The organism is Caballeronia zhejiangensis, from assembly GCF_022879815.1.
GTDB classification, from domain to species: domain Bacteria; phylum Pseudomonadota; class Gammaproteobacteria; order Burkholderiales; family Burkholderiaceae; genus Caballeronia; species Caballeronia zhejiangensis.
In genome coordinates this window covers 2,994,037-3,035,511 of the sequence record NZ_CP084283.1, presented here as the reverse complement: position 1 = coordinate 3,035,511, position 41,475 = coordinate 2,994,037, and the positions used below count along the sequence as shown (strand labels likewise).

Here is a 41,475-nt window from a genome sequence, read left to right as displayed (position 1 = left end):
CGAATGCGGTCGTTATGGTTTGCTCCGCACCTGCGGGCCGTGCTTGCCGAACGTTCGGACAAGTCCCGGCACGGCCGAGCAGGGATGCTCCGGAGGCTTACGCCGCAAGGGTTTGCGGGCGGACGGCGGGCCGAAGCAGCGGGCGGATATTTGGGAGTAAGGCGAGATTCTAACGCCAAACGAGGGTGGCGCGCGAGTTATCCACAGGGTCAAATCAGCACGTCGGACGCGGTGGAAATGCGCCGGAATACGCGTTCGGTGGCGCTAAACTATTGACGGTCAATAGGAAAACGGTTTAAATAGCGGGTTCCGCGAAAACAGAATTCCTGAACCTCCGGCCATCGCGCTTGCAGTGACCACACTGGAGCCTTAGCCCGCGCGGTCAATCAACTCAAGTGAGAGCACCATGAAACGTACTTACCAACCTTCCGTTACCCGTCGCAAGCGCACCCACGGCTTTCGCGTTCGCATGAAGACCGCTGGCGGCCGCAAGGTCATCAACGCTCGCCGCGCGAAGGGCCGCAAGCGCCTGGCCATCTAAGTCTGCCGAGTGTTCGCTCGCGGTTGGATGTCACACTCGACGGCGAGCCGCTCACGCGCCGCACAGAAGTCTTGAGACAGGACATCGTTCAGTTGCCGGCGCAGGCCGCGTTCCCCAAGGCCGCAAGGCTGCTGAAAACGGATGAGTTCTCATCCGTTTTTCGTTTGCGCCCTTGGCGCCGTTCGCCGCATTTCGTTCTGTACGGCAAGCCGTCCGGAAAGGAAGCGCGGCTCGGGCTGGTGATCGGCAAGAAGCAGGCGCCGCGCGCCGTCACGCGCAATCTGATCAAACGGCTTGCGCGCGATGCGTTCCGGCTGCGTCGCACGCAGTTGGACGGATTCGACATTCTCGTGCGGCTGCACGCGAAGATCGACCGCAAGGCAATGCCGAGCGCGAGCTCCCCGCCGCTTCGGGCGCTCGTCGGCAGCGAGCTGGAAACTTTGTTCGACCGTGCCGTGCGCGAAGCCGCGCGCCGCAGGGCCGAAACCGTGGCGGCGCCGCCCGAGGCGCCCGCCGTCGACGAATCATCCGGCCCGTCAGGGTCATGAAGCGCGGATTGCGCAGACTCGCCTCCACGGCAAGTCCGGCGCGCGGCGCGAAGCTTATGCAAACGGCACTCATCGCGTTGTTGCGCTTCTACAAGGTTGCTGTGAGCCCTCTGCTCGGCAACCGGTGCCGCTTTTATCCTTCCTGTTCCGACTACGCGCGCGAGGCAATCCAGTATCATGGCGCCGCGCATGGCACGTATCTCGCCGTGAAGCGGCTTTGCCGCTGCCATCCTCTTTCGGCGGGCGGCGTCGATCTCGTGCCGCCTCCCAACGCACAAGAATCTGGCGCGGACGCCGCAAGCCCCGGGCAAGACAAGCTTTCAACACCAAACGGCGCTAAAGCGCTTTCCGATCGACACTGAGACAACGCATGGATATCAAACGCACCGTCCTATGGGTCATCTTCTTCGTGTCAGTTGTCCTGCTGTTCGACAACTGGCAACGCGACCATGGGCGCCCGTCGATGTTCTTCCCGAGCGCGACGCAACCGGCGAAGACCGCCAGCAACCCGGCACCGGGCTCGGCCGCATCCGGCGCGCAGCCGTCCGAACTGCCGAACGCGCCCGCGGGCACGGCCGCTCCCGGATCGACGACGCCGCCCGCCACGGCGCAATCGCAGCTCGTCAAGTTCACGACGGACGTGTATTCCGGTGAAATCGACACGCGCGGCGGCACGCTCTCGAAGCTTTCGCTGGTCAAGGAAGGCGACGGCAAGCAGCCGGACCTTTACATCACGCTGTTCGATCACACCGCGAACCACACGTATCTCGCGCGCACGGGCCTGCTCGGCGGCGATTTCCCGAATCACAACGACATCTTCACGCCCGTTCCCGGCCAGACTTCGCTGACGGGCGACGAAAAGACGCTGAAGATCGCGTTCGAATCGCCCGCGAAGGGTGGCGTGAAGGTCATCAAGACCTACACGTTCACGCGCGGCAGCTATGTGATCAACGTCGATACGAAGATCGAGAACGTCGGCACCGCGCCGGTCACGCCGAAGCTCTACATGGAGCTCGTGCGCGACAACACGCCGGTCGAGACGCCGCGCTTCTCGCATACCTTCATCGGGCCGGCGGTCTACACGGATCAGAAGCACTTCCAGAAGATCGACTTCTCCGACATCGACAAGAACAAGGCAACGTTCGAGACCTCGTCGGATAACGGCTGGATCGCGATGGTGCAGCACTATTTCGCGTCCGCGTGGATTCCGCAGCAAGGCGTGAAGCGCGACATCTACGTGCAGAAGATCGACCCGGACCTGTACCGCGTCGGCGTGACGATGCCCGCGCAGACCATCGCGCCGGGACAGACCGTGAACGTCGATGCGCGTCTCTTCGCCGGTCCTGAAGAAGAGCGCATGCTCGAAGGCATCGCGCCGGGTCTGGAGCTGGTGAAGGATTACGGCATGGTGACGATCATCGCCAAACCGCTCTTCTGGCTGCTCGAGAAGATTCACAGCTATGTCGGCAACTGGGGCTGGGCGATCGTGCTGCTCACGCTGCTCATCAAGGCCGTGTTCTTCCCGCTGTCGGCGGCGAGCTACAAGTCGATGGCGCGCATGAAGGAAATCACGCCGCGCATGCAGCAGATCCGCGAGCGCTTCAAGAGCGATCCGCAGAAGATGAACGCCGAACTGATGTCGCTGTACAAGACCGAGAAGGTCAATCCGTTCGGCGGCTGTCTGCCGGTCGTCGTGCAGATTCCGGTGTTCATCTCGCTGTACTGGGTGCTGCTGTCGTCGGTGGAAATGCGCGGCGCGCCGTGGATCGGCTGGATTCACGATCTGTCGCAGCAAGACCCGTATTTCATCCTGCCGGTGCTGATGGCCGTCTCGATGTTCCTGCAGACGAAGCTGAACCCCACGCCGCCGGACCCCGTTCAGGCCAAGATGATGATGTTCATGCCGATCGCGTTCTCGGTCATGTTCTTCTTCTTCCCGGCCGGTCTCGTGCTGTACTACGTGGTGAACAACGTGCTGTCGATCGCGCAGCAGTACTACATCACGCGCATGATGGGAAAGAGTAAGAAGGCGGCGTAAGCGCTGCGTCTGCTTTTGATGCGAAAACGCCCGGCTCTGTCCGGGCGTTTTGTTTTGGTGGAGTGGGAATTTACCGCTTCATCGATCCGTAGAACTGCTCGACGAGCTCCTCGAGCAAGTATCGATGATGCGGCGACAGCGCTTCGATCTTCGTCGCCAGTTCGAGCGTCTCCTCGGACGCGGGATATTGCTCGTCGCGCGCAAGCGGCTTCGGCGTGACCTGCGGATTGCCGCTCGGCGGCGGCCCGTAGTGCAGCCAGTGCTGGTCGACCTTGAACCAGTCGGCGAGCGTCTTCAGCTTGTCGGCGGTCGGGATCGAACGCGCGGTGAGCCACTTGTGCGCCGTCTGCGGCGAAACGGGCTCGCCTTGATAGCGCAGGTTGAAGTGCAATGCGAGATCAGTCGCTCCGCGCATCTTTTCGGGTGCGCGGGTCATCGAGAATTTGAGCCGCTCGGAGAAATCGGCCTTTTCTTGTGGTGTAGGCATGGGCTGGATTGTGCGAGGCAATCGCTGCTTACCAGTCAACCAATTGCGCTACTTTTGGCGCGAGGCTGCGCCTCTTTATCTTGATTAAGTGTTGTTGTTGATTGCCGTTTGGCAGCGAGCTTGCATCATATCGCCAATCGCTGCGCGGCTTGCGTTCTTCAATGCACGAAGTTTCGCTTTCCGTTTCGTTGGGATCCTCTATCTCAAAAAAGATAATTCATACGGGACGCTTCCGACAGCGCTGGACAAAGGGAATCAGACGCCGCGATACAATGCCCGCACTTTGAAACCATCACATTGCGCATCGACATGCTGAGCAACGACACCGATCCAATCGTCGCAATCGCCACCGCACCGGGGCGTGGCGGGATCGGCGTCGTGCGGCTGTCGTTCGGTCGCGCAGGCGAGGCCGCCGCGCAAAAGGCGATGCACGCGTTGTGCGGCCAGGCGCTCGCGCCGCGTCATGCGAGCTACGTGCCGTTTAGCGACGGCAACGGCGAAGCGCTCGACCGCGGCATCGCGCTCTATTTCCCCGCGCCCAACTCCTACACCGGCGAGCATGTGCTGGAGTTGCAAGGACACGGCGGCCCGATCGTGCTGCAACTCGTCCTGCAACGGGCGATCGAAGCCGGCCGCGATTTCGGCCTGCGGCTCGCCGAGCCGGGTGAATTCACGCGACGCGCGTTTCTCAACGACAAGCTCGATCTGGCGCAGGCGGAGGCCGTCGCCGATCTGATCGAAGCGAGCACCGAAGCCGCCGCGCGCTCGGCCGGGCGTTCGCTGGAAGGCGCGTTCTCGCGCGAGATCCATGCGCTGGTCGAAGACGTGATTACGCTGCGCATGCTCGTCGAAGCGACGCTGGATTTTCCCGAGGAAGAGATCGACTTTCTCGAAGCCGCGGACGCGCGCGGGAAGCTCGCGCGCATCCGCGAGCGGCTCGACACGGTTCTCGCCGACGCGCGTCAGGGCGCGCTTTTGCGCGAGGGTTTGTCGGTCGTGCTCGCGGGCCAGCCGAACGTGGGCAAGTCGTCGCTGCTGAATGCGCTCGCGGGCGCGGAACTGGCGATCGTCACGCCGATTGCCGGAACGACGCGCGACAAGGTCGCGCAGACGATTCAGGTCGAAGGCATTCCGCTGCACATCATCGACACGGCGGGGCTGCGCGAGACGCAGGACGAGGTGGAGCGCATTGGCATCGAGCGCACGTGGGGCGAAATCGAGCGCGCTGATGTCGTGCTGCATCTGCTCGATGCGCGCGAAGGCGTGACGCCGGAAGATCAGGCCATCGCGGCGCGCTTTCCGGCTGGCGTGCCCGTCGTGCGAGTGATGAACAAGACAGACCTCGCGGGCGCGCCGTCATCTGTGCGCGATGCGGAAGGTCACGCGCGCGAAGTCAATCTGTCGGCGAAAACCGGCGATGGCATTTCGCTGCTGCGCGACGAGCTGCTGAAGATCGCGGGCTGGCAAGCGGGCGCAGAGAGCGTGTATCTCGCCCGCGAGCGTCATCTGATCGCGCTGCGCGAGGCGCGGGAACATCTCGCGCTCGCCGCCGGACATGCCGATCAACAGTCGCAAGTGCTCGATCTTTTCGCGGAAGAACTGCGGCTCGCGCAAGACGATCTCAACGCGATCACGGGCGAATTCACTTCCGATGACTTGCTCGGCGTGATTTTCAGCCGCTTCTGCATCGGAAAGTAGACGTCCAAATAACTACGCGCCCGCCGGTTTGCCGAGCTCGCGCAATTCCACGCTGAGCTTTTCGCTTTCTTCCGGCCGTCCGTGAAACGCGGCAGGCGTGTTCTGGAACATCTCGATCCGGTACACGCCATCGCAAAGCGACAGCACCATCGTCTGAACCGCGTTCAGACTCGGCTCGAGCGCCGTCGCGCCGCGCGGCCACATGCCCGCGACGGCACGCAGCAGCAACGTCTGCCCGTTCGCCATGCGCCTCACCTCGCGCACCTTCGCGACGAAACGCGGCGTCGGATGCTGGGCGAAAATCGGCTGAAGATGCGCCTCGATGCAGGCGCGCCCGTCGATGGCGCTGCCGTCGAAACCGACAAGACTGCCGCGCTCCGTGAAGCGCGCCGCCATCGCGGCCGCGTCCTGCCTGTTCCAGTCGTCGAGCAGGCCGAAATACACGCGCCGCGCGCTTGCGGTCCAATCGTCCGGCTGACTCATGCTGCTTTTTTCCATGCCGCGGCGAAAATGCCCGCGCCCATCAGGAGCGCGCCGCCGGTGCGGTTCACCGCGCGCTGCACGGAAGCCTTGCGGATCGCCTTGCGCGCGCCGGACGCGAGCAGCGCGTAGGCGAACGCGTTGGCGGCCGCCAGTCCGACGAAGGTTGCTTCGAGAATCGCGATCTGCGACACGCTCGCCGCGTGGGGATCGACGAATTGCGGCACGAACGCGACGAAGAAAATGATGCTCTTCGGGTTCAACGTCGTGACGGCGTACGCGTGGGCCATGATTCGGCTCGTGCGCAGTTCGCCGGTAGTCTGGACCGCGTCCGTATCGACCACCGGCGCGCGCCAAAGCTTGATGCCGAGGTACACGAGATACGCCGCGCCGATCCACTTCACGACCATGAACAATTCAGCCGATGCCGCCAGCACCACGCCGAGGCCGAGCATCGATGCGGTCATCGCGGTAAGGTCGCCGAGCGCGACGCCGATGGTCGTCGCGAATGCGTACTTGCGGCCGTGGCCGAGCGCGTAGGACACGACGAGCAGCACGGTCGGGCCGGGAATCGCGACGAGGATCGCCGACGCGATCGCGAACGGCAGCCATTGGGCAAGGGTCATGCTTGATCTCCAGAGTTCGATGCGTCGATTTATCCATGAACGCCGAACGCTTGCAATAGGCCGATTGGCCATCTTGACGCGCGCAGAGCGCATCGGTCGTTATGTGTTGGATCAGTCTCACGGGCGTCTAATGCAACGCACCACGCGCGCGCGGGAGGCAAATTGTCGCAGTCCTTCCGGCATACGAGCGAGCTTTCATTTCTTTTCGCGCTTCGTTTTCGCGATTTTTAACTGGATTTCAATCGCCGCTTCACTTGAAAAGCGCCTGCGACATTCTGACGTGTTGCGGTCGCACATAACATATGCTTGCAAGTTTGCCTCGCTCAACTAGCATGAGTTTTGCGGTCAGCCGCTTTTAAATACATAGCTAATTTCGAAACGGTTTCGTTTGGAGGCCATACATGAAAAGACGCGTCGGTATTCTCTTCGCGATGATGGGTTTGTTTGCGACCGTTTCCGCAGCGCAAGCCCAGGACGGCGTTATTCAGCCTCAGCAGACGTTCACTTTCAGGCCAAACTCGTATGGCTGCTTATCCAAGGACAAGTTCGATTCGGCCGATCAACACGCGAAAGCCGGCGAGCATCAGAAGATGCAGCAGTTCTTCGAGGGTTTCGAATGCATTTCGACTCCGGTCGATTCGCATTTTCGCGTGATTCGCGTGGTGGGCCATGACATCGAATTCGTCAACGCCTCAAATAGCGACACGCAAGGTATGTGGACCGCGGATCGATTCATCGATCAATAAGCGGTTTCTCGCAAAATATCCAGCCGACAATCCGGCGCGATTATTGAATTGCGCCGGAAGCGGGATTTATCCGTGAATTAATCGTCGGCAACAGGCCATCGATCCATTCCGCCGCGATCGAAGCACGATCGTGCGCGTCGGCGTCTTCCAAATTTCCTTCGATTCCCCGCACAATGTCGGTTTCGCGCGCAAACGCTCGCGCCATCTCGACAATTCTTTTCCGCTGGCCGAAAGACCGGCGTCCGATGCTGAATGGCTCTAAAATCCACGATCTACAAGGCAGACCTGCAAATTGCCGACATGGATCGCCACTACTACGGCGATCATTCCCTGACCATTGCGCGCCATCCCTCGGAGACGGACGAACGGATGATGGTGCGCGTCGCCGCGTTCGGCATGTTCGCCGACGAGCGTCTCGAATTCTGCAAAGGCTTGTCCGACACGGATGAGCCCGATCTGTGGCAAAAGGATCTCACCGGGCAGATCCAGACGTGGATCGAAGTCGGCCAGCCGGACGAACGGCGCATCTCGAAGGCGAGTGGCCGCTCGGAGCGCGTGATCGTGATCGCGTATGCGGGAAAGACCGCGGATATCTGGTGGAACGGCGTGAAGGGCAAGGTCGAACGGTTGCAGAACGTGACGGTCTGGTCGCTCGCGGATGGCATCGCAGAAGCGCTCGGCAAGCTGGCCGAACGGACGATGCGTTTGCAGATGATGGTGCAGGACGGCGACGTCACGCTAGGCAGCGAGACTGCCGACGCCGTCGCGATCCGCTGGAACGTTCTGAAGGACGGCGCGGCCTGAACATCAGACGTCGGGCCGACCTTTGAACTCGATCATGTTGCCTTCCGGATCGAAGAAATAGAGCGACGGGCCGAAGCCTTTGGCGCCGTATCGTCGCGCCTCTTCACCGATGCGCGCGCCATGCTTTTCGAGATGCGCGCGTAACGTGTCGGCATCGAACGGTTCGACGCGCACGCACAGATGATCCATATTGCGACCCGCGCCGGGCTGACCGCTCTCCGGCCGATCGATTTTCGCGCCGACTGCCAGCAGATCGATCAGCGAACGGCCCGCGCGCATCTGCACGAGGCCGATATCGCGCTGCTCCTTCTCGACGGGACAACCTAATACGACGCGATAGAAGTCCACCATGCGGTCGAGATCGGCGCAGCGGATGACGACGTGGTCGATTTCGCGGATTTCGAAGTGCATGCGGGCCTCGCATGTTTTGTATGGCGATCAGTTTAGCCGGTTGGGGAAGTGCAGATGGGTGCAGAAATGGGAAAGGGCCTGGGGTTTAAGCCAGGCCCTTTGGATTCGTGGTGGAGAGGAGGAGGATCGAACTCCCGACCTTCGCATTGCGAATACGAACAACTTGATGTTCCTTGAGATGGATCCAGATTGATTTAATTCCGTAAAGTATTGTATTTAAACGATTTTTAGTTACCCACTCTTCCGTTGATGTTGATCGAAATACCTTCATTGCCGCATAATTTGGTTACATGGCGGTTACATGGCGGTTACATGGCATCGCCGGCTTACGAGCGAGGAGGCTAGATGGCGAAGGTAAATTTCACGGCGGCGCGGGTTGAAGCACATCGCTGCGAACAGGGTAAATCGCAGTCTTTTCTCTGGGACAGCAAGACTCCCGGACTTGGCTTGAGAGCCACGACTGGGGGAGCGAAGTCTTACATTTTCCAGGGGAAGATCCATGGCTCGACCGTGCGAATTACGATCGGAGATCCGCGGAGCTGGACGATCGACCAGGCTCAGGAGCGGGCGCGTAGTCTCCAGACTCTTATTGATAGCGGCGTTGATCCGCGCGAACAAGAAGCGGAGCAGAAGGCCGCACACGAAGCCCGGCAGGCAGCGAAGCGCCGTCAGGACGTAACCGTCGGCGAAGCGTGGGAGCACTACTTGGAGCATTTGCGAACAAAGATCTCGCCCAAAACGAAAAAACCTCGTTCCCGGACGGTCAGTTGAAACTCCCCCAGTTTTGGTCGCGTAAAATCCCCCACCGGGTGAAGCAGGACGAGGTCGAGTTTTATTCCTCTTTCGTTTTCTGTGCAAGGGCCTCGGCGGCTTCCTTGAGGCGGTAGCTCCGGCCGTTAAATTCGAGCTGGTGGCAGTGATGCATGAGGCGATCGAGGATCGTGGTGCTCATCGTGTTATCGCCCAGATACGTCCCCCAGTCCTGTACGACGCGATTGGAGGTGACGATGATGCTTCGGCGCAGTTTGTAGCGCTGATGGACCAGTGTCTGTAATAGCGCGCCGGCCTCGTCCGGTATCGAGCGGGCCAGGAACAGGTCATCGAGCACCAGCAGGTCAGCCTCGAGTATCGCGCGCAGTCGCGTCTGTCGCTGCTCCGCCGCGCTGAGCGCGTAGCGGTTAAAGAAGTCGTCGGTTTCGAGATACTGTACCTTGTGGCCTTGCAGAACCGCCTGATACGCGACGGCCTTGGCAACGTGCGACTTCCCCGTGCCAGGTTTGCCGATGATCAATCCGTTCTCGCCGGCGGCGATGAACTTCAGCGCGTTGAGCTGGAAGCAAGCCTGACGCGGGATTTTCGGATTGAACGACCAGTCAAACTCGGCGAGCGTGAGCTTCTCCTCGAGTCCGGACTGCTGATAACGCCGCTCGATGAGCCGCGACTGACGCCGGTCGAGTTCGTCCTGCAGGATGAGGGCGAAGGTCTCGAGGAACGGCTGCTGAATGCCCTGTGCCTGCAACACGCGGGTTTCGAGTGTGTCGCGTACGCCTGACAGGCGCAGCAGCCTGAGCGCCCGCTCGATGTCGGGTAGCGTGGTGTTCATGCTGTTTCTCCACTTGTTGATGGATGAGAGCCGGCGCTGTGTTGCGCGCCGACGTTGAAGAACTCGCCGTATTCGTCACCTGGACGGATCAGGGGGTGTTCCTGTGTGAGCGGCAAGGCCAGCTGTGGCGCGCGATCGAGACGCTCAACTGCCTGCTCGAACAGCCGCTCGACGACGGCACGTACCTGCCGGTATCGATAGAGGTGGTGACGCAGGGCGTGATCGCAGGCCTGCTCGACGAGCCACGCGGGATACTTCTTCGCGAGCGCGACAATGCCCCACATGCCGCGGTGGCCGACGCGACCTTCGGCGTCGAACAAGTGCTGGCACAGTGCCTTCGTTTGTGGACCGATGTCGGTGGCGCTGGCCAGCGCGAGACTGGTCTGGCGCGATGGATTGAACGGGCGCTCGCTGTCGGGCAGTTCGAGGGAGCCGGGCTGCATGTGGCGTGGATGGGTGCGCAGCAGCTCCTGCGAGCGGCGATCACGGATCTCGATCGTGGTGTCGTAGATTCGTACGCACACGAGACTCCCGATGGGCGCGGGCCGCGCCGCATAGTTGCTCCGATCAATGCTCACCGTGGTGTCGTCCCAGACGGTGCGCACGACCTCGGTGAAGTAGCGGAATGCCGTGGCCGGCAATGGCTTCAGGTGCGGCTTTTCCTCCTGGAACATCGCTTCAACCTGTCGCCGTGCACGGCCATGGATGCGTTTGGCGGCCCAGTTCTCTTCCCAGTGCATCAGGAATTCATTCTGGGCCTCGAGCGACTCGAAGCGCCGGCCGGTGAGCGCGGTGTTCTGCGTATGCTGGATTGCGTTTTCAACAGCACCCTTGCGATTCGGATCGCGTACGCGGGCCGGGTCGGCGACGACGCCGTAATGTTCAAGCATCGCGGCGTAAAGGCGGTTGATCTCAGGTTCATACAAGTCGGGCGTGATCACGCCCTCCCGTAAATTATCGAGGACGACGTAGCTCGCGCTGCCACCGAAGTACCGAAAGGCTTCTTCGTGAAGCTGTGCCCAGACCTGTTTGCTGGACTTCCAGACTACGCTAGACAGCGTCAAGCGGCACGGCCGGTCAGCGACAACTATTCTGGCCGGTCGACGGGTGTAATTGTCGCTGGCTAGTTCATAGTTGTCGCTTCTCCATCGTAATTGTCGTCGGGTAATTGTCGCCGGCGCGCGCTCTGTTTGTCGCTGGCCTTTCGACGGCGATAGCTTTCAACATTGAGTTCGAAGATCGTCGAGTGATGGACGAGCCGATCAATGGCTGCGACCGTCATGCCAGGGTCGGGGAACACGTCATTCCATCCCGAGAATGGCTGGTTGGCCGTTATGAGCAGACTTTTACGCTCATACCTCTCGGCGATCAGTTCGAACAGCACACTGGTTTCGGCCTGGTCCTTACGCGCGTACGACAGGTCGTCCAGGATGATGAGATCAAACCGATCAAGCTTCGTGAGAGCGGATGGAAGCTGCAGGCTCTGACGCGCAGCCTGGAGTTTCTGGACGAGCTCGCTCGTGCGTGTGAACAGCACTCGATAGCCGGCTTCGATTAAAGCGTGTCCGATGGCTGAACCTAAATGACTTTTACCGCCACCGGGGGGCCCGAACAGGAGAATCGTGGCACCTTTCTCCAGCCACGAATCTCCGGTCGCCAGTGCCGTGACATGCGCTTTCGAGACCATTGGCACCATGCCGAAGTCGAAGGTGGCCAGCGTCTTGGTTGGATCAAGATGTGACTCGGTACGATGCCGCTCGATGCGTCGTTTGGCACGTTCGGCCAGTTCGTGCTCAAGCAGCGCCCCAAGCAATCGCGTAGCCGGCCAGCCTTCCTTATCAGAGCGCTCAACGAACTCGGGCCATAACCTGCCGATGGTCGGCAGACGTAGCTCGTTCAACATCAAGGCCAGACGGCCGTTGTCATGGGCAGGGGCGTTCATGCTGCCACCTTGTCGAGAAGCTCGTCATAGACCGCGACGGGCGGCATTTCGACTACGACCTCGGGACATTGGGCCTGACGCGGCGCGAATTCATCGCGCAACTGCTTCAGATCGGGCAGTTCGCCTGCTTCGAGCAAGGCCTCGAGCCGCTCGGCCAGCAACGCCTCAACGCCGTGATGTCCTGCGAGTTCGAGCAGCCCTACGATCGTCTTGCATGCCTGGCGTTGCGTCAGTTGCGTCTCCAGCTTCTCCCAGGTCCGTCGGTAGGCTTCACGGGGAAACAGCGCGTCGCGAAACGCGAACCCCCTGAACGCCTGCGGCTTGCGCTTGAGAGAATCGATGAAGTGACGATAGTCCAGCGCGTGGCGGTTATCGGCGGCACGGGATCCTCGCGGCGTACTGTGCACCAGCGCGCCCGACAGATAGCAGTCGAGCCGGTCACCATAGATCCGCACCTTTAGCCTATGGCCGATCAGGCGTGACGGTGCGCTGTATAGGATGCCGCGCACGGTGAATGTGCTGCAGCGGGTCACGAGTGCTTCTTCCTCGACGAAGTCAGTAGTGCGACGTACGGGCAAATCCTGCAACTGTGCGCGCTCAATGCGAAACGCCGCAGCGTTGCGCCGGTTCCGGCGCATCACCACCTCACGGATGAATTCATCGTAGGCGGGCCGGTCAGCGAAGTCGCGATGACCGCGAAGCATCAAGGCCTGGTCGACCGCTTCCTTCAGATACCGATGCGATGACTCCACGCTGCCGTTCTCGTGACCCAGGCCCCGATTGTTGCGCGTGCCCTCCATGCCGTAATGGTCGAGCAGCGCTGAGTAACGTTTCGTGAAGTCCTCCTGCTCTGTCAGATTCTTGAAGGCAGCCGACAGGCTGTCAGAGCGATGTTCGCGCGGGCAGCCGCCGGCCTGCCACAGCGCGTTCTGCAATCCCGCTGCGAGGGCCTCGAAACTCTCGCCTCCCTCAACAACGTTCGCGTATTCCCAGCGCGAGAACGCCAGTACGAAGTGATACAGCCGATGACCGAATGGGGCACCGCCGATCGTCACGCAAAGCTTGCTCATATCGGTGAAGTCTGACAGACCGCGCACACCGGGCTGATGCTCCTGGGGGAAGAACACCTCCTGCGTAGGCCCTTCAAGCGCCCGCCACTGGCGAATACGCCGTTCCAGCGTGCGGCGCATGCTATCGGGATAGCAACCCGGGTGATCGTCTTGCAGCTTGCGCAGGATCGTGATGCCCATCAGGTGGGGCGCGTTGCGCAGCAGCGGTACGACTTCGCTCTCCCATACGTCGACGAAGGGATCAGCTCGGGTCCGCCATGTTTGCCGTGGTTTCTGAGAAGGCAAGGTGGCGTCACGTTCGATGCGGCGCGCCGTACGCACGCTGATACCGGTCTTGGCGGCCGCGACTTCCTGGGAGTACTGTTTGCGCTTGTTCATATAGAGATGAACCTGTTGGTCGGTAATGCGGGTTCCAGACATGAGCTGACCGCTTCTTCTTCAAGCTTCGATCAGTCCATCCTAAAGCCCGTCGACCTGGCGCCGCCGGTGGCTCATCGTCTACGGCGACTGCGCCGCCCTTCGACTCCTCACCACCGGCCAAAACGATCGTCAACGACCGGCCAAAACAATTGTCGCTGCCCACTACGCGCCGGAAGCTGCGCCGCGAATACCTCAACGTCATGACGAACAGGCGTGGCCGGCGATAGCGGCCCGTCTTCGGATCGCGGGTCGGCGCGCCTTCGCCGTAATCGACTTGGGCCTCTTCGCCGGCGGTGAACTCCAGACGGTCGAACTGTTCCGGATCGACGTGCCGCAGCGCCCGGACGAAACGCTTGACGCTCTCGTAACTGGCTCTAAAGCCATGCTGGTCAACGAGGTCCTGGTAGATCGCCTGGGCGTTGCGCTTCAAACGCACCTGCTGTTCGATCCATTCCCGGTGGGGCTCACTGGCCGAACGGGCGAAGTTGAAGGAACTAACCGGCACTCCGCCTGGAGCCGGCGGTCGCGGGAGTGGAGGATTTTGCGCGACCACCGGATCGCCGGAGCCGGTGGTCGCGGCGGTGGAGGAGTTTGCGCCATCCGCCCGCCGCGCCTCATACAGCGCTTGATAGCGGCGAATCGTCTTGCGATCGATACCCGTGAGCTCGTGGATCCTGTGCTGGCTCACGCCGCGCTCAAGCAGCGTGAATATCGCGCTTTGCAGATGCTGCTTCAAGACATTCACTCCCTGGTCTCCTTCTTCTCTGAAGGAGACGACAATAAATGTCCTGCATCACCGCTAAGGACCGCTCAGCCGGCGGTCGTTAACTGGGGGATTTTGAAGTGACCATACATGGGGGAATTTGACCGACCGTCGGGGCCTCGTTCCGAGAGATACATCCTGGACCACGTCAACCTTTCGTCGCCAGGCGGAGGTATTGCAAAACGCGGGGGCAAAGAGAAAGTTCGTGGGCCATTGGCTCCGCTCATGCCGCTCAAATTGACCGAGATAACGGCAGCAACTATGTCCCAGTGGCTTGAGGGAGAAATACCTCGTGGGTCAACAAATGCCGGGCATGCATTCGGTCTCTTCAAAGCGTTCATTCGGTGGTGCGACGCCCACGAGACGTACTCAGGCATTATTTCGCACGACGCCTATGCTTCGCCAAAGGTCAAAGGCATTCTCCCTCGCAGCACCGCGAAGGACGACTGCCTCCAGCGCGAGCAGCTGTCTGTTTGGTTTAGCGCAGTACGTGCCATCGCAAATCCGGTCATTAGCGCATACCTACAAGGTCTTCTGATCACAGGAGCCCGTCGGGAAGAGCTAGCCGCGTTGCGCTGGGAGGACGTCGACTTCCGGTGGAGAAGCCTGACAATGAACGATAAGATCGAAGGTACCGGCGGTCGGACTATTCCGCTCACTCCTTACTTAGCGAGTCTATTGTCGAACCTTCAACGACTAAACGAAATACCTCCCAACAAGCGCCAGGTTGCGCGTCTTGCACAAAAAGGCGAGCAGTGGGGGCCGTCCGAGTGGGTCTTCGCTAGCAAGACATCTTCGGATGGGAAGATTGCAGAACCGCGTCATGCGCATAACCGCGCATTGACGCCGACAGGTTTGCCACACCTGTCGCTCCACGGCCTGCGCCGATCGTTCGGCACGCTGTCAGAGTGGGTCGAGGTTCCTGTCGGCGTTGTTGCACAAATTCAAGGGCACAAGCCGTCCGCGATCGCCGAAAAGCACTATCGACGTCGCCCCCTTGATCTGCTGCGGATGTGGCATGACAAGATCGAAACGTGGATGCTTGAGCAAGCGCAGATCGAGTCTGAGCCGAGAAATCGAAGCAACACAGATTAGCCAGCCCACCCACGGCTTGCGGTAGCTCCAACGTTAACGCGACGACGGATGGTATCGAAGTCGTTCAAAACGTCATTGCTCATTCATGCTACGTACCGTTGGTTTGAACTCCACCCGTTGCAGCTTGCAGAAGACGGATTCACACGGCCCCTTCGGGTCATGCGGAAGCAAAAGGACGCCGCATTGGCTCGCTCGATCTTCCAAGATGAAGAAGGGAGGATCGAACTCCCGACCGCAATATACCGACGGTTCGCCGCGCCGGGAACACAGAGTTGCCCCCAAAAATGCCCCCAACTTCGACTCGCTAGAAAGGCCTTCGCGGATAGGCGTGATGCACGCAAAAACTATGCCTCTCGACCTATCCAACGGAGAATCAATCAAGCTTGTCGTTCAGGCCCAGTTCCCGCAGTGCAGTCCTTACTTCCTCAATTTGCTGCTGAGACACGCCTCCGCTAGGTTCGACCTTCACCTCTAGCCTCAACGATAACCCTCCACTAGTAGCGAACTTCGCAAGGACCCGCGTGTAGAAGTTCATCCATTTTTGCGCCGGAATATCACCAGACCAAGTAAAGCGTGTCGCGGCGGGCTGAGAAGCAGGCGGCAGGACAATTTCTGATCCCTGCTGCGGAGTCGGTGGATCAGATGGTGCATGGTCTCCGCTTGTGGATTTCGTCTCCGATGGCGACGGCGCAGACTCCTCCTTCCCCTGCAGCGCTTTCGAGTAATCGATGGCAGCTTCTCTCCCGACTACATACGTCTCGTCGGAGATTTCAATATCATCTACAGACAGCGACCTCTCAAATATAAAGGGCTGATATTTTCCCTCGGGCGCCTTGCCTACATAGGCGAGTAACCCTGCCTCTACACCGCGGGATATCGTCTCCTTGATAGTGTCAGCATTGATCAGACGAGGAAACACCGGAGAGGCATAGAACATGTCCCTTATCGAGCGCGTGCTCCACTCCCTGAAGGCTGGCGACCAGTTGCGCACCAAGAAATTTGGACTGATTCCTGACTGAATTTCGTCCGCCTGCTTTAGGTGGTTCAACACAAGCTGAACAAGCGTCTCAGCAGCACTGCTGTGTACAAGTCCCAAGTCTAGCTGACGCAGTGTGTTGTCCTTTCCCAAGAACACAACGTTCTTGTAAGTACGCCAAACAGATTCGCGCAAATCACGCTGTGCTTTGCGAACATTATCGGCGAGCTGCCCCCTCTGACCTTCATCAATGTTGATAGTGGGAAGCTCCTCGCTGATTTCCTCCCAAGCAAGAAGACGTTTTGCGTCGTCATTTAGCTGAGAAGTGGACTGCGCGACAGAGAACAGCAGCGCGCTCTTGAATGTCCGCCCGGCTGTGCCGCTTTCGTTTACCAGTCCCTCGATAAACGATCGCGTCGGCTTCTCGTCCTCAAGTGTTCGCTCGGGCCCAACGACGACCAATGTAAGCACGGGCCGGTCCGGTATTTGATTGCTTCTCTCAGGAAAAAAGACCCGCTCCACCAACGCTGTGCCAGAGAACACACGCTGGACCTCGTTGCGCACGCGCTCCGCAATTAGGTCGGCCCTGATGTTAGCGCGCCTATCAGCGTATCTTTTGTTGAGATTTTCTTTGAAGCTAAAGTGATACCTGTTCCGTTCGACGGTTAGGTAGTAGCACGCATCTGCGAGCGTCTCCAACGCAGTCTCAATGTTGCCAATGTCCATTCCGGGCTCAGCCACGTCAAGTCGAACCTCCGGAACAGATGCTTCAGCTTTGGAAATACCCCCATTTGACTCGAAGAAAATGGCCGTCGCGACCTTGCGGTGAAGACGCCACTTCTTAAACTCCTCTGTAGAGTCGTTATCCAATCGGACTGCATGGCTATCCTTCTTCCCAGCGATGTCCGTACCGACCGCAGCTTCGAGGCGATGCTCGCCAAGCTGCTCAAAAAGAGCGGCTCGGAACTGAGAATCATCAAGAGGAGCAGAGCCAAGACCAATCAATGCGTCGCGATGCGCACCCCTGAAGCCTGCCTGGTATGCCTTTGCCACCCACAATGCGAGCAAACGAAGGACGCCGCGAGTCTGCTGGAAGCGAGGAAGTGCTTGCCACTTGCGCTCGAATACAGACAGGACTGTAGGATGAAATGGATAGGTTGCAGCGTAGGCCTCCCTTGACGCGTCAGCCGGGAACCAGTCCGGGACCTGATGCTTATGGTCACGAACCCAATCACCGAATTCATTGCACGTCGCGTAGGCATCGCGATTAAGCAGGACGCGCCCATCTGGGCTGAGCTGTGCTTCATCCCATTCAAATAGGCGACGGCGAATAATCTCCGAAGTCTCAGACTCAGCAGACATCATCACTGCCTTGCCCACTCGATCAAGGAGTTTCTTCAGACGGTCATAGTCAGAGAAATCCTCCGCGGTCATCTCGAGCTCAGAAGCAGGAATTGAGACCGCTAGGACGGCATTGTCTCGGCCACGCATCTCCTCCGATAAATTCTGAAGAAAATTGTAAAGTTGTGCCGCGAGGCCACTTCTGCGACTGCGACTGACGAAGTTCATCAACTCGTCCATCACGATAAGAACGGGCTGATTTTGCGGAAGGAATTTTCGGATGACATCCCCCCCTGGAGCAATGCCCTGCGCTTCATGTTCGCTGACAATCGCTAGGGCATCCGCACCGCCTAGTTGGTACGCCAGCTCGCCCCAAGGCGTCCTGCGCAAAGGTGTACCATCATCCCCTCCGCGCCCGCTGATAGGATCAAATTCCGTACCAACGAAGACAGCGACCTTTGCCTCAGGCACGGACCTAACCCCAGCTAATTCCGTCAGACGGCGCACACCTTGCCACTCCAGCGCCGCCTGTCCGTTGCGCGCAAGATGGTAAAGCAGCAAGAGCGAATGGGTTTTGCCGCCACCAAACTGCGTCGTCATGTTGAAGACAGCCGAAGTCTCCGTCTTGATGCCGGAAAGCCGGCGCAGGACTTCAGCTGCCAAGCCAGTAAGACTTTTGGTCAGGTAAGTGCGTTCAAAAAAGCGCGCGGGGTTCTGGTACACGTCAGGTGCACGCTTGTCGCGGACTTGATCCAGGTGAACCGCGAACTCAGACGCGTCTAGCGGACGATCTTCCCGCAGGTCCTCCCTAGGCGTGACCACCTTGTACCAAGGCTTGATTGCCATTTAATTCACCTCAATCAGTTGTTCGCAGCTCGACGGCGCGGAATCCGGAATAAAAGGACGTTCTGTGGAACACTTGTTCTGCAAGCCAAATTCGTTTGTGTCAGAAGCCAAGTCCCTTTTTGCGTGCCAACACGCCGTCCACCCATCGCTTTTCTTCTGTGCCGTCCGGATAAAGAGCGGACATCGCCTGACCAAGTGCCCAGAACTCTGGGGAATGGCCAACCCGCATTTCAACGATAAAGCGACGAAGCGCATCTGAGCGCCCCGAACCAAAGAGAATCATCGCTTGATGAAGCTTATTTAGTGCGGTGGAGCCCGGTTCCCCTAGTCCGTCTGGCAGATCAACGTCGCCCATCACCTCCTCAATACCAAAGAGGCCCAGTTGCTTCGACTTTGCCTTGGGACGTTGCTCCAGTGAGGACTTACCAAAAAGTCCTACGGCGCGTTCGGAAACGGAGAGAAGCCGTGCCTTGTCACCCTTTACCTCAACGAGGTCAGTCATCCCGTCAAGGTCCACCCCGAGGCCTTGCGCAAGCTTACGTGCGGCGTCAAACGGGAGCCCGAAGCCCTTTGAAGAGACCTTGATCGACACGGCATCACCATCGACGCTATCCAACTCGTCGTAGTCCTCGTCGCCCTGCTCACCGGACTCCGCTACGTCCGAGCTCGCGCCAGATGTCGTTGCGCCGGCAGCCACAGTCCATAGCCACACTGCCGTAAGTCTGGCGTCGGGCTCTAATGCGCCCGAGTCGGCCCCTTTAAAAATCAATTCGAGGGCTTCGCGCGATACGGTTGACCAGATTAGCTCCAAAAACTCCGATAGTGCGACCACGTCACCATTTGCTTTTTCGACACGCTCATAGCGCGAAAAAAGTTCGAGAGCGGGACCTAAGCACGCGAAGATAGCATCCGCCCCAACGATGCCTTCCTTTGCAAGACGCGGCATCCAAGCATGAATCCGTTTGGGCAAAGCGCCAGTAATTTCTCGCCACTCACCTACTACATATTCAGGAGTGTGCTGCCTCGGTCTACACACGAGGTGAATCGACGATGAAAGTGCGCGCTGCCGATTTGCGAGCATTCGGCCAGCCTTCTCGGTATCAATGGGCCATGACGCGGTTATGACCCAGTCTGCGTCCAGCAATGAACGCAAAAGAGCCTCCCATCCGTCAGTTGACGCGTGCGCGAACACGACGATACCGATACCGTTCTCGACCAGTTCTTGCCGGGCCACCTTCAGGCTGGCAGTGATCTTCTCTTGAAAATGTTCGCGCGTCTTCTGGATAGCCTTGGCACCCGAGTGAGGAAGATTCTGAATCGCCTCGTCCTTCTTGGGTGTCGCTGACTCTGTGAGCAGTGCAGGGTATAAATCAAATAACGATCGCTTCAGCCAAACATAGTAGAAGTCGGACAATTCCGCATATGGAATTGCAAAATAATAAGGGGGATCACAGGCTAATACGTTAACCGAATTGTTCGGAAGGATCTGGGAATCCGCTGAGCGTTGATAGACATTTCCAGATGGAATGTTCGAAATCGCAAGATTGTCGACAACCGCTTGCATTCGGGCGAACTGATACTCCAAGCCGCCAACAAGCTTCGACATAATTGGAGATGCCTCAGCGTAATTGGCTCGCATTGGAATTGACGAGCTCTGAATGAATACGGAAATCAGGCCGTCTGACAAGTATGTCGACACCGACGAGTTGTACTGAGCAAGATTGCTTACGGCGAGTGCAAGCAACGTTGTAACCGCACGCTTAAGGTCAAGTTCGTCGGAAAGATTTTCGCTAGCAGAGTAGTCTTTCACCAGACCATTTAGCGTCGAAAGTGCCAGCAATTGCCGCGCATTAAAGAGATCTTTCCATTGCCGGAAGCCATATTGCAATACGTTCAGTCGACGCGGCTCTGCCTCGCTCAGGTATTCAGTTGGAACCAAGGTCGCTTCACCATATTGGTCGATCCGTTTGGTCAATAGCATCGCGGCGTGTTCAAACGCGCGCTGGTCTTCCTCGGTCGGGTCGCGATAGAACTTAGCATCGCTCGACCTCTCGACAACCGCATAGAGTTGCGCACCAAGCTCGCCGTTCCGAGCACGCGAGCGATAAGTCTCGGGCTTCATGGTGAAGGTACAGCGTGGACAGGTGATCGAACCTGTACGGACCGTTCCCTTGCCACCACTTCCTGGCTTTCCCTGACGCACATAGGTGCGGATAGTTGCGCCCGAAACGTCTAAAGACACATAGACACCCTTGCGCTTCGCAATGGCCAAATCCGTCAACAAAGGAATTACCGCCCCGCAGCCGGGACCGGCGCAAGTCAACGTTCGCGCCCACAAATAGGCGACGACCTCCCGCGTACTGTCTGACGCGGGGTAGAACTCTCGCAAGCTTCTCTTGGCCTCGCGCAGAAGACTCTCGGAGGCCTTCTTAAATTCTTGTGCCAGACGATCTCCATATTGCGGAATATCGTGAAGCGTCGACTGATTTAGAAGAACCGGCAGGGGATTCAGGTCGCTCGCAATGGAGCTCGCTCCGAGCCGTGCCGCTTCCAGCGGTATCGCCCCGCCACCGGCAAACGGATCGACTACAACAGGAGTGGAGCCCCTCTCATTGCCAAGGGCCACGTGTGCTTCGCTCACGATTTCTCGAATGAACGACAAGATTCGCGGATCTCTGCCAGCGTCGAAATCACAGAAGTCCACGATGAGCGAAAGCAAGGCGTCTCGAAGGAGGATACGGTCGTCGAGGTACTTGCTCGGCTGGACGCCGCGCGTCAGTTCCAAGGTCTCTCGGCTGAGCAGGTTGAGATTCTGTTCGATCCACGGCGCAATACTTTTCGCGCAGTACTCGACGAACCACTCAGGACAGTCTTCGTCGGCCGGGTCAGGTACAAGCGCTGCACAAAGAACGGCGCGGCACGCCGCCAAAGGACGTCTTGCCCACCACATATGAAGCGAGGAAATGTGACCGTCTTTTCTGCCCTTGTCGCTACGCGCATGACTTGAAATACGACGAATCGGAAGGTCGACTTCAATCAGCCGCTTAAGTTGGTTCTGCATGGTTATATCTTATTTCGCGGCCTGAATTATCGCGTTTGGTTTGACTTGGTACTGCTCGATGCGAACTACTGCTTCCCAGTCCATCTGGATCGCTGGGTCCCTCACTATCTTGATCTCGGGCTCTTTACCGCAGTTGAAAACGACGTATAGCCAGTAGTCTTGACGCAAGCGCTGAGCTGTTCGGTACTCGTTGGACGAGAGCGCAACCTCTCCGATACCCGCTCGTCCCTTCACCTCAATGAATCGAACCTCCAGTGCAGAGGCAGGGTCGTCTGGATGCGGACGCCGCGAGATCAGGTCAAATCCGCGATTTTCGCTTTCTACGCTCTCTACCACCCACCCGCGGGCACGCTCCATCGAAATGACGGCATCGATGGCGATGCGCTCGATCTCATCGTCTCGAACGAATGGCGCCATCCCCGGCGCAGTGCGATCCGGATGCGGCAATATCCAGCCGACGCCAATGCGACGGATATCGCTGATCGTACAGTGTCGCTCTTGGGAAAGCTCGACCCTCCGGCGCTCCAGCCGGGAGTTGAGCTCTTCTAGCTTGTCTTCTGTCAGCTTTATATTCGCGGCAACCGGGGAATCCATTTCACCGGCAGCTTGCTGCACATGCAGCTCGGCCATGCGCATATTCTGTCGATGGATGAGTTCGTTGAGGCTGATTTCCATATGTCGCGAGATGGTCTCAATCTCTTTCGTCCGCTGACCCTTGATCTCCCCCAGGAAAGGTTGAAGGGCCTCCTGGACGAGGAAGCGCTCTGCTGCTTGCTGATTAGCCACATCTATGTCCGGCGTGGCAGTGCCCTTTGGGGCAGGTACAACGTCAAGCAAGAATGTGGGCTGCTTAATTTCCGTTTGTCCATCCAGACTCTGCACAACGATGAACAGTCGTTTATGTAGTTCGTTCCCTCGACCGTCTCGGATCGAGGACGAGAAAACGCTGAACCGGGCCGGAACCGCGCGATTCATGTCGAAGAAAATAGCGCCACGTGCAAGATCCTCGCGGACGTGCTCCTGCAGATCCTCCCTCACCACTTCGAAAAGCGGATGCCCGGGTGTTACCCAGTCGGCTGTCGGGTCTCTCTTGAGTTTGTCTTTGTCGAAGACGATTTGCTTATACTCCCGCCCCAATCGCCCAAAGCGAGGCTCCAAGCGTTCGCCGATTGCCCAAAGATGTCTCGGCAACCGCCCGACTCGAAATGTGGCCCGGTCACGATGCGGCTCGCTGACTGTTAAACCAGTGACCGGTGCAGCCTGGATAAAAAAATCCTGGATGACTTCGGGCACTAATCGCCGCTCTCGCGCTTCCGTCGACTTACCGAGAATGGCCGACAGGTTCAACTCCTTTTTTGCCAATCCCTCGAGAGTCGAAGCGGTAATGCCGCGAAAACGCTCAATATCGACCTCTTCGACTATGCGCTGCTTAATGAGCTCCTCGGTCATATTGTTGTGCGCGTACAAGTCGCGCAACATGCGCTCTAGCTGATTCGCGGGAAACAAATCTCCAAGGACATTGAACACTTTGCCAGTCTGATTCGGATCGAGATCCAGTTCGATCTGTTCGATGCGCTCGAACAGCTTTTGCATCACACGACCTTCCCGTGTGTTAGTGGTGACGAAGTTAAAGATGAGGCAGTCTTTCTCCTGCCCGTATCTGTGAATACGGCCCATACGCTGTTCCAAGCGAATCGGGTTCCAAGGTATGTCGTAGTTGATCATTACCCAGCAGAACTGCAGGTTAATACCCTCTCCCGCTGCTTCAGTCGCAACTAAAACTTGGCACGTTTCCCGAAACTCTCGCTCCGCGTAGATACGAGTTCCAGGGGTGTCTCTGTCGCCAATTTTCATACCACCATGGATCTGCGTGACTGACAATTCCCATTCGCGGAGCTTGCCCAAGGGACGGCCATCTCGCCCGTCACCAGCAAGAAAGTCAAGTGTGTCTTTGTGCTCGGTGAAGATGAGCAGCTTCATCGTTGGGTCGGCAAACACCCCCTTTTCCTTCAGCAACCCCTTCAGGTGCCGAACCTTCACCTCCTGCTCTTTACTCTCCAGACCTTTCGCCTGGCGGATTAGAGCGGACAAGTCCGAGATTTCCTCGCGCAAGTGCTCCGGATTGAACGATGCCACCGTCTCTTCAAGGCTTGAGAGCACCTCCTGCTGCTCATCCTCAGGCAACTCATCGAAGTCGTCAGGAAGACGTCTCGAGATCTGCTCTTGCCTATACCTTTCAGGATTTTCAAGAATACGCTCGCGCTTCTCCGACATCCGCTCAAGGCTGCGCCGAACAGCGTATGTGCTCGAAGCGAACCGGCGCTGCAGCATTGCCATGGTGAAACCTACCGCGCGACCACGAGCGCTGTCGTCACGAGCAGCTCGAATTGATTGGTTTTCGACGTATCGGGTCAGCTGATCGTAAAGATCAAATTCGTCGTCGCCAATCGCAAATTCACTGGTCTTGACGATACGGCGAGTGAATAGAGCCTTCACTTGACCCGTTTCAGGGTCAGGGAAGGTCACTAGCGCTTCTTTTACCCGTCTCAGATAGAAGGGTGCTTCTTTCTCAGCCAAGGCTGCATCAAGGCTACTGATGTCCCCGTAGACATCCTTATCCAGCAGAGACAGAAACAGGCAGAAGCTCTCAGCATCTCCTTTGTGAGGCGTCGCCGTCATCAAGAGGAAATGGTCAGTCATCTGCGATAGTTGCTCTCCGAGTTGAAACGCCAAGGTCTTCTTGTCCGAACTACGTGCAGACATTTTGTGGGCCTCGTCAACGATGATGAGATCCCAGTGGCTGCGCAGAAGGGAGTCACGCGCGTCTTCAATCCGTGAAACCCACGACACGGAAGTGATAACTTGGTTTTTTTCTTGCCAAGGATTGTTGCCGTAATTCGCTCTCAGGACGTCGCTGCGAACGACCTCGAATTGCTCACGGAACTTATCCTTGAGCTCGCGCTGCCATTGAAATGACAGATTCGCGGGCGTAACGATGAGCGTGCGCTTGACCAATCCACGAATTTTCAGCTCTTTGATGAGGAGCCCGGCCATGATGGTCTTGCCGGCACCGGGGTCGTCCGCAAGAAGAAAGCGAATACGGGGAAGCCGCAAAAAGTAGTCGTAGACAGCCTCGAGCTGATGCGGAAGGGGGTCTACACGAGCGATCGAGAGTGAGAAATATGGATCGTACTCGTATGCAAGTCCGAGTCGCATCGCTTCAATACCAAGCCGAAACCGCGTAGGATCGCCGTCGAACGGCTCTGTCTCTGGGCTTGCGACCAATGTCTCCAGCTGCTCCTCGGTCAATATCGGATCATACGACCTCTCCGAGCGCAACCCTTTGCCGAACATCTTAAGAGACGTGCCGAACTCCTGCACCAGTATCACCTGCACAGGTTCAGGAAAAAGCGGGCCCGAAACTACAGCGCCTGCTTTGAGCTCTGATTTCTTCACTTCACTCCCCGGTCTTGTGGCGAACTTCCGCGCCCGTAGTTTTGCTGTCGACGAGCCGTACGCCCTTGAGTTCACAATACTGAAGCACTAGATACTCCAGCATGTTCGAGAGTGTCCGGTGCTCCTTTGCCGCTGCAAGGCGGAGCAGCTCCTTTACCTCAGACGACATCCGCAAGTTGATAGCAGTAGTTTTGCGCTCGTTCATGTTGCGCCCAGCGTCCGCACAATGTCTTTACAATGTGCCGAAATGTATCGTCAATCGAGGTGGTTGTAAATCAACTTGTGCCGATCCCGCAAAAGCAATCGATGCGGACCCACAATCCTGTTCCCCCAAGTCCTGCGGAAAGTCAAATTCGTCAAAGCAGGAAATCCTGAGTTGGCTTTCACGACTTCGGTTTCAAACGCTTGAGCCGTTGAATTGCGAAAAGGCAGGGCAGCGCTTAGTCAATGCTCACCACTCAACAAAAGCAACGCGAAGAAGAACGTGAACTTTCAGGCATTTTCGAAAGAATCTTAGAAAATTTCACCCACATATCACCCGAACGAGCATGCACCGGTATGCCTAGGCAACGCCCGTTGCCCGAACCTACATGAGGCTGATATGAACCACTCCCTGTCCTGTCCCCGTTGTAACTCGACGCGCATCGCAACGCGCGACTATGCCCGCAAAGCTGGTGGTGCCATGGGCGCCGCAGCTGGCGCTGCCGGTAGCGCAGTTGCCGCGCTTGGTGGCGCAGAAGCTGGTGCCACCCTAGGTCTGATCGCTGGTCCCGTAGGGTCGATCTTCGGTGGTCTGGCCGGTGCGCTCATGGGAGCACTTTTCGGAGGAGCGGCAGGCTGTGCTGCCGGTTCCGCTGTCGGAGAGCAGATCGACACCCATGTTCTCGACAACTACGAATGTCTTGAGTGTGGTCACGCGTTCAGCAAGTCGCGCACGTCCTGACGCCCGCATACTTTATCGCTTCCATCTTCCCGCTCAATGCCTGCGGCCCTTCGGGGCCGCAGGCATTTTTGCTTTCAGTCTCTTCCATCCATTTAAGAAGGAAACCATCATGCATTTGGTTCAAACCATGGCCTATGTAGGCGAAACGCCGTGGCACGGCTTGGGCACCCCCCTCGCAGCAAACCAGCCGCTCGAGGTCTGGGCTCGCGCTGCGGGCATGGACTGGTGCATCGAAGAAGCCGAAGTGCGGTTCGTTTCCGGCACGGCAGGCTCTTCGCTCGGCTCGATCCACGCCTTTCCCGAGCAGAAAGTGCTGTATCGCTCGGACACGAAGGCTCCCCTTTCCGTTGTCTCCCGCCGATTCCAGGTGGTACAACCGGCTGAGATTATCGAATTCTATCGAGACCTTACCGAGGCGGGCGGCTACGAATTGGAGACCGCTGGAGTTCTGCGCGATGGCAAAAAACTTTGGGCTCTGGCCCGTACTGGCCAGAACGCTACGCTCAAGAGCCGCGACCGCGTGAATGGCTATTTACTCCTTGCAACGGCATGTGACGGCAGCCTTGCAACGACGGCCCAGTTCACTAGCGTACGCGTGGTCTGCAACAACACGCTAGCAATTGCGCTTGGCGATAGCAATGGAGCCGTCAAGGTGCCGCACCGCAGCCAGTTCGATGCGCAGGCCGTGAAACGCCAGCTCGGCATCGCCATCTCTTCCTGGGATGGGTTTATGGTCCGCATGAAGGCATTGTCGGAATGCAAGGTCAACGATGCCGCAGCCGAAACCTTCTTCCGCCGCGTGCTGACCTACCCGACCACCAGCGCCAGTTCGCCCGTCGCGGCGACCAACGATAGCGCGATCAAAGCCGTTCAGGAGCTGTTCGCTGGTCGGGGCAAGGGGGCGCATATGGCCTCTGCTGCGGGCACGGCTTGGGGGCTGCTCAATAGCGTGACCGAATACGTGGATCACGCGCGTCGCGCACGCAGCGACGATCACCGCCGCGATGCCGCCTGGTTTGGAGCCGGCGCTGCTCTTAAGCAAAAGGCTTTCGAAGAAGCGATGAGGCTCGTCGCCTGAATGCATGAACCCTTTCCATCTATGCCCGGCCGGGTCTCCCCGCCGGGCATTTTCATTTGTGGAGGTCGAAATGGCTTTGCCTGAATCTAGTGCGCGTCAGCGTAGCCGCCCGGCACTGCGACTCGTAGAGACGAAAGACATGCCACGTGAGGACTGGCTGGAAGTTAGGAAATCAGGGATTGGTGGCAGTGACGCCGCCGCCGCTGTCGGGCTAAGTCCGTATCAGTCGATGCTGGAACTCTGGCTTGTAAAGACGGGGCGCGACGCGAACCTGCCGAAGCCAGATCCGGACGATACGACGGAGCCCGTGTATTGGGGAACGATTTTGGAGCCCATCGTGGCCGCGTCGTACACCAAGCAGACGGGCAACCGTGTGCGACGCGTCAACGCGGTTCTCCAGCATCCCACTGTCCCATGGATGCTTGCAAATGTAGATCGAGAAGTCTTGGGAAACCGCGACGTGCAACTGCTCGAATGTAAGACAGCCGGTGAGTTCGGTACGCGGCTCTGGCGCGATGGGGTACCGGAATACGTGACCCTTCAGGTTCAACATCAACTGGCCGTGTCCGGCAAGCAGGCGGCCGATGTAGCTGTGCTGCTTTGCGGCCAGAAGCTAGACGTGCATCGCATCGAGCGCGACGACGCATTGATTGCCCGGCTAATCGAACTGGAAGCGGCATTCTGGCGGTATGTGGAAGCCGACACCCCGCCGCCTGCCGACGGTTCGGAATCGGCGGATCGCTCGCTGCGCTGCCTGTATCCGGGCACAGGCGGCACGGTTGATTTCACAGATGACCGTCGCCTGTCGTCAGCCTTCGCTGATCTGGTCGCTGTTCGCGCCGAGATTGAATCCCGCCAGAGCCTCGAAGCCCAACTCAAACAGATCATCCAGCAGTCAATGGGCGAGGCCGACCGGGCACATTTCGAGACCGGCTCCGTGTCGTTCAAACGCAGCAGGGACGGCTCTGGCGTCGATCTGAAGGGTCTGCTCGCCGATCACCCCGAGGTCGCCACGCGGTACGCCATCACGAAGCCGGGTTCACGCCGGTTTCTCGTCTCTACCTGATTCGTTGCCCCATTCCCACTATTATCTACAGGAGCATTGTCATGCTGAAGGGCTTGAGCATTACGCCGCCCGTGGTCGGGCGGATTTCAATCGGGCGCGTCGTCGAGAAGAACGGCAAGCGTCTGCCCGAGAAGGATGATCAATTCACACTCACCACGCAGGTGCAGCAGCGCGGCGAATGGATGCTGCACCCGCTCAACGAAACGCTGCGCAAGGCGACGTCGGGCAAACTACGAGCCATCCCCGTGCGGTTCCTCTTCAACGATCCCGACCTGAACCTTGTCAACGTCGGACTTAGTTTCCCCAAAAGGGGGTGCGGCTAAATTCTTGGACTGATTTATGCCGCGATTCCAAGACTCTGCCGGTATTCGATGGGGCTGAGGGAGCCGAGCGAGACCTTGATCCGTTTTGCGTTGTACCAGCGGATGTACGAGTCAACGATCTCGATGAATTGATCGATGGTCGTGGCTCGCCAGTCACGAGGATAGAACAATTCCGTCTTCAGTCGCCCGAAGAAACCTTCGCAGGCTGCATTGTCCGGCGAACATCCTTTGCGCGACATGGAACGAGTCAGTCTGGCAGCCTGCATACGCGAGAGCCATCCTGGCCAGCGATAGTGCGCACCACGATCCGAGTGGACTACAGGTCGCTCCTTGCAGCCGACTACTGATTCGATCGCTGAATCCAGCATGGTATTGACGAGCTCGGCGTCCGGCCGCGTACCGATTGACCAGCTCACAACAAGACCGTCGAAGCAGTCGATAACCGGCGACAGATACACTTTGCCGGCCGGAATCTGAAACTCGGTAAGGTCCGTGAGCCATTTCTGATTAGGAGCAGCGGCGTAGAAGTCACGATTGATGATGTTTTCCGGCGCGGGACTAATTTCTCCACGATAAGAGCCGTAGCGACGTCGCCTCGTCGTGGCGGCCGCCAGACCTTCCTGTCGCATCAAGCGACGCACTACCTTCTCCGAAATGAAGACCTGTTGCCTGATCAATGCCGCGCGAATCCGCCGATAACCGTAGCAACGGTGATTAAGTTCGAAGATGTCCGCGATGACGCGCCGCGCGTCAGCATGCCTATCAGCAACCGACAGCCGTGCACGGTGATAGAAGTAAGAGCTACGGGCAAGACTCAAAGCGGCTAGCAACTCTGGCAATGCATAGCTTTGCTTTAGGGCATCAATCAGCATTGTCTTCTCCCGGTTGCTCAGGAGTTGCGGGTTGATGCCCATCCCTTTTTTTATCAGTTCGGTCGCCTTCTTCAGAATGTCGTGCTCAAGCTGCAGCTGTCGGATGTCGCGTCGAAGCGATTCGACCTGTTGTTCCAGTTCCGCACGCTCATTGTTCGATGCTGACTTCCTCTTGCGTTTCATAGATGCTGGAACCTCTCGACCGAGTAGCTGATTCTTCCAGTTATAAAGCGTTGGCCGGCTGACACCGGCTTTCTCGGCCACCACCCGAGCGCTTTGCTCTCTGGTGCACAGTTCAATAACTGCCGCCTGCTTCACCTTTTGTGATTTTGCAACACTTCCAACGGCTCGGCCAACGATACGTTTGCCGATTTCCGGACACAATTCTTTGATCCAGGTCGCAAGCGTCTCGCGACTCGGATAACCCAAAGCTCTCAAAGTGGCGGCAGCACAGCGGCCATGACTCAAATAATGATCGATGGCAATCGTCTTCTGCTCATCAGAATACCTCGGCCTCGAACGGACATAGCCCGCCCGCAGATCGTGGCACTGCTCGTACTCGCGATGCCAGGCTTTGAGAGAGTTCTTGGTCGGATAGCCCAACTGCCGAATGGTAGCTCCGATGCGCTTGCCCAGCTTCAAGTAAAGTCGAACCGCTCGAATGCGATCTTCGTATGAAAACATGAACTACCTCCAGGTAGTCCAAGTTTTTGTCCGCATCCCCAAACTGTCGGAGTAAAATTCCCCACCCTGTATCTGCGTGGTGATCAGCCGTTTTCGGGATCGGGTGAGCTCCTCCGGGGGCGTCCTGGGCGCCGGCGCGGCGTTTCGGCAGATGCCGGGTGTAGAGATGATGGACGGTTGCGTAGATGGTCGGGGAGTAAATCGGCATGCTCGCGCAGACGGTAAGAAGAGCCCTCAATCTGCACCACGATCGCGTGATGCAGCAACCTGTCGAGCAGGGCTGCTGCAACGACACTGTCGCCGAATACCTCGCCCCACTCACCGAAGCTGCGATTGGAAGTCAAGATAATCGCGCACCGCTCATAGCAGGCGTTGATCAGTTGGAAGAACAGGTTGCCGCCGTTTGAGCCGATGGGGAGATATCCGATCTCGTCGACAATAAGCAGGCTGTTGCGCGCGAGGAAGCGCACGCGTTGCGGCAGATTGCCTTCGCGCTCGGCCTTCGCCATCGAGCTGACGATTTCGACGAGCGAGCCGAAGTACACGCTCTTGCCGGCGCGGACCGCTTCGACACCCAACGCGATGGAAAGGTGTGATTTACCGGTTCCAGGCGGCCCGAGGAAATGAACCGCCTGTCGCCGCTCGATGAAATCCAGTTGCGCCAGCGTCATGATCCGATCACGATCGAGGCTCGGCTGGAAACTGAAGTCATATCCGGCGAGCGTCTTGATTGTGCCCAATCTTGCTGTCTGTAGTGCCATCCGAATACGCCGTGTCTCGCGCGTAGTGAATTCCTCGCCCAGCAGCGTCTCGAGCACTTCCAGCATTGAGCTGTCGCCCTGCTCAAAGCGCTTCAGAGTGGCATCTAGAGCTTCGAGAGCGCGTGGCATGCGCAAGCCAACGAGGTAACGCTGTATCCGCTCGACAGTCGAGCTTGGAACGCTGTTCATGCATGCCTCCCAACGTCAGCTAGGCGTTTCGCGACCTGATCATAGAACGTTAGGGGCCGGCGTGCGACGCCTGCATTTGAAGGCGGCAGCGCGCGTCCGGTTTGCGGCTTGCGCTTACCGGAGCGCCTGTGGCCAGGCAGCAGTGACGTTCGTCGTCGGCCTTCCAGCACGGGGTGCACTGCCAGCAGTTCGCCCTGCTCGTAAATCCGGATTTCGTGAGCCAGACTGTGAACTTCGAGGGTGCGTTTGCGCGTTCGGTCGGGCACGCTATAGTAGTTTCCGCCGACTGAGACGAGTCCTTCGTGACTCACACGCCGCTCGAGTCGGATCACGCCATTGAACAAACCGGCGGGAAGCGCTTGCAACGTCGGGCGCTCCTCAAGAAAATGCTCCGCGACAACTCGGTGCGTCGTGCCATGCACACGAACATTGGCTACTGAGTCAAGCCACTCACGCAACTGGCGATTCATGTCGGCAAGATTCTGAAATCGTCGAGCGAGGAAGAAGTCCTGACGGATGTATCGAAATGGGCGTTCGACCTTCCCCTTAGTCTTTGCGCGATATGCCTTGCATGCGCGCGGCGCAAAGCCATAGTGCTGCGCGAATGCGACGAGCTTTGCGTTGTAGACGATGTGCTTCTCGACTTCGCCCAGCACGGCCGCCTTCATGCGGTCGTAAAGCACCTCTCGAGGAACACCGCCGATGTGCTCAAACGCTTCCATGTGACAGCGCAAAACCGTTTGAAGGTCTTGGTGCTCAACGAAGCGGCCCCACAAATAACGGCTGTGTCCAAGCACGAGCGAGAACAACCAGATCGAGCGCCGCTGTCCAGGGACGTCATCAAATTCGACATTGAAGTGAGCAAAGTCCACTTGAGCTTGAGCTCCAGCCGGCGTCTCGAAGCGCACCTCGAAGCCACGCTGCTTGGGCGGACGAACTTCTCGGACCAAGTCACCCAAAGCTGTGCGACCGCCGACGTAGCCCATCGCCTGAACCTCCCGAAGAAGTCGTTCAATGCTCAGCTCGGGGTACTCACGCACACGCTCGGTCACGTAATGGACAAACGAATCGACGACGCAAGGACGCGGCGCACGCGGATGGACAGCGTCAAGCAGCACGGCCGGTTTACCGACAACCATCTTGGCCGGTCGACCGGGATGATTGTCGGTCGTTATCCGGTCATGGTTGTCGCTCCTTGTTGATGTTTGTCGCTGGAGGATTGTCGGCGCCGGTTGTTCTGTTTGTCGCTGGCTGCGCGACGACGGTAGCTTTCGACGTTCATCTCGAAGATCGTCGAATGGTGGACGAGTCGGTCGATCGCAGCGACAGTCATGCCGGGATCCGGAAACACGTTATTCCATCCCGAGAAGGGCTGGTTGGCCGTGATCAGAAGGCTGCGGCGCTCGTATCTTTCGGCGATCAGCTCGAACAGGACGCTTGTTTCGGCCTGGTCCTTACGGGCGTACGACAGGTCGTCGAGGATGATCAGGTCGAAGCGGTCGAGCTTGGCAAGAGCTGAAGGCAACTGCAGGCTCTGGCGCGCAGCCTGCAGCTTCTGTACGAGCTCGCTCGTACGCGTGAACAGCACCCGGTAGCCGGCGTCAATCAACGCGTGTCCGATGGCCGAACCTAGATGACTCTTGCCGGCCCCAGGCGGACCAAACAGGAGCGCCGTGGCACCTTTCTCAAGCCACGAATCGCCGGTCGCGAGCGCCATGACGTGTGCCTTTGAAACCATCGGCACCATGCTGAAGTCGAAGGTCGCAAGCGTCTTGGTCGGGTCCAGATGCGACTCGGCACGATGTCGTTCAATGCGCCGTTTGGCCCGCTCGGCCAGTTCGTGTTCGAGCAATGCGCCGATCAAGCGTGTGGCCTGCCAGCCTTCCTTGTCGGAGCGCTCCGCAAACTCGGGCCAAAGGCGGGCGATGGTCGGCAGGCGCAGTTCATTGAGCATCAAGGCAAGACGGCCGGCATCGTAAGCATGCGTGCTCATGCGACCTCCTTGTTGAGCAGGTCGTCATAGCTGCTTGCGGGTGGCATCTCGACATTGACGTTTGGGCAATCGGCGTGACGCGGCGCGAACTCCTCGCGTAGAGCCTTCAGATCAGGCAGCTTGCCGTCAACCAGCAACGCGTTGAGGTGCGCGGCCAGCACGGCCTCGACGCCATCGAGCGCGGCGAGTTCAAGCAATCCAACGATGACTTTGCACGCCTCGCGTTGCGTCAGTCTCGCCTCCAGCTGTTCCCAGGTCCGGCGATAGGCCTCGCGCGGAAACAGCTCGTCTCGAAACGCAAGCCCCTTGAATGCCTGCGGCTTGCGTTTGAGGCTCTCAATGAAGTGTCGGTAATCAAGTGCGCGGCGGTTGTCGCCGGCACGCGAACCTCGCGAGGTGCTATGCACCAGCGCGCCTGACAGATAGCAGTCGAGCCGGTCACCATACACGCGCACCTTCAGACGATGACCGATCAGGCGCGACGGCGCGCTGTACAGAATGCCGCGTATGGTGAAGGTGCTGCAGCGTGTAACGCGCGCTTCTTCCTCGACGAAGTCGGTCGTGCGCCTTAACGGGAGATCCATGAGCTGTTCGCGCTCAAGGCGGAACGCCGCTGCGTTACGCCGGTTGCGACGCATGACGACCTCGCGCAGAAACTCATCATAGGCCGCACGATCAACGAAGTCCCGATGGCCGCGCAACATCAACGCCTGGTCGACAGCTTCCTTTAAATAGCGATGCGATGACTCCACGCTACCGTTCTCGTGGCCCAGGCCGCGATTGTTGCGCGTCCCGTTCATGCCGTAGTGCTCGAGCAGCGCCGCATAGCGCACTGTGAAGTCGTCTTTATCCGCGAGGTTTCTGAACGCCGCCGACAGACTGTCGGTGCGATGCTCGCGCGGACATCCCCCGGCCTGCCATAGTGCATTTTGCAATCCCATGGACAGTGCTTCGAAGCTCTCGCCGCCTTCAACGACATTAGCGTATTCCCAGCGCGAGAACGCGAGCACGAAGTGGTACAGCCGGTGTTCGAATGGCACGCCAGCGATCGTCACTCCCAGTTCGGCCATGTCGGTGAAGTCGGACAGGCCGCGTGCGCCAGGCTCATGCAACTGCGGGAAGAAGACTTCCTTCGGTGGACCGGACATCGCCCTCCAGTGCCGAATGCGCCGCTCCAGTGTGCGACGTGTGCTGTCCGGATACTGCCCGGGATGATCCTCCTGCAGCTTGCGCAGGATGGTGATCGCCTGAAGTTGTGGCGCGTTCGCAAGCATCGGAACGACTTCGGTGTCCCAGACGTCGGCGAAGGGATCGGGACGGGAACGCCAGTAACGACGGGGTTTCTGTGATGGCAGGGTGGTGTCACGTTCGATGCGCCTTGCGCTGCGGACACTGATGCCCGCCTTGGCGGCGGCGATCTCCTGCGAGTGATGTTTGCGTTTGGACATGTAGAGGCGAACCTGTTGGTCGGTAATGCGGGTTCCAGACATGTAGCTGATCGCTTTCTTGTTCGATCAGCCATCGTAGAACCCGGCCGACTCGGCGCCGCCGGTGATGCGTCGTCTTCGGCGGCTACGCCGCCTTCGACTCCTCATCACCGGCCAAAACCTTCGCCGCTACACCGGCCAACATGATTGTCGCCCTCCACGCGGACCATAACGGGGCGCCTGCACACCATTCTTAATGTATTTGCGAACGGTCTTGCGATCCATATTTAGTCGAACGGCGATAGCCGAGATGCTCAGCCCCTGCCGATGCAATTCCAGAATCGTCATAACCTCTCCCAGCTCGACCACCGGTAGCTCCCCGACGAATGCGAAGGCCTATATGGTCGGTGATCGACGGGGCGCCACCGCTTACGCGGCGGCGCCAAACAAAAAACTGGGGAAATTTACTTCGACGAAAAGGGGGTGCGGCTAAATTCTTGGACTGATTTATGCCGCGATTCCAAGACTCTGCCGGTATTCGATGGGGCTGAGGGAGCCGAGCGAGACCTTGATCCGTTTTGCGTTGTACCAGCGGATGTACGAGTCAACGATCTCGATGAATTGATCGATGGTCGTGGCTCGCCAGTCACGAGGATAGAACAATTCCGTCTTCAGTCGCCCGAAGAAACCTTCGCAGGCTGCATTGTCCGGCGAACATCCTTTGCGCGACATGGAACGAGTCAGTCTGGCAGCCTGCATACGCGAGAGCCATCCTGGCCAGCGATAGTGCGCACCACGATCCGAGTGGACTACAGGTCGCTCCTTGCAGCCGACTACTGATTCGATCGCTGAATCCAGCATGGTATTGACGAGCTCGGCGTCCGGCCGCGTACCGATTGACCAGCTCACAACAAGACCGTCGAAGCAGTCGATAACCGGCGACAGATACACTTTGCCGGCCGGAATCTGAAACTCGGTAAGGTCCGTGAGCCATTTCTGATTAGGAGCAGCGGCGTAGAAGTCACGATTGATGATGTTTTCCGGCGCGGGACTAATTTCTCCACGATAAGAGCCGTAGCGACGTCGCCTCGTCGTGGCGGCCGCCAGACCTTCCTGTCGCATCAAGCGACGCACTACCTTCTCCGAAATGAAGACCTGTTGCCTGATCAATGCCGCGCGAATCCGCCGATAACCGTAGCAACGGTGATTAAGTTCGAAGATGTCCGCGATGACGCGCCGCGCGTCAGCATGCCTATCAGCAACCGACAGCCGTGCACGGTGATAGAAGTAAGAGCTACGGGCAAGACTCAAAGCGGCTAGCAACTCTGGCAATGCATAGCTTTGCTTTAGGGCATCAATCAGCATTGTCTTCTCCCGGTTGCTCAGGAGTTGCGGGTTGATGCCCATCCCTTTTTTTATCAGTTCGGTCGCCTTCTTCAGAATGTCGTGCTCAAGCTGCAGCTGTCGGATGTCGCGTCGAAGCGATTCGACCTGTTGTTCCAGTTCCGCACGCTCATTGTTCGATGCTGACTTCCTCTTGCGTTTCATAGATGCTGGAACCTCTCGACCGAGTAGCTGATTCTTCCAGTTATAAAGCGTTGGCCGGCTGACACCGGCTTTCTCGGCCACCACCCGAGCGCTTTGCTCTCTGGTGCACAGTTCAATAACTGCCGCCTGCTTCACCTTTTGTGATTTTGCAACACTTCCAACGGCTCGGCCAACGATACGTTTGCCGATTTCCGGACACAATTCTTTGATCCAGGTCGCAAGCGTCTCGCGACTCGGATAACCCAAAGCTCTCAAAGTGGCGGCAGCACAGCGGCCATGACTCAAATAATGATCGATGGCAATCGTCTTCTGCTCATCAGAATACCTCGGCCTCGAACGGACATAGCCCGCCCGCAGATCGTGGCACTGCTCGTACTCGCGATGCCAGGCTTTGAGAGAGTTCTTGGTCGGATAGCCCAACTGCCGAATGGTAGCTCCGATGCGCTTGCCCAGCTTCAAGTAAAGTCGAACCGCTCGAATGCGATCTTCGTATGAAAACATGAACTACCTCCAGGTAGTCCAAGTTTTTGTCCGCATCCCCAAATGAGGAGTATCTATCCGACGCTGACAAACCTTCGGGCCGAGTATTCGTGCTTCGACCGTGAGACCGGACGCCCCATCTGTGTCGGCAATGGCGAAACGTGCCGTCGCGCAGGAGGCGACGGTATCGAAGAACTGCCGTGTCCATCGCCAGACGCCTGTGTCTTTGGTCAGACGGGAGGCTGCAAGCCCTACGGGCGGCTCAATGTACTGATCGGCGACGAGGACGAGCTCGGATCGTTCGTGTTTAGGACCACGAGCTTTAACTCGATCCGAACGCTGGCTGCACGCCTGCACTACTTCTCTGCGGTGTCGGGCAACCTGCTCGCCTGCCTGCCGCTGGAACTGAAGTTGCGCGGCAAGTCCACCACGCAAAGCTACCGGAGCGCGATCTACTACGTCGATCTCTGCGCACGGACGAGCAGCACGCTCGAATCCGCGATCATCGAGGCGCGCGACTTAGATACACGGCGCAAGGCTGCCGGCTTTGATCAGCAGGCGCTCGATACCGCTGCGCACGCGGGCTTCAGTAACGGCGCATTCGAAGAGACTATCGAGGAAAGCGCCGCTGTTGCCGAAGAGTTCTATCCAGCGGAGTCCAGCAATGGCGGCAGTCACGATACCGGTCACGACGAGACTTCTTCAACGACCCGGTTCAGCCTGCAAAAGCAGCTGGATCGGCGTGCCGCGCTGCTGGGCGGGAAGGAGGCATGATCCGCCGCCTCGCTCTTGTCCTAGCGATCACCGCGACCGGAACGGCAGCCTGCATGTCGGTGCTGGCCAGTTGGCACCGTGGCGGGTCGGTACCGGAACGGCTCGTGTGGGTGGCGACGGGTCTGGTACTCGTGACAAGCGCGCACCTCTTACCAGCCCTGCTCCGTCGAACGTCACTCCTTGTGCGCGTCACGGGTAGCGTGTTATGGGGCGCGTGTCTGGCGACCGCGTGTATCGGCCATGCGGTTTTCTTCGTGACGGCCCAGCAGCATGCGGGCGAACTGCGCGCGTCGGCTGTCCATGCTGCTTCCGGCCCGACATCCGGTCGCAGTCTTACGACCGTCATGGCGGAACGTGCGACCGCGACGGCGCAACTTCCCGCCGCCAACGCGCGGTACTGCACCGGTAATTGTGTAACGCTCGACGCCCGTCGCGTGACACTCGGGGCCAGAGTGGACGCACTCAACGCCGAAGCGGACGACATCCGGCGTCAGCAAATCGCGAATGACCGAGTCCCGACCCGACGCGACTCGTTACGCGCCGATCCAGTCGCCTCACGACTCGCCGCATTACTCGACGTACCTGTCGCCCGCATCGACCTGCTCTTCGGGTCACTCTTCGCCGCAGTCCTCGAAGGTGTCGCGTGCCTGCTGTGGCAGGTAGCACTCGGGGCGTCGCTGTTGCCTGTCGTAATGGAAGCCGCGATGCCCGTAGTCGCAACAGTCACGGATTCTGCCGGTGCGAAACAGTCCATGCCTAACGCAGTCGCGGACGCTACGCATGCGTCCCATTCCGTCGTCGCGCCGATCAGGACGAGTCACGCCGACGGGGCGGTTAGTCGCGAAAGCTCGATCTCCAGTCTCGCTCCGCAAGACCATCAGCAATCGTCGCCATCAGCGTCCGATCCCATAGACCATCACCTCACCCAACTCGCGCGTGACATTACCGATGGATTACTGCGGCCAACCGTCGCTGACATCCGTCGCCATCTGGGTTGTTCCCAGGCGAAGGCTGTAACCCTCCGTCGCGCACTCGTCGAGCTCATAGCCTGACGCGGCGCGCTCTGCGCCCGAACTTCCCCTCATTCCAACGAACACACATCCGGCTCATCCGGAGGCCCGTGCTCGTCCGCTTTCTGGAGAATTGCCAATGAATCAGCCCACTCGGCTCAAACCGCTTTTCCGTCCGGGATGCCTGCTCATCACGCCGGATGCGCTCACAGCGCTGCGCGCGAACGGCATTCCTGTCATCAGTGTCGCACTCAGGCACATCGCGGGCGACTGGGGTACCGTGTCCGACGACGACCGTCAGCAGAACGACCTTTCAATCGCTGCAGGCTTGCGCCTGATCTCGCTCTATCGGTTGCCGGATCAAACTCGCATTCTGGTGACCACCGAGTGGGATCGCTCGCATACGGCCATCGAACTTCTTGATGACGTCGTGCCCGATAACCATCCGGCATAAACCCGCGCCGAGCGCCGCAGACCGGTTGCATTGTGGCTCAGTCAACGCAACAGGCGGGTCAGTCCTGCCTTCTGCGCTTTTTCTTCTTGCGGATAATCACAGCCGCAGCGTGCTTGATCGTATCGAAGCATGGCGCCGCGCCAGTATGCGCGGCATTTTTCTTTGGTTTTTTGCGCCGTCCCAGCGCGGTATGCACAGCGCAGGGGGACTACCCTCCCGAGCTGCCAACTCGCCGATCAAGGCCATCGAAAGATGGCACGCCGGTTTCTGGCGTTTGTCTGAGGCAAAGTGCCACGGTTTTCTCTCGACGTACGTGCCATCGCGGTCAACCTTAAATTGGATGTTGCATGAAACCGCGCCGAATATACTTACGTTTCACGCAACCCACACGCACGAGAGTCCGCACTGGTGCGAAACAAGCAACCGATGGCGGCAACCAAGAACGAACTTACACGCCCCTTTAACATGTCCGAGACAGACGAAATTCCGAGTGACGAAGGCGAAATCTCCCATTCCAGATCAGTTGCCATTGCAATTAATCGGTCTATAGACATTACCGCATGGATCGGCGACCGGCGGCCAAAACAAATAAAAATACATCCTGATCGCCAAGACCGCGATGCGCTCGCGATCAAGTTCTTCCTTCTCGCGATCGATCACGGTGAAGCAATTCCCGCATTGGTCAGATTTGACTACCGAAGTTCAGCTTTCTCCCTACTACGTCCACTGCTCGATGCATATTTTTACGGTCTTTGGGCCACCACTTGTGGGGACACCGAGCAGATGACGAGGTTCGCCACTCGCGGGACGTTACCGAAGATTGAGTCTGCCGTTAAAGCAATTGATGAAAGGATGAATGCAGGTGCTCGTACATTGAAAAGTGAGCTCTACGATGCACTGAATGACTATACGCACGGTGGCCTGACTCAACTTGCCAATTGGTCTCCCAGCCCTAGCGCAATCGGTCAGGCCCACTCTGACGAACTCACCGTGAAAATCATGTCCGTGGCCGATCTGTTCCGAGTGACGGCATGTGTGGGTTTGCTGAAAATCGATGGCACTGCAACTGAAAGCGACAGAGAAGTGCTGATGACGGCAGTCGCACGAGCGATGCCACTCACGGCTGAGTCAATGGGGTTCCAGAGAAGCGATCCACGCAGCCAGACAAAGTAGAGCGCTTCAATCCGCTCGATAACGGCGCCGTGTTTCACGCGCTGTTCCCGGCTGGCGCGCAAACTCCGTCGTCGCAGCTGCGTAGTGAACCGGTTTATCCATGACCGGGGCGGCTCTGTGGTTAGCACAATCATGTTCCATTCAGGATTGTCCCAACCAACGTCGCGCAAACTGGCCTAAAGCTTGTGCTGCTGCGCGATGGCTGCAAGGCTGCACAGGCGTTTGGCCCGCCGCCACGGTCCGGATCTCGAATACGTGGCCATATTACGCCAACAACGCAGTCGGAACCCTGCACGCTTGCGCTTCAGTCATCGACACCTGTAGTTTCCATGCGCAATTCGTCGGCGCGACGATCAGGACACGCCTTGTCTGCTGACCAAAATTCTTGCCTCTATTTCGGGGGTAGTTCCACCGCATCTATTGCGAGCGTCCCTTGGCTAAGGAAGTGGCCGTACTACTGCGCCAACGCTTCGATCCGGTTTAGCCACTCATCAAAGCGCGGACACTCGTTGCGAATTGCGGCCAACCCGATTTCAAGTGCAGCAATGGAGCCGTACACTGGCTTGTCGTAGCCCTCGAAGTGATTCAGGATCCGCTTGCTAGGCGCCGTCATCGGACTGTTATTGATCGATTCGGGACTGTCGAATGCATCACGTATGCGGCGAAACTCCTGGTTGAGCGCCGGCTGTCCGATCGCGTCTGCCAAGCGTTCAGGATGACTGAACAGAAGACCTTCGAATTCGTACATCTGGACGTAAGGAATAAAGCGGCGCATATGGTTGTCACCGAGGTGCCGCCGCAATTCCGCAGTCATCGCCTGCAGCAAGCACACCGCCTTGTCATCCGTGGTACGCATAGTCTCAGCGGCAACTTTCCCTGGAAAGCCTCCCGGAAGACCATAGTAGTCGAAAAATGTTGTGCACCAGGCATCCCGGTCTCCGGCTAGCCGATTTCGTACATCCGTCAGCAGGCGCTCGAAGCGCAGATTTCCACCCTTATGACCGGGCTTGCCGATCAATGCTGGCATCAAAAAGATTTCCTTCTGAGCGAAGGCTTCGGCCAAGACCTCAGCGACGAATGTCTCTTCAGTCTGTCCTTCGCAAATGACATGAACACGGATCACTTGCGCGGCCTCCCACCGAGGATGTTCTTCTCCCATAGCTCCCCGACGGAATAATCTTCCAGCCATGCCTCAAATTCGCTTTCGTCAACGCGTTTGAATACAGAGCCACCCTGCTCGCGCTCCACGATGATCAAATCGTCGATGGAAAACTCGTTAACTAACGGCACCGATTGGGTAGAGACGATAACCTGCATATGCGTTGAGGCAGATCGTAATAACGAGCCGAGTAAGGTTATCGCATACGGATGCAAACCAAGCTCCGGTTCGTCGATAATGATGGTTGACGGGGGATCAGGCTGAAGAAGCGCCGTTACGAGGCATATAAAACGAATTGAACCGTCGGAAAGCTGACTGGGCGAGAGCGTGTAGTCGCTTTGCTGTTGCCGCCACAACAGTCGAATCTGTTCCTCCCCACTCTTCATTCGGCGCGGTTTAAGCACAAAGTTATCGAAGAACGGGATGGCAAGCTGAATGGTTTTGCGAATCTGCTCGTACACATCTGGCGTCTCGTCCGCCAACCGGAAGAGGTAGCTAGCAAGATTTGATGCGTCTGGCCGCAGGTACTCATTGTCATGCACGGAAGCCCAGCGCTTCACACCAGCCGTATCGCTCGTGTCATGAAAAT

The 41,475-nt window shown here is 58.3% G+C and carries 31 protein-coding genes and 7 pseudogenes (1 of these 38 only partly in view); 16 read left to right on the top strand and 22 right to left on the bottom strand.

All coding sequences use genetic code 11. The features are described from left to right. The first annotated feature begins 406 nt into the window (after positions 1-406). The 4 genes from rpmH to yidC all read left to right on the top strand — a co-directional run bounded on the left by rpmH (position 407) and on the right by yidC (position 3,127). Positions 407-541, top strand: coding sequence for a 50S ribosomal protein L34 (gene rpmH, locus LDZ23_RS14555; protein ID WP_004198824.1), 135 nt, complete (start codon positions 407-409; stop codon positions 539-541). A gap of 83 nt (positions 542-624) precedes the next feature. After that, on the top strand, positions 625-1,089 hold the full coding sequence (rnpA, locus tag LDZ23_RS14550) for a ribonuclease P protein component (RefSeq protein ID WP_308196617.1): 465 nt from the start codon (positions 625-627) through the stop codon (positions 1,087-1,089). A 56-nt stretch (positions 1,090-1,145) separates the two neighbouring features. Next, positions 1,146-1,451 (top strand): membrane protein insertion efficiency factor YidD, encoded by a 306-nt coding sequence (gene yidD / locus LDZ23_RS14545; RefSeq protein ID WP_033536595.1) that lies wholly within the window; start codon positions 1,146-1,148, stop codon positions 1,449-1,451. Positions 1,452-1,459: 8 nt separating this feature from the next. After that, positions 1,460-3,127 carry a membrane protein insertase YidC gene (gene yidC / locus LDZ23_RS14540; protein WP_008352228.1) on the top strand — a complete coding sequence of 556 codons (1,668 nt, stop codon included), beginning with the start codon at positions 1,460-1,462 and terminating at the stop codon, positions 3,125-3,127. A gap of 70 nt (positions 3,128-3,197) precedes the next feature. Here yidC and LDZ23_RS14535 read toward each other — a convergent pair whose 3' ends face one another. Continuing rightward, positions 3,198-3,614 (bottom strand): transcriptional regulator, encoded by a 417-nt coding sequence (locus tag LDZ23_RS14535; protein ID WP_008352229.1) that lies wholly within the window; start codon positions 3,612-3,614, stop codon positions 3,198-3,200. A gap of 309 nt (positions 3,615-3,923) precedes the next feature. Here LDZ23_RS14535 and mnmE point away from each other — a divergent pair, with 309 nt between their 5' ends. Beyond that, entirely contained in the window at positions 3,924-5,312 is a 1,389-nt protein-coding gene (gene mnmE / locus LDZ23_RS14530) for a tRNA uridine-5-carboxymethylaminomethyl(34) synthesis GTPase MnmE (RefSeq protein WP_008352230.1), read from the top strand. A gap of 12 nt (positions 5,313-5,324) precedes the next feature. On the opposite strand, the gene LDZ23_RS14525 is transcribed toward mnmE, so the two are convergent. Further along, positions 5,325-5,795: an SgcJ/EcaC family oxidoreductase gene (locus LDZ23_RS14525; RefSeq protein WP_008352231.1), complete on the bottom strand. Its 471-nt coding sequence runs from the start codon at positions 5,793-5,795 to the stop codon at positions 5,325-5,327. Further along, entirely contained in the window at positions 5,792-6,418 is a 627-nt protein-coding gene (locus LDZ23_RS14520) for a LysE family translocator (protein WP_008352232.1), read from the bottom strand. The genes LDZ23_RS14525 and LDZ23_RS14520 overlap by 4 nt, the downstream gene beginning before the upstream one ends. 401 nt (positions 6,419-6,819) lie before the next feature. Here LDZ23_RS14520 and sap1 point away from each other — a divergent pair, with 401 nt between their 5' ends. Together sap1 and LDZ23_RS14510 are read left to right on the top strand one after the other, a co-directional pair. Then, positions 6,820-7,164 carry a surface attachment protein Sap1 gene (gene sap1, locus LDZ23_RS14515; RefSeq protein ID WP_008352233.1) on the top strand — a complete coding sequence of 115 codons (345 nt, stop codon included), beginning with the start codon at positions 6,820-6,822 and terminating at the stop codon, positions 7,162-7,164. Positions 7,165-7,416: 252 nt separating this feature from the next. After that, positions 7,417-7,968: a YaeQ family protein gene (locus LDZ23_RS14510; protein WP_033536561.1), complete on the top strand. Its 552-nt coding sequence runs from the start codon at positions 7,417-7,419 to the stop codon at positions 7,966-7,968. A 3-nt stretch (positions 7,969-7,971) separates the two neighbouring features. Here the strand turns inward: LDZ23_RS14510 and LDZ23_RS14505 are convergent, their stop codons facing one another. Further along, positions 7,972-8,379 (bottom strand): VOC family protein, encoded by a 408-nt coding sequence (locus LDZ23_RS14505; protein WP_008352235.1) that lies wholly within the window; start codon positions 8,377-8,379, stop codon positions 7,972-7,974. Positions 8,380-8,724: 345 nt separating this feature from the next. Here LDZ23_RS14505 and LDZ23_RS14500 point away from each other — a divergent pair, with 345 nt between their 5' ends. Then, positions 8,725-9,150, top strand: a complete 426-nt coding sequence (locus LDZ23_RS14500) for an Arm DNA-binding domain-containing protein (RefSeq protein ID WP_008352239.1) — start codon at positions 8,725-8,727, stop codon at positions 9,148-9,150. 61 nt (positions 9,151-9,211) lie between these two features. On the opposite strand, the gene istB (LDZ23_RS14495) is transcribed toward LDZ23_RS14500, so the two are convergent. The 5 genes and pseudogenes from istB (LDZ23_RS14495) to LDZ23_RS14475 form a co-directional block, all read right to left on the bottom strand. Next, positions 9,212-9,982 carry an IS21-like element helper ATPase IstB gene (gene istB / locus LDZ23_RS14495; protein WP_008352240.1) on the bottom strand — a complete coding sequence of 257 codons (771 nt, stop codon included), beginning with the start codon at positions 9,980-9,982 and terminating at the stop codon, positions 9,212-9,214. Further along, a pseudogene (locus LDZ23_RS14490) lies at positions 9,927-11,088 on the bottom strand (Mu transposase domain-containing protein); the annotation flags it as partial. The pseudogene LDZ23_RS14490 and the gene istB (LDZ23_RS14495), both read right to left, overlap by 56 nt. 17 nt (positions 11,089-11,105) lie before the next feature. Next, a complete protein-coding gene (istB, locus tag LDZ23_RS14485; RefSeq protein ID WP_033537271.1) occupies positions 11,106-11,924 on the bottom strand; it encodes an IS21-like element helper ATPase IstB in 819 nt (272 codons plus the stop codon). Continuing rightward, the gene (gene istA / locus LDZ23_RS14480) at positions 11,921-13,414 is read right to left on the bottom strand and encodes an IS21 family transposase (protein WP_008342581.1); all 1,494 of its coding nucleotides are present in this window, start codon (positions 13,412-13,414) and stop codon (positions 11,921-11,923) included. Before istA (LDZ23_RS14480) ends, istB (LDZ23_RS14485) begins: the two co-directional genes overlap by 4 nt. Before the next feature lie 160 nt (positions 13,415-13,574). Next, a pseudogene (locus LDZ23_RS14475) lies at positions 13,575-14,159 on the bottom strand (IS21 family transposase); the annotation flags it as partial. A 141-nt stretch (positions 14,160-14,300) separates the two neighbouring features. Between LDZ23_RS14475 and LDZ23_RS14470 the strand changes: the two are divergent. Beyond that, positions 14,301-15,272: pseudogene (locus LDZ23_RS14470) on the top strand (tyrosine-type recombinase/integrase); the annotation flags it as partial. Positions 15,273-15,645: 373 nt separating this feature from the next. Here the strand turns inward: LDZ23_RS14470 and LDZ23_RS14465 are convergent. The 4 genes from LDZ23_RS14465 to LDZ23_RS35115 form a co-directional block, all read right to left on the bottom strand. Continuing rightward, positions 15,646-18,435 (bottom strand): ATP-binding protein, encoded by a 2,790-nt coding sequence (locus LDZ23_RS14465; protein WP_008352254.1) that lies wholly within the window; start codon positions 18,433-18,435, stop codon positions 15,646-15,648. 100 nt (positions 18,436-18,535) lie between these two features. After that, a complete protein-coding gene (locus LDZ23_RS14460; RefSeq protein ID WP_008352255.1) occupies positions 18,536-21,496 on the bottom strand; it encodes a DUF1156 domain-containing protein in 2,961 nt (986 codons plus the stop codon). A gap of 9 nt (positions 21,497-21,505) precedes the next feature. Beyond that, a complete protein-coding gene (locus LDZ23_RS14455; RefSeq protein ID WP_033536370.1) occupies positions 21,506-24,952 on the bottom strand; it encodes a protein NO VEIN domain-containing protein in 3,447 nt (1,148 codons plus the stop codon). A 1-nt stretch (position 24,953) separates the two neighbouring features. Next, complete coding sequence (locus tag LDZ23_RS35115) at positions 24,954-25,121, bottom strand: hypothetical protein (protein WP_326929443.1); 168 nt, start codon at positions 25,119-25,121, stop codon at positions 24,954-24,956. Positions 25,122-26,004: 883 nt separating this feature from the next. Here LDZ23_RS35115 and LDZ23_RS14450 point away from each other — a divergent pair. The 3 genes and pseudogenes from LDZ23_RS14450 to LDZ23_RS14440 form a co-directional block, all read left to right on the top strand. Further along, positions 26,005-26,973, top strand: coding sequence for a DUF932 domain-containing protein (locus LDZ23_RS14450; protein ID WP_008352262.1), 969 nt, complete (start codon positions 26,005-26,007; stop codon positions 26,971-26,973). A 70-nt stretch (positions 26,974-27,043) separates the two neighbouring features. Beyond that, a complete protein-coding gene (locus LDZ23_RS14445) occupies positions 27,044-28,039 on the top strand; it encodes a YqaJ viral recombinase family nuclease (protein ID WP_008352263.1) in 996 nt (331 codons plus the stop codon). A 41-nt stretch (positions 28,040-28,080) separates the two neighbouring features. Beyond that, positions 28,081-28,320: pseudogene (locus LDZ23_RS14440) on the top strand (recombination directionality factor); the annotation flags it as partial. 56 nt (positions 28,321-28,376) lie between these two features. Here the strand turns inward: LDZ23_RS14440 and LDZ23_RS14435 are convergent. The 7 genes and pseudogenes from LDZ23_RS14435 to LDZ23_RS14405 form a co-directional block, all read right to left on the bottom strand. Further along, a complete protein-coding gene (locus LDZ23_RS14435) occupies positions 28,377-29,918 on the bottom strand; it encodes an IS3 family transposase (protein WP_008352264.1) in 1,542 nt (513 codons plus the stop codon). Positions 29,919-30,001: 83 nt separating this feature from the next. After that, positions 30,002-30,868, bottom strand: coding sequence for an IS21-like element helper ATPase IstB (gene istB / locus LDZ23_RS14430; RefSeq protein ID WP_008344766.1), 867 nt, complete (start codon positions 30,866-30,868; stop codon positions 30,002-30,004). Next, positions 30,865-31,965: pseudogene (gene istA / locus LDZ23_RS14425) on the bottom strand (IS21 family transposase); the annotation flags it as partial. The gene istB (LDZ23_RS14430) and the pseudogene istA (LDZ23_RS14425), both read right to left, overlap by 4 nt. Before the next feature lie 74 nt (positions 31,966-32,039). Beyond that, the gene (istB, locus tag LDZ23_RS14420; RefSeq protein ID WP_175983301.1) at positions 32,040-32,861 is read right to left on the bottom strand and encodes an IS21-like element helper ATPase IstB; all 822 of its coding nucleotides are present in this window, start codon (positions 32,859-32,861) and stop codon (positions 32,040-32,042) included. Continuing rightward, a complete protein-coding gene (gene istA / locus LDZ23_RS14415) occupies positions 32,858-34,351 on the bottom strand; it encodes an IS21 family transposase (RefSeq protein ID WP_244807674.1) in 1,494 nt (497 codons plus the stop codon). The genes istB (LDZ23_RS14420) and istA (LDZ23_RS14415) overlap by 4 nt, the downstream gene beginning before the upstream one ends. Before the next feature lie 147 nt (positions 34,352-34,498). Beyond that, positions 34,499-34,636 (bottom strand): annotated as a pseudogene (locus tag LDZ23_RS14410) (helix-turn-helix domain-containing protein); the annotation flags it as partial. A gap of 159 nt (positions 34,637-34,795) precedes the next feature. Next, positions 34,796-36,337 carry an IS3 family transposase gene (locus LDZ23_RS14405; RefSeq protein ID WP_008352264.1) on the bottom strand — a complete coding sequence of 514 codons (1,542 nt, stop codon included), beginning with the start codon at positions 36,335-36,337 and terminating at the stop codon, positions 34,796-34,798. 69 nt (positions 36,338-36,406) lie between these two features. On the opposite strand from LDZ23_RS14405, the pseudogene LDZ23_RS14400 reads away from it, so the two are divergent. From LDZ23_RS14400 to LDZ23_RS14385, 4 genes and pseudogenes are all read left to right on the top strand, one after another. Further along, positions 36,407-37,090: pseudogene (locus LDZ23_RS14400) on the top strand (recombination directionality factor); the annotation flags it as partial. After that, a complete protein-coding gene (locus LDZ23_RS14395) occupies positions 37,087-38,142 on the top strand; it encodes a hypothetical protein (RefSeq protein WP_008352266.1) in 1,056 nt (351 codons plus the stop codon). The pseudogene LDZ23_RS14400 and the gene LDZ23_RS14395, both read left to right, overlap by 4 nt. A gap of 97 nt (positions 38,143-38,239) precedes the next feature. Continuing rightward, positions 38,240-38,554: a hypothetical protein gene (locus LDZ23_RS14390; protein WP_008352267.1), complete on the top strand. Its 315-nt coding sequence runs from the start codon at positions 38,240-38,242 to the stop codon at positions 38,552-38,554. A gap of 426 nt (positions 38,555-38,980) precedes the next feature. Continuing rightward, positions 38,981-39,727 carry a DUF6988 family protein gene (locus LDZ23_RS14385; RefSeq protein WP_008352268.1) on the top strand — a complete coding sequence of 249 codons (747 nt, stop codon included), beginning with the start codon at positions 38,981-38,983 and terminating at the stop codon, positions 39,725-39,727. Positions 39,728-40,181: 454 nt separating this feature from the next. On the opposite strand, the gene LDZ23_RS14380 is transcribed toward LDZ23_RS14385, so the two are convergent. Together LDZ23_RS14380 and LDZ23_RS14375 are read right to left on the bottom strand one after the other, a co-directional pair. After that, positions 40,182-40,850: a DUF4276 family protein gene (locus LDZ23_RS14380; protein ID WP_008352269.1), complete on the bottom strand. Its 669-nt coding sequence runs from the start codon at positions 40,848-40,850 to the stop codon at positions 40,182-40,184. Next, positions 40,847-41,475, bottom strand: partial view of an AAA family ATPase gene (locus LDZ23_RS14375; RefSeq protein ID WP_008352270.1) — the 3' portion only. 484 nt of this gene lie beyond the right edge of the window; only the last 629 of its 1,113 coding nucleotides appear in the window; its start codon lies beyond the right edge, outside the window; its stop codon occupies positions 40,847-40,849. Before LDZ23_RS14375 ends, LDZ23_RS14380 begins: the two co-directional genes overlap by 4 nt.

Coding starts and splice junctions, on each gene's coding strand:
- rpmH (WP_004198824.1), top strand. CDS start 407: ATGAAACGTACTTACCAACCTTCCGTTACCCGTCGCAAGCGCACCCAC.
- yidD (WP_033536595.1), top strand. CDS start 1,146: ATGCAAACGGCACTCATCGCGTTGTTGCGCTTCTACAAGGTTGCTGTG.
- yidC (WP_008352228.1), top strand. CDS start 1,460: ATGGATATCAAACGCACCGTCCTATGGGTCATCTTCTTCGTGTCAGTT.
- LDZ23_RS14535 (WP_008352229.1), bottom strand. CDS start 3,614: ATGCCTACACCACAAGAAAAGGCCGATTTCTCCGAGCGGCTCAAATTC.
- mnmE (WP_008352230.1), top strand. CDS start 3,924: ATGCTGAGCAACGACACCGATCCAATCGTCGCAATCGCCACCGCACCG.
- LDZ23_RS14525 (WP_008352231.1), bottom strand. CDS start 5,795: ATGAGTCAGCCGGACGATTGGACCGCAAGCGCGCGGCGCGTGTATTTC.
- LDZ23_RS14520 (WP_008352232.1), bottom strand. CDS start 6,418: ATGACCCTTGCCCAATGGCTGCCGTTCGCGATCGCGTCGGCGATCCTC.
- sap1 (WP_008352233.1), top strand. CDS start 6,820: ATGAAAAGACGCGTCGGTATTCTCTTCGCGATGATGGGTTTGTTTGCG.
- LDZ23_RS14510 (WP_033536561.1), top strand. CDS start 7,417: ATGGCTCTAAAATCCACGATCTACAAGGCAGACCTGCAAATTGCCGAC.
- LDZ23_RS14505 (WP_008352235.1), bottom strand. CDS start 8,379: ATGCACTTCGAAATCCGCGAAATCGACCACGTCGTCATCCGCTGCGCC.
- LDZ23_RS14500 (WP_008352239.1), top strand. CDS start 8,725: ATGGCGAAGGTAAATTTCACGGCGGCGCGGGTTGAAGCACATCGCTGC.
- istB (WP_008352240.1), bottom strand. CDS start 9,982: ATGAACACCACGCTACCCGACATCGAGCGGGCGCTCAGGCTGCTGCGC.
- istB (WP_033537271.1), bottom strand. CDS start 11,924: ATGAACGCCCCTGCCCATGACAACGGCCGTCTGGCCTTGATGTTGAAC.
- istA (WP_008342581.1), bottom strand. CDS start 13,414: ATGTCTGGAACCCGCATTACCGACCAACAGGTTCATCTCTATATGAAC.
- LDZ23_RS14465 (WP_008352254.1), bottom strand. CDS start 18,435: ATGGCAATCAAGCCTTGGTACAAGGTGGTCACGCCTAGGGAGGACCTG.
- LDZ23_RS14460 (WP_008352255.1), bottom strand. CDS start 21,496: ATGCAGAACCAACTTAAGCGGCTGATTGAAGTCGACCTTCCGATTCGT.
- LDZ23_RS35115 (WP_326929443.1), bottom strand. CDS start 25,121: ATGTCGTCTGAGGTAAAGGAGCTGCTCCGCCTTGCAGCGGCAAAGGAG.
- LDZ23_RS14450 (WP_008352262.1), top strand. CDS start 26,005: ATGCATTTGGTTCAAACCATGGCCTATGTAGGCGAAACGCCGTGGCAC.
- LDZ23_RS14445 (WP_008352263.1), top strand. CDS start 27,044: ATGGCTTTGCCTGAATCTAGTGCGCGTCAGCGTAGCCGCCCGGCACTG.
- LDZ23_RS14435 (WP_008352264.1), bottom strand. CDS start 29,918: ATGTTTTCATACGAAGATCGCATTCGAGCGGTTCGACTTTACTTGAAG.
- istB (WP_008344766.1), bottom strand. CDS start 30,868: ATGAACAGCGTTCCAAGCTCGACTGTCGAGCGGATACAGCGTTACCTC.
- istB (WP_175983301.1), bottom strand. CDS start 32,861: ATGAGCACGCATGCTTACGATGCCGGCCGTCTTGCCTTGATGCTCAAT.
- istA (WP_244807674.1), bottom strand. CDS start 34,351: ATGTCTGGAACCCGCATTACCGACCAACAGGTTCGCCTCTACATGTCC.
- LDZ23_RS14405 (WP_008352264.1), bottom strand. CDS start 36,337: ATGTTTTCATACGAAGATCGCATTCGAGCGGTTCGACTTTACTTGAAG.
- LDZ23_RS14395 (WP_008352266.1), top strand. CDS start 37,087: ATGATCCGCCGCCTCGCTCTTGTCCTAGCGATCACCGCGACCGGAACG.
- LDZ23_RS14390 (WP_008352267.1), top strand. CDS start 38,240: ATGAATCAGCCCACTCGGCTCAAACCGCTTTTCCGTCCGGGATGCCTG.
- LDZ23_RS14385 (WP_008352268.1), top strand. CDS start 38,981: ATGGCGGCAACCAAGAACGAACTTACACGCCCCTTTAACATGTCCGAG.